Origin of the sequence: Streptomyces sp. NPDC059718, from assembly GCF_042733315.1 — a bacterium.
Lineage (GTDB): Bacteria > Actinomycetota > Actinomycetes > Streptomycetales > Streptomycetaceae > Actinacidiphila.
In genome coordinates, this window is sequence record NZ_JBHWGA010000041.1 from 1 (window position 1) to 53,886 (window position 53,886).

At 73.6% G+C, this 53,886-nt stretch carries 56 protein-coding genes (1 of these 56 only partly in view); 21 read left to right on the forward strand and 35 right to left on the reverse strand.

All coding sequences use genetic code 11. The features are described from left to right. Nucleotides 1–181 precede the first annotated feature (181 nt). Nucleotides 182–2,029, forward strand: a complete 1,848-nt coding sequence (locus ACFV3E_RS34400) for a glycoside hydrolase family 15 protein (RefSeq protein ID WP_500538512.1) — start codon at nucleotides 182–184, stop codon at nucleotides 2,027–2,029. A 90-nt stretch (nucleotides 2,030–2,119) separates the two neighbouring features. Here the strand turns inward: ACFV3E_RS34400 and ACFV3E_RS34405 are convergent, their stop codons facing one another. The 4 genes from ACFV3E_RS34405 to ACFV3E_RS34420 form a co-directional block, all read right to left on the reverse strand. Next, entirely contained in the window at nucleotides 2,120–2,383 is a 264-nt protein-coding gene (locus ACFV3E_RS34405) for a response regulator transcription factor (RefSeq protein WP_500538514.1), read from the reverse strand. Nucleotides 2,384–2,530: 147 nt separating this feature from the next. Beyond that, nucleotides 2,531–2,878, reverse strand: coding sequence for a S26 family signal peptidase (locus ACFV3E_RS34410; RefSeq protein ID WP_500538516.1), 348 nt, complete (start codon nucleotides 2,876–2,878; stop codon nucleotides 2,531–2,533). Nucleotides 2,879–3,132: 254 nt separating this feature from the next. Beyond that, nucleotides 3,133–3,558, reverse strand: a complete 426-nt coding sequence (locus ACFV3E_RS34415) for a hypothetical protein (protein ID WP_500538518.1) — start codon at nucleotides 3,556–3,558, stop codon at nucleotides 3,133–3,135. A 283-nt stretch (nucleotides 3,559–3,841) separates the two neighbouring features. Then, nucleotides 3,842–4,516 carry a class I SAM-dependent methyltransferase gene (locus ACFV3E_RS34420; protein WP_500538520.1) on the reverse strand — a complete coding sequence of 225 codons (675 nt, stop codon included), beginning with the start codon at nucleotides 4,514–4,516 and terminating at the stop codon, nucleotides 3,842–3,844. Between the two features lie 175 nt (nucleotides 4,517–4,691). On the opposite strand from ACFV3E_RS34420, the gene ACFV3E_RS34425 reads away from it, so the two are divergent. Together ACFV3E_RS34425 and ACFV3E_RS34430 are read left to right on the forward strand one after the other, a co-directional pair. After that, nucleotides 4,692–5,126 (forward strand): hypothetical protein, encoded by a 435-nt coding sequence (locus tag ACFV3E_RS34425; RefSeq protein ID WP_500538522.1) that lies wholly within the window; start codon nucleotides 4,692–4,694, stop codon nucleotides 5,124–5,126. Further along, nucleotides 5,123–5,584 carry a group III truncated hemoglobin gene (locus tag ACFV3E_RS34430; protein ID WP_500538524.1) on the forward strand — a complete coding sequence of 154 codons (462 nt, stop codon included), beginning with the start codon at nucleotides 5,123–5,125 and terminating at the stop codon, nucleotides 5,582–5,584. The genes ACFV3E_RS34425 and ACFV3E_RS34430 overlap by 4 nt, the downstream gene beginning before the upstream one ends. A gap of 69 nt (nucleotides 5,585–5,653) precedes the next feature. Here the strand turns inward: ACFV3E_RS34430 and ACFV3E_RS34435 are convergent, their stop codons facing one another. Together ACFV3E_RS34435 and ACFV3E_RS34440 are read right to left on the reverse strand one after the other, a co-directional pair. After that, nucleotides 5,654–5,947 carry a hypothetical protein gene (locus ACFV3E_RS34435; RefSeq protein ID WP_500538526.1) on the reverse strand — a complete coding sequence of 98 codons (294 nt, stop codon included), beginning with the start codon at nucleotides 5,945–5,947 and terminating at the stop codon, nucleotides 5,654–5,656. 75 nt (nucleotides 5,948–6,022) lie between these two features. Continuing rightward, nucleotides 6,023–7,030, reverse strand: a complete 1,008-nt coding sequence (locus ACFV3E_RS34440; protein ID WP_500538528.1) for a zinc-binding alcohol dehydrogenase family protein — start codon at nucleotides 7,028–7,030, stop codon at nucleotides 6,023–6,025. A gap of 154 nt (nucleotides 7,031–7,184) precedes the next feature. On the opposite strand from ACFV3E_RS34440, the gene ACFV3E_RS34445 reads away from it, so the two are divergent. Next, complete coding sequence (locus ACFV3E_RS34445) at nucleotides 7,185–7,388, forward strand: hypothetical protein (RefSeq protein ID WP_500538530.1); 204 nt, start codon at nucleotides 7,185–7,187, stop codon at nucleotides 7,386–7,388. A 449-nt stretch (nucleotides 7,389–7,837) separates the two neighbouring features. After that, a complete protein-coding gene (locus ACFV3E_RS34450) occupies nucleotides 7,838–8,257 on the forward strand; it encodes a PPOX class F420-dependent oxidoreductase (RefSeq protein WP_500538532.1) in 420 nt (139 codons plus the stop codon). A 15-nt stretch (nucleotides 8,258–8,272) separates the two neighbouring features. Here the strand turns inward: ACFV3E_RS34450 and ACFV3E_RS34455 are convergent, their stop codons facing one another. Continuing rightward, nucleotides 8,273–9,019: a TIGR03943 family putative permease subunit gene (locus ACFV3E_RS34455; protein ID WP_500538534.1), complete on the reverse strand. Its 747-nt coding sequence runs from the start codon at nucleotides 9,017–9,019 to the stop codon at nucleotides 8,273–8,275. Nucleotides 9,020–9,163: 144 nt separating this feature from the next. Between ACFV3E_RS34455 and ACFV3E_RS34460 the strand changes: the two genes are divergently transcribed. Further along, complete coding sequence (locus ACFV3E_RS34460) at nucleotides 9,164–10,408, forward strand: RNA-guided endonuclease InsQ/TnpB family protein (RefSeq protein ID WP_500538536.1); 1,245 nt, start codon at nucleotides 9,164–9,166, stop codon at nucleotides 10,406–10,408. 13 nt (nucleotides 10,409–10,421) lie between these two features. Here the strand turns inward: ACFV3E_RS34460 and ACFV3E_RS34465 are convergent, their stop codons facing one another. After that, complete coding sequence (locus ACFV3E_RS34465; RefSeq protein WP_500538538.1) at nucleotides 10,422–11,447, reverse strand: permease; 1,026 nt, start codon at nucleotides 11,445–11,447, stop codon at nucleotides 10,422–10,424. 167 nt (nucleotides 11,448–11,614) lie between these two features. Here ACFV3E_RS34465 and ACFV3E_RS34470 point away from each other — a divergent pair, with 167 nt between their 5' ends. Further along, complete coding sequence (locus ACFV3E_RS34470; RefSeq protein ID WP_500538540.1) at nucleotides 11,615–12,190, forward strand: hypothetical protein; 576 nt, start codon at nucleotides 11,615–11,617, stop codon at nucleotides 12,188–12,190. A 31-nt stretch (nucleotides 12,191–12,221) separates the two neighbouring features. Here the strand turns inward: ACFV3E_RS34470 and glgC are convergent, their stop codons facing one another. Together glgC and glgA are read right to left on the reverse strand one after the other, a co-directional pair. Next, nucleotides 12,222–13,439, reverse strand: coding sequence for a glucose-1-phosphate adenylyltransferase (gene glgC, locus ACFV3E_RS34475; protein WP_500538541.1), 1,218 nt, complete (start codon nucleotides 13,437–13,439; stop codon nucleotides 12,222–12,224). 24 nt (nucleotides 13,440–13,463) lie between these two features. Beyond that, entirely contained in the window at nucleotides 13,464–14,663 is a 1,200-nt protein-coding gene (gene glgA, locus ACFV3E_RS34480; protein ID WP_500538667.1) for a glycogen synthase, read from the reverse strand. A gap of 151 nt (nucleotides 14,664–14,814) precedes the next feature. Between glgA and ACFV3E_RS34485 the strand changes: the two genes are divergently transcribed. Then, nucleotides 14,815–15,561 carry a class I SAM-dependent methyltransferase gene (locus ACFV3E_RS34485; RefSeq protein WP_500538543.1) on the forward strand — a complete coding sequence of 249 codons (747 nt, stop codon included), beginning with the start codon at nucleotides 14,815–14,817 and terminating at the stop codon, nucleotides 15,559–15,561. A 104-nt stretch (nucleotides 15,562–15,665) separates the two neighbouring features. Here the strand turns inward: ACFV3E_RS34485 and ACFV3E_RS34490 are convergent, their stop codons facing one another. Beyond that, complete coding sequence (locus ACFV3E_RS34490; protein WP_500538545.1) at nucleotides 15,666–16,550, reverse strand: DivIVA domain-containing protein; 885 nt, start codon at nucleotides 16,548–16,550, stop codon at nucleotides 15,666–15,668. Nucleotides 16,551–17,247: 697 nt separating this feature from the next. Here ACFV3E_RS34490 and ACFV3E_RS34495 point away from each other — a divergent pair. Beyond that, complete coding sequence (locus ACFV3E_RS34495) at nucleotides 17,248–18,195, forward strand: glycosylasparaginase (protein WP_500538547.1); 948 nt, start codon at nucleotides 17,248–17,250, stop codon at nucleotides 18,193–18,195. A 14-nt stretch (nucleotides 18,196–18,209) separates the two neighbouring features. On the opposite strand, the gene ACFV3E_RS34500 is transcribed toward ACFV3E_RS34495, so the two are convergent. The 6 genes from ACFV3E_RS34500 to ACFV3E_RS34525 form a co-directional block, all read right to left on the reverse strand. Continuing rightward, complete coding sequence (locus ACFV3E_RS34500) at nucleotides 18,210–18,431, reverse strand: ferredoxin (protein WP_500538549.1); 222 nt, start codon at nucleotides 18,429–18,431, stop codon at nucleotides 18,210–18,212. A 24-nt stretch (nucleotides 18,432–18,455) separates the two neighbouring features. Beyond that, nucleotides 18,456–19,661 (reverse strand): cytochrome P450, encoded by a 1,206-nt coding sequence (locus ACFV3E_RS34505; RefSeq protein WP_500538551.1) that lies wholly within the window; start codon nucleotides 19,659–19,661, stop codon nucleotides 18,456–18,458. Between the two features lie 41 nt (nucleotides 19,662–19,702). Further along, the gene (locus tag ACFV3E_RS34510; RefSeq protein ID WP_500538553.1) at nucleotides 19,703–20,398 is read right to left on the reverse strand and encodes a TetR/AcrR family transcriptional regulator; all 696 of its coding nucleotides are present in this window, start codon (nucleotides 20,396–20,398) and stop codon (nucleotides 19,703–19,705) included. Nucleotides 20,399–20,469: 71 nt separating this feature from the next. Next, nucleotides 20,470–20,691, reverse strand: coding sequence for a hypothetical protein (locus ACFV3E_RS34515; RefSeq protein ID WP_500538555.1), 222 nt, complete (start codon nucleotides 20,689–20,691; stop codon nucleotides 20,470–20,472). Between the two features lie 43 nt (nucleotides 20,692–20,734). After that, nucleotides 20,735–21,850, reverse strand: a complete 1,116-nt coding sequence (locus tag ACFV3E_RS34520) for a PP2C family protein-serine/threonine phosphatase (RefSeq protein WP_500538557.1) — start codon at nucleotides 21,848–21,850, stop codon at nucleotides 20,735–20,737. A 130-nt stretch (nucleotides 21,851–21,980) separates the two neighbouring features. Beyond that, nucleotides 21,981–23,618, reverse strand: coding sequence for a phosphodiester glycosidase family protein (locus tag ACFV3E_RS34525; RefSeq protein ID WP_500538559.1), 1,638 nt, complete (start codon nucleotides 23,616–23,618; stop codon nucleotides 21,981–21,983). A gap of 255 nt (nucleotides 23,619–23,873) precedes the next feature. Here ACFV3E_RS34525 and ACFV3E_RS34530 point away from each other — a divergent pair, with 255 nt between their 5' ends. After that, nucleotides 23,874–24,614: a TSUP family transporter gene (locus ACFV3E_RS34530; RefSeq protein ID WP_500538561.1), complete on the forward strand. Its 741-nt coding sequence runs from the start codon at nucleotides 23,874–23,876 to the stop codon at nucleotides 24,612–24,614. A gap of 33 nt (nucleotides 24,615–24,647) precedes the next feature. On the opposite strand, the gene ACFV3E_RS34535 is transcribed toward ACFV3E_RS34530, so the two are convergent. After that, nucleotides 24,648–25,259 carry a TetR/AcrR family transcriptional regulator gene (locus ACFV3E_RS34535; RefSeq protein ID WP_500538563.1) on the reverse strand — a complete coding sequence of 204 codons (612 nt, stop codon included), beginning with the start codon at nucleotides 25,257–25,259 and terminating at the stop codon, nucleotides 24,648–24,650. Nucleotides 25,260–25,376: 117 nt separating this feature from the next. Here ACFV3E_RS34535 and ACFV3E_RS34540 point away from each other — a divergent pair, with 117 nt between their 5' ends. Continuing rightward, entirely contained in the window at nucleotides 25,377–27,002 is a 1,626-nt protein-coding gene (locus ACFV3E_RS34540) for an FAD-binding oxidoreductase (protein WP_500538565.1), read from the forward strand. A 104-nt stretch (nucleotides 27,003–27,106) separates the two neighbouring features. On the opposite strand, the gene ACFV3E_RS34545 is transcribed toward ACFV3E_RS34540, so the two are convergent. After that, nucleotides 27,107–28,372 carry an MFS transporter gene (locus ACFV3E_RS34545; RefSeq protein ID WP_500538567.1) on the reverse strand — a complete coding sequence of 422 codons (1,266 nt, stop codon included), beginning with the start codon at nucleotides 28,370–28,372 and terminating at the stop codon, nucleotides 27,107–27,109. A 58-nt stretch (nucleotides 28,373–28,430) separates the two neighbouring features. On the opposite strand from ACFV3E_RS34545, the gene ACFV3E_RS34550 reads away from it, so the two are divergent. Beyond that, on the forward strand, nucleotides 28,431–29,414 hold the full coding sequence (locus ACFV3E_RS34550; RefSeq protein WP_500538569.1) for a helix-turn-helix domain-containing protein: 984 nt from the start codon (nucleotides 28,431–28,433) through the stop codon (nucleotides 29,412–29,414). Nucleotides 29,415–29,633: 219 nt separating this feature from the next. Beyond that, the gene (locus ACFV3E_RS34555; protein WP_500538571.1) at nucleotides 29,634–30,740 is read left to right on the forward strand and encodes a PucR family transcriptional regulator; all 1,107 of its coding nucleotides are present in this window, start codon (nucleotides 29,634–29,636) and stop codon (nucleotides 30,738–30,740) included. Nucleotides 30,741–31,065: 325 nt separating this feature from the next. Here ACFV3E_RS34555 and ACFV3E_RS34560 read toward each other — a convergent pair whose 3' ends face one another. Beyond that, nucleotides 31,066–31,533, reverse strand: coding sequence for a winged helix-turn-helix transcriptional regulator (locus tag ACFV3E_RS34560; RefSeq protein WP_500538573.1), 468 nt, complete (start codon nucleotides 31,531–31,533; stop codon nucleotides 31,066–31,068). A gap of 94 nt (nucleotides 31,534–31,627) precedes the next feature. Here ACFV3E_RS34560 and ACFV3E_RS34565 point away from each other — a divergent pair, with 94 nt between their 5' ends. Then, the gene (locus ACFV3E_RS34565; protein WP_500538575.1) at nucleotides 31,628–32,122 is read left to right on the forward strand and encodes a PaaI family thioesterase; all 495 of its coding nucleotides are present in this window, start codon (nucleotides 31,628–31,630) and stop codon (nucleotides 32,120–32,122) included. A 188-nt stretch (nucleotides 32,123–32,310) separates the two neighbouring features. On the opposite strand, the gene ACFV3E_RS34570 is transcribed toward ACFV3E_RS34565, so the two are convergent. Then, nucleotides 32,311–33,213, reverse strand: coding sequence for an EamA family transporter (locus ACFV3E_RS34570; RefSeq protein WP_500538577.1), 903 nt, complete (start codon nucleotides 33,211–33,213; stop codon nucleotides 32,311–32,313). Next, nucleotides 33,213–33,818 (reverse strand): GNAT family N-acetyltransferase, encoded by a 606-nt coding sequence (locus ACFV3E_RS34575; RefSeq protein ID WP_500538578.1) that lies wholly within the window; start codon nucleotides 33,816–33,818, stop codon nucleotides 33,213–33,215. The genes ACFV3E_RS34570 and ACFV3E_RS34575 overlap by 1 nt, the downstream gene beginning before the upstream one ends. A gap of 173 nt (nucleotides 33,819–33,991) precedes the next feature. Here ACFV3E_RS34575 and ACFV3E_RS34580 point away from each other — a divergent pair, with 173 nt between their 5' ends. Next, complete coding sequence (locus ACFV3E_RS34580; RefSeq protein WP_500538580.1) at nucleotides 33,992–34,273, forward strand: hypothetical protein; 282 nt, start codon at nucleotides 33,992–33,994, stop codon at nucleotides 34,271–34,273. 26 nt (nucleotides 34,274–34,299) lie between these two features. Here the strand turns inward: ACFV3E_RS34580 and ACFV3E_RS34585 are convergent, their stop codons facing one another. Further along, nucleotides 34,300–35,223 (reverse strand): RNA polymerase sigma-70 factor, encoded by a 924-nt coding sequence (locus tag ACFV3E_RS34585; protein ID WP_500538582.1) that lies wholly within the window; start codon nucleotides 35,221–35,223, stop codon nucleotides 34,300–34,302. Nucleotides 35,224–35,249: 26 nt separating this feature from the next. Continuing rightward, a complete protein-coding gene (locus ACFV3E_RS34590; RefSeq protein ID WP_500538584.1) occupies nucleotides 35,250–35,723 on the reverse strand; it encodes a carboxymuconolactone decarboxylase family protein in 474 nt (157 codons plus the stop codon). A gap of 160 nt (nucleotides 35,724–35,883) precedes the next feature. Here ACFV3E_RS34590 and ACFV3E_RS34595 point away from each other — a divergent pair, with 160 nt between their 5' ends. Then, entirely contained in the window at nucleotides 35,884–36,537 is a 654-nt protein-coding gene (locus ACFV3E_RS34595; protein WP_500538586.1) for a DUF2238 domain-containing protein, read from the forward strand. Here the strand turns inward: ACFV3E_RS34595 and ACFV3E_RS34600 are convergent. Genes ACFV3E_RS34600 through ACFV3E_RS34610 form a run of 3 tightly spaced genes read right to left on the reverse strand, consistent with a single transcriptional unit; the run spans nucleotide 36,530 to nucleotide 39,386 of the window. Beyond that, entirely contained in the window at nucleotides 36,530–37,756 is a 1,227-nt protein-coding gene (locus tag ACFV3E_RS34600) for a cytochrome P450 family protein (protein ID WP_500538588.1), read from the reverse strand. The genes ACFV3E_RS34595 and ACFV3E_RS34600 overlap by 8 nt on opposite strands. Nucleotides 37,757–37,758: 2 nt before the next feature. Then, nucleotides 37,759–38,475 (reverse strand): SDR family oxidoreductase, encoded by a 717-nt coding sequence (locus tag ACFV3E_RS34605; protein WP_500538590.1) that lies wholly within the window; start codon nucleotides 38,473–38,475, stop codon nucleotides 37,759–37,761. Nucleotides 38,476–38,525: 50 nt separating this feature from the next. Next, nucleotides 38,526–39,386 carry a DUF427 domain-containing protein gene (locus ACFV3E_RS34610; protein WP_500538592.1) on the reverse strand — a complete coding sequence of 287 codons (861 nt, stop codon included), beginning with the start codon at nucleotides 39,384–39,386 and terminating at the stop codon, nucleotides 38,526–38,528. A gap of 164 nt (nucleotides 39,387–39,550) precedes the next feature. Here ACFV3E_RS34610 and ACFV3E_RS34615 point away from each other — a divergent pair, with 164 nt between their 5' ends. Further along, nucleotides 39,551–40,159 (forward strand): CGNR zinc finger domain-containing protein, encoded by a 609-nt coding sequence (locus ACFV3E_RS34615; RefSeq protein WP_500538594.1) that lies wholly within the window; start codon nucleotides 39,551–39,553, stop codon nucleotides 40,157–40,159. Nucleotides 40,160–40,188: 29 nt separating this feature from the next. Here ACFV3E_RS34615 and ACFV3E_RS34620 read toward each other — a convergent pair whose 3' ends face one another. The 3 genes from ACFV3E_RS34620 to ACFV3E_RS34630 form a co-directional block, all read right to left on the reverse strand. Beyond that, complete coding sequence (locus ACFV3E_RS34620; protein ID WP_500538596.1) at nucleotides 40,189–41,058, reverse strand: alpha/beta fold hydrolase; 870 nt, start codon at nucleotides 41,056–41,058, stop codon at nucleotides 40,189–40,191. Between the two features lie 73 nt (nucleotides 41,059–41,131). Next, on the reverse strand, nucleotides 41,132–42,037 hold the full coding sequence (locus ACFV3E_RS34625) for a LysR family transcriptional regulator (protein WP_500538598.1): 906 nt from the start codon (nucleotides 42,035–42,037) through the stop codon (nucleotides 41,132–41,134). 80 nt (nucleotides 42,038–42,117) lie between these two features. Continuing rightward, nucleotides 42,118–42,552, reverse strand: a complete 435-nt coding sequence (locus ACFV3E_RS34630) for a VOC family protein (protein ID WP_500538600.1) — start codon at nucleotides 42,550–42,552, stop codon at nucleotides 42,118–42,120. 159 nt (nucleotides 42,553–42,711) lie between these two features. Here ACFV3E_RS34630 and ACFV3E_RS34635 point away from each other — a divergent pair, with 159 nt between their 5' ends. Beyond that, nucleotides 42,712–43,419: a TMEM175 family protein gene (locus tag ACFV3E_RS34635; protein ID WP_500538602.1), complete on the forward strand. Its 708-nt coding sequence runs from the start codon at nucleotides 42,712–42,714 to the stop codon at nucleotides 43,417–43,419. A 15-nt stretch (nucleotides 43,420–43,434) separates the two neighbouring features. On the opposite strand, the gene ACFV3E_RS34640 is transcribed toward ACFV3E_RS34635, so the two are convergent. Then, entirely contained in the window at nucleotides 43,435–44,181 is a 747-nt protein-coding gene (locus tag ACFV3E_RS34640; protein WP_500538604.1) for a DUF4232 domain-containing protein, read from the reverse strand. 113 nt (nucleotides 44,182–44,294) lie between these two features. Continuing rightward, complete coding sequence (locus tag ACFV3E_RS34645) at nucleotides 44,295–45,692, reverse strand: serine/threonine-protein kinase (protein ID WP_500538606.1); 1,398 nt, start codon at nucleotides 45,690–45,692, stop codon at nucleotides 44,295–44,297. 9 nt (nucleotides 45,693–45,701) lie between these two features. Between ACFV3E_RS34645 and ACFV3E_RS34650 the strand changes: the two genes are divergently transcribed. Further along, entirely contained in the window at nucleotides 45,702–46,289 is a 588-nt protein-coding gene (locus ACFV3E_RS34650) for an RNA polymerase sigma factor (protein WP_500538608.1), read from the forward strand. 133 nt (nucleotides 46,290–46,422) lie between these two features. Further along, nucleotides 46,423–50,226: a carboxypeptidase regulatory-like domain-containing protein gene (locus ACFV3E_RS34655; protein WP_500538610.1), complete on the forward strand. Its 3,804-nt coding sequence runs from the start codon at nucleotides 46,423–46,425 to the stop codon at nucleotides 50,224–50,226. A 58-nt stretch (nucleotides 50,227–50,284) separates the two neighbouring features. Here the strand turns inward: ACFV3E_RS34655 and ACFV3E_RS34660 are convergent, their stop codons facing one another. Together ACFV3E_RS34660 and ACFV3E_RS34665 are read right to left on the reverse strand one after the other, a co-directional pair. Next, entirely contained in the window at nucleotides 50,285–50,506 is a 222-nt protein-coding gene (locus tag ACFV3E_RS34660; RefSeq protein WP_500538612.1) for a hypothetical protein, read from the reverse strand. A gap of 232 nt (nucleotides 50,507–50,738) precedes the next feature. After that, complete coding sequence (locus ACFV3E_RS34665) at nucleotides 50,739–52,175, reverse strand: aldehyde dehydrogenase (RefSeq protein WP_500538614.1); 1,437 nt, start codon at nucleotides 52,173–52,175, stop codon at nucleotides 50,739–50,741. 209 nt (nucleotides 52,176–52,384) lie between these two features. Between ACFV3E_RS34665 and ACFV3E_RS34670 the strand changes: the two genes are divergently transcribed. Further along, a complete protein-coding gene (locus ACFV3E_RS34670; RefSeq protein ID WP_500538616.1) occupies nucleotides 52,385–53,008 on the forward strand; it encodes a TetR/AcrR family transcriptional regulator in 624 nt (207 codons plus the stop codon). A 50-nt stretch (nucleotides 53,009–53,058) separates the two neighbouring features. Here the strand turns inward: ACFV3E_RS34670 and ACFV3E_RS34675 are convergent, their stop codons facing one another. Continuing rightward, nucleotides 53,059–53,886: the 3' portion of a zinc-dependent alcohol dehydrogenase family protein gene (locus ACFV3E_RS34675; RefSeq protein ID WP_500538618.1), read on the reverse strand. 135 nt of this gene lie beyond the right edge of the window; only the last 828 of its 963 coding nucleotides appear in the window; its start codon lies off the right edge, out of view — the gene reads right to left on this strand; its stop codon occupies nucleotides 53,059–53,061.

A 53,886-nucleotide genomic window follows, 5' to 3' on the forward strand; every position in this document is an offset into this window, starting at 1 on the left:
GGTGGCGAAGCGGCTGACCAGCACGTACCTTCCGGGTCGCCGCAGCCGTGACTGGATCAAGGTCAAGAACCTCCACGCCGACGACTCCTGACCCCGGCGAACCCCAACCCCCCTTCCGCGCAGCCGGCTTGGCGGCCCGCGGCAATCCGGGTCGGTCGAAGTCGCGTGGAAACGAGGCGGCATGCTCGAACTGGATCCGCCGTTCCGGCAGGTGCCCGGGCACGACGGCTACCTGCCGCTCGAGGACTTCGGCCTCATCGGTGACGGCAGGACGGCCGCCCTCGTCGGCCTCGACGGCTCCCTCCCGTGGCTGTGCCTGCCCCGGTTCGACGCCGCACCCCTTTTCTGCGGCCTGCTCGACTCCGCCCGCGGCGGGCACTTCACCGTGGCGCCGGAGGAACTGCGGGAGGCCCGCCAGCGCTACGAGCCCGACACCGGCGTCCTCGTCACCGAACTGCGCTGCCCCACCGGCACGGTGCGCGTCACCGACGCGCTGGTGCTGCGCTCCGGCGCCGACCTCACCGACGACGCCCCCGCCGACCGCGGCGAACTCGTCCGCTCGGCCGTCGTCCTCGACGGCCGCGTGCGCCTGCACGTCGACGTCGAACCGCGCGGCGGTGCGCAGGCCCGGGCGCTGTTCAGCGGACTGGAGGTCCGCGTGCCGCGCCGGCCGGACCTGCGGCTGCACCTGCGCTCCAGCCGTCCGCTGGAGTCCCTGCACAGCGCCCATGACCTGCGGCAGGGCGAGCGTCTCGACCTGGTGCTGTCCTGGGGCCGCTTCCACCGGCACCACCGGTTCGACGCCGAGGCGATGGTGGCGGGCACCGCCGACGCCTGGCGGCGCTGGATGACCGACTTCGCCTACGACGGCCCCGAGGAACCCCTGGTCCGCCGGTCTGCGATCACCTTGAAGCTGTGCGACGACTGGGCGAACGGCTCCCTGGTAGCGGCGCCCACGTCCTCCCTGCCCGCGCCGGTCGGCGGGATCCGCAACTGGGACTACCGCTACACATGGATCCGCGACGCCGCCTTCACCGTGTTCGCCATGCGCCGCATCGGCTTCCGCGGCGAGGCGGACGCGTTCCTCGGCTGGGTCCTTGACGCGTTCGAGCACAGCCGGCGGCCCCGCATCATGTACGACGTCGACGGCTGCCCGGTGCCCGGCGAGGTCGAGGACCCCGGGTTGGAGGGCTACCGGCACTCGGCCCCCGTACGGTGGGGCAACGGAGCCGCCGACCAGCGTCAGCACGACGTCTACGGCGAGGTGCTGGACTGCGCGGACCAGTGGCTGCTCGCCGGCGGCGCCCTCGGCCCCGCCCTGTGGAGCGGCCTGTGCCGGCTCGCGGAGACCGCCGACCGGGCCTGGCGGGAACCCGACCAGGGCATCTGGGAGGTGCGCAACGAAGGCCGGGTGTTCACCTACTCCGCCGGGATGTGCCAGGTGGCCCTCGACCGGGCGGCATCGATCGGCGAGCGGCTCGGCCTGCCCGGGCGGACCGCGGCGTGGCGGGCCTCCGCGGACGAACTGTGCCGGCTGATCCTCGAGCGCTCCTGGGACGAGGACGCGCGGACCCTCGGCCGGTACCTGGACGGCGGCGGTGGACTCGACGCCAGCCTGCTCGCGCTCCCGCTGCGGCAGGTCGTCCCCGTCGGCCATCCGCGCATGGTCGCCACCGCCGCGGCGATCGCCGACCGCCTCTCGGCCGGCGGCGGACTGCTCCACCGCTACCTCCACGACGAGTCGCCGGACGGCCTCCCCGGTGACGAGGGGGCCTTCGTCCTGTGCAGCTTCTGGCTCGTCGACAACCTGACCGGCCAGGGCAGGATCGAGGAGGCCGAGGAGCTGTACGCCTCGCTGTGCGGCCGGGCGAGCCCGCTCGGGCTGATGTCGGAGCAGATCAACCCCACGACGGGGGAGTTCGCGGGCAACCACCCGCAGGCGTTCAGCCACATCGGGATCATCGCCAGCGGCGTGAACCTGGCGCGTGCGCGGCGTGCCGCGCCCGCGGAGGCGGGTGCGACGTCGTGATCCGTGGTGCCGGCGTGGTCGCGGGGTCGGTGTCGCCGCAGCGGCATTGCGCCTGCCGCCCGGGTGTGGTCACCTTCCGTGCGGGAGGGGTCACAGTCCGAGGGCGATGGCGGTGCGGGTGAGTTCGGCGGTGCTGTAGATGCCGAGCTTGGCGCGGATGCGGCGGAGGTAGGCGTCGACGGTGTGCTTGGACAGTCCCATGTGGCGGGCGGTCTGGAGGTAGGTGCGGCCCGCGGCGATGTGGCGGAGGGTCTCGCGTTCGCGGGGGGCGAGTTCGGGGACGTCGCCGCTGGTCCCGGCGGTGTCGGCGTCGGGGCTGGCGTCGGCCTGGGGCGTGGCGGGTGCGGAGTTCATGGGGTGTCCTTCGGCGGTTCGGCGGCTGCGGTCCCTGCTCACGCCCTCGGAAGCAGGAGGTCGATGTCCGATTAGGGCGTTTTGCCCTCTATGAACCACCTTCGCGCTGCGACGTCATGACCCCGTCCGCCGACTGTCACAGGCGTGTCACGAGGCGAGGACCTTGCCCGCCGTGCGGGGGCGGGGGACGCCGTCGACCGCCGTGCAGATCCCGTGGACCCGGCCGTATCCGGTCCAGCCGTTGACGTGGCCCCGGTTGTTGCTGATCTGCACCCGCTTCCTGGCCGGCTCCACCGCGGACACCAGGTGCAGGTACACCGTGCCCGCGACGCGGGCGAGCACGATGTCGCCGACCTCGAGCTTCGACGGGTCGACCGGGGCGACGGTCACCAGCCCGCGGCTGCGTATCAAGGGGACCATCGAAGAGCCGCTGGGCCGGAACTCGACGCTCGCCCCGCCGGCCACCCTGCCCGCCACTGCGTCCAGTGCTCCCATGGGGCGATGGTGACGCATACCGCTCCGTTGGCCAACCGGATATTTCCGCGCCTTGGACGACGTGCGGTCGGTTGATGATCCGGCGGCGGCATGCAAGAAGGCGCGGTTCACCTGCCGGGTGAACCGCGCCGTGTCGGGGGAGGGGGCGCGGCATGGGCGCCCTCGGGTCGCATTGTGGTCCGCGAGCGGGGAGCGGCGGTGGACGCGGCCGGAAGGAAGGCCCCATGGGGTCCCCGCCGTGCGGGGTGGGGCGGTCAGGGGGTGGTGCGGGTGTCGGGAAGGAGGAGTCCCAACCAGTCGCCCATGAGCAGCTGCGACTTCCAGGTCGCGACCCGGTCCTCGGAGACCTTGTACTGTGCCGCCACCTCGGAACCGCGGGCCTCGCCGGTGGCCATGAGCACCACGATCCGGGTCTTGTCGACGACGGACAGCTGGTCCTCGGGCTTGTCCGGCAGGGCGCCGGGCACGGCGCATCCGGACGCGGCCGCCGCCACGGGCAGGCCGGGCAGGCCGCCCGGACCCGCTGCGCCCTTGTCGCCCCCAGGAATCCCTTCCCGTGAGCACGGGGCGGGGCGGTCGGCGGAGGTGTGGGTCAGGTGCGCGGCACCCGTGGTGCCGGCGGCGACCGCCAGGGCGGCCATCACCAGGGCGACGGGCCGCTGCAGTGTGTGCCTGGACATGGCAGGTGCTTCTTTCCGGGAGGAGTGCGGGGAGGGGTGTCGCGGAAGGGCGGAGGTCCGAGGAGGGCGTGAGGACCTCCGCCCCCGTCCGCGGCGGGCCGTTGCGGCCCGTGCCTCCGGCCGGCACTGGCGGGCCGATGTCGTCGCTGACGGCGTCGTGCTCTTGCGTGAGCCGGAGAAGTGGCGATGTCTCCAGTAGGCCCTACGGCCGCTCACGCGTCACGTCGCTCGATTTCGGGACTTGACAGGAGCGTCGCCGGTCGGGATGCCGGCGGTCCGTGGCTCAGTCGGCGCGCCGGTAGTGGGCGGCGACGGCGGGCTGGCCGGTGTAGTTGGGTCCCGCGTCCGGGTCGGCGCCGACGTAGCGCAGGGGGAGGCGGACGGTGCGTGGCCCGGTGAGCGCGAGGCGGTGGTGGCGCGCGCTGTAGGCGAACCCCTCGGCCCGCAGGGCGGCGAGGACGAACCGTCCGGCGGGGCCGCCGTCCTCCCAGCGGATCGAGGCGGGGTCGAGGTGGGCGGTCAGCAGACCGCCGGGCCTGAGCCGGCCTGCGGCGCGGGTGAGAGTCGCGAGCCGGTCGCCGACGTAGTGGAGGCCGTGCACGCAGGTGATCAGGTCGTACGGGGCGGTGGGCTCCCAGTCCGTCACCGATGCCGTGACCAGCTCCACGGCGGGCGGCAGGGGCGCCGGTGCCAGGGGTCCCACCAGGTCGACGCCGGTCAGCCGCGCCGTCGCCGGCAGGCGGCCGGCGGCCTCCCGCAGGGCCAGCCCTTCCCCGCTGCACAGGTCGAGCCAGCGCGGCTCGGGGGTGCGGGCCAGTAGATGCTCGACCGGGTCGAAGCCGAGTTCGCGGGCGTAGCTGTTGGCGCCGGTCAGACCCCGCTCGCGGTTCATGGTGTTGTTGGCGACGACGGCGGTGCGCTCGAGCCGGTGGTCGGGCAGCAGATCGGGCGAGGTCATCGGACCATTCTCGGCCCCGATCCGCCTGCGCCCCAAGCGGGTTGAGGGGATTGTGACGGCCGACTCAAATGTGCATCTGAAATGCAAATTTAGGCTAGGGTGAGGGCATGGACCTTCACCGCATCCGACGGCATCCCGTGCGCACCGCCCGGCGCCACCCCGAGCGGAGGGCCCGGTGAACGCCGGCGCCGTCCTGGCGCAGGTGGCCGCGGTCTTCGTGTGGCTGGGGATGGTGCTCGGGATCTCGTTCCTGGAAGCGCCCCTCAAATTCCGCGCCGAGGGGATCACCGTGCCCCTGGGCCTGGGCATCGGACGGATCGTCTTCCGCGCGCTGAACCGCGTCGAGGCCCTGCTCGCGGCGATCGCCGCCGTGGCGCTGGCGTGGGAGGTGCCCGGGCCGGTGGCGCTGGGTCTGGGTGCGGGAGCCGCCGCCGTGCTCCTGGGGCAACTGCTCCTGGTCCGGCCCGCGTTGAACCGCCGCACGGCCGCCATCCTTGCCGGGGAGACCGGCCCGCGCAGCCGCGCGCACCTGCGGTACGTCGCGCTCGAGGTGGTCAAGGCACTGTGCCTGGCAGGATGCGGCGCGGCGCTCGTCCTGGAGCGGCTGTGAGCGCGCCCGGGCCCGTCGCCGTGGAGGGCGGGACGGGTCGTGACCTCGCGGACCGTGCGGACGTGGAACGGCTGGTGACCGCCTTCTACCGCCGGGCCTTCGCCGATCCCCTGATCGGGCCGGTCTTCACCGAAGTGGCCCGGATGGACCTGGACGCGCATCTGCCGGTCATGTGTGACTTCTGGGACTCGGTGCTGTTCGCGGCCGGCCGGTACCGGCGCAACGCGCTGGCCCCGCATCTGGCCCTGCACCGCATGGCCCCGCTGGGCCCCGGGCACTTCGCCCGCTGGCTGGCGCTGTGGACCCTGACGGTGGACGGCCTCTTCCACGGTGAGAAGGCCGAACTCGCCAAGCGGCAGGCCGGGCGCATCGCCGGATCCCTCCAACGCCGGCTGGCCGGCCGCGACGCGAGCGAGTACGTCACCATCCGCCGCCACGAGGGCGGCGAAGCGCTCTAGGCTCCGCGTCGGCCGACCCGGCTGCGGGCGCCCCCGCGCCAGGCTGCCGTCGGCCGGGCACTTGTCGTCTCAGTCGCCGAGGAACCACAGGTACAGGTGCTGTCCGTCGAGGACCCTCCGCCCGAGGTCCACGAGCTCACGCGCGAACGCATCGGTGACCACGCCCGGCGGCAGCCGCCGTACCTCGTCCAGCAGGGTGGCCACCTGGCGGCTGTTGAAAACGGTGTCCGCGTCGGGCAACAGGTGCCCCAGCATGGGAAACGCCGACTGGTCGAGACCGGCCAGCTCCGGCCCCCAGACGACCCCATGCCTGGCGCGAGCCTCGATCGTGCCGCTCTCGCTGCGGACCTGGAGATTGATCACGGTCAGAGCCTATGGTTCCCAGAGCTGCCGTGGCGGCGGCGCCGGAGAAGTACCGCGTCCGCCGCCGGGGAGCTGTCAGCGGGTGACGACGACCTTGCCGATGCTCCGGCCGGATTCCACCATCTCGTGGGCGCGGCGCAGCCCGGCGGCCGAGAAGTCCTCGATGGTGGTGGTGACGGTGCTGCGGATGCGGCCGTCGTCCACCAGGGTCGCGATCTTCTGCAGCAGGTTCTTGTGCTCGATCATGTCGGGGGTCCGGAACATCGGCCGGGTGAACATCAACTCCCAGTGCCACGCGATGCTCTTGGCCTTCAGCGGCAGCAGGTCCAGCCCCTCGGGCTCGTCGATCGCCGTGATGTGCCCGCCCGGACGCATGATCCGGGCGTAGGTCCCGATGTTGCCGGCGGAGTGCGGGGAGAGCAGGTAGTCGACGCCCTCCGGGGCCGCCGCGGCGGCGGTCGCGGCGAGGTCGTGGTGGTCGACCACGGCGTCGGCCCCGAGCCCGGTGACCCACTGCGCCGTCTCGGGGCGGCCGGCCGAGGCCAGCACCCGCAGGCCGGTCAGTTGCTTCGCCAGCTGGATGAGGATCGAGCCCACACCGCCGGCGCCGCCCAGCGCCAGCAGGGTGCCCGTGGACCTGGCGTCGAGGGTGAACCGGTCGAACAGGGTCTCCCAGGCGGTGATGCCGGTCAGGGGCAGGGCGGCGGCCTCCGCGAAGCCGAGGCTGCGCGGCTTGCGGGCCACGAGGCGCTCGTCGACGACCTGGAACTCGGCGTTGCTGCCGGCGCGGGTGAGGTCCCCGGCGTACCAGACCTCGTCGCCCACCTGAAGGGTGGTCACCCCCTCACCCACCGCCTCGACCACGCCCGCGGCGTCGAAGCCGAGGATGCGGGGCCGGTCGGAGGCGGGCAGCCCCGCGCGGACCTTGATGTCGACGGGATTGACCGACACCGCCCGCACCCGCACCCGTACGTCACGGGGCTCGGGATCCGGCACCGGCACCTCGACGTCCACGAGGCTCTCGGGGTCCTCCACGGGCAGGCCCCGGTAGGAGGCGACGGCCCGCATCGTCCGTTCGGTCATGGCCGCAGGCTCCCTCGGTGCGCTGACGGGTTCCGGCCAGCCTGTCACGCCCGTCCGTCCCCGGCAGCGGCGGCCGGACCATCCGGGTGCCGTTCCCGGGGCGCCGCCCGGCGGCCGGGATGCGGGGCAGGGCCGGACGGGTCATCCTGACCTCATGCAGCGTCGCGTCATCGTGATGCCGCCATCGATGGGCGGCGGCCGGCGCGTCCGCGTGGACGGCGAGGTCCTGGGGATCGCGTACCACCTCCGCGACTTCCAGGAGTTCCTGCGGCGCGCCGGCCTCGATCCCGACGCCATCGACATGGCCGACCCGGACCTCGTCGAATGGCGCGGGGCCGGCCCCGGCGTGTGGACGTGAGCCCCCCGCCGCGAAACGGCAGGCCACCGGCTACGGCGGCTTCCCGCGGCGCAGCGCGCAACACCAGTCGACGAGCACCGGGCCGAACTCCGGCATGAACTCGGCCAGTTCGCCCGGGCCGCCGACGGGACGATCGGCCGGCGCGAGACCGTCTGCGGCCAGGACCTGTACGTCCGCACCGCCCCGCCGGGCGCCTGGACGGGCCCCTCTACCAGGGCCGTACCTTCACCGTCGAGAGCAAGCAGGGCGCCTGGGCCCACGGGCTCGCCCACGGCGACATCAACCGCCACGGCTGTGTCCAGGACGGCTGGTTCTGCCGACGCGCCGGCCCGGGGCGCGCGCCCCTTCGACGGACACCGCGGGGCGCGCCGGGTCCGGGCCGCCGTCCGGCCGGGCGGGATGTGGCACGGTGAGGGCGCAGCGCCGAAGATCACCGAGAAGGAGTTCCCGTGTCCAAGCCCCCACTTCCCCCGGCCGCGATCGAGATGCTGAAGAAGCCCAACCCGGCCGTGATCACGACGCTGAGGGCCGACGGCCAGCCGGTGTCCACGGCCACCTGGTACCTCTGGGACGACGGCCGGGTCCTGGTCAACATGGACGGCGGCCGCAAGCGTCTGGAGCACATGCGCAACGACCCCCGGGTCACCCTCACGGTCCTGGACGACGGGAACTGGTACACCCACGTCACCCTGGTCGGGCGCGTCGCCGAACTGCGCGAGGACAGCCGCCTCGCCGACATCGACCGGCTGGCCCAGCAGTACCTGGGCCGCGCCTATCCGCAGCGGGACCGCGAGCGCGTGAGCGGCCTGATCGAGATCGAGCGCTGGCACGGCTGGGGCACGCTGAAGGACAGCAGCCAGCCGGGCTGACCGGGGGCCGGTGCGTCAGCCCTCGTACGGCTCCGCCGGCGCCCGCACCGGCCGGGCCCGGCTCACGTCCAGGAACGGGATGGGACCGTCGTTGACCGGGTCCTTCGCCCGGTGCGCGGTGTAGGTCCCGGTGACGTCCAGCCAGGCGTCCGGCCGCAGGACGGGCGGCACCTGCCCGGTCAGGCCGATCTTGACCGGGCGGGCGTCGGCCGCACAGCAGTTCAGCACCATGCGGGTCAGGTACGGGGTGCCGTCGCGGCCGATGCTGACGAACCCGGTGAGGGTGACCTGACGGCCGCTCAGGGACCGCCCGTGGTCGTAGACCGCGCGGCCGGCGTAGTCGGCGGTCTCCATCCGCAGCGGGTCCCCCGCGGGCAGGGCGGGGAAACCGAAGGGGCGCGGGACGGACGTGCCGGTCCGGGCGGCGGAGTAGGAGCCCAGGGCGGGCGGGGCGACCAGGACGAGCGCGACGAGCGGCAGCACCAGCAGCCACGCGACCTTCGGCTCGCGGTGCGGGTGCGCATGCCCCGCGTCGTGCGCGTGCCCCTCGTCCGAGCCCGGCTCGGTGCGGCGCGCGCGGCGGGGGCGGCGCAGTTCGTACCAGACGGTCGCCAGGGCGGCGACGACCAGCACGGCGCCGGCCGCCAGCAGCAGTGGCTGCAGCCCGGCCTTCACGTAGCGCAGGTAGAGGTCGCTGAGCCCGGCGTGGAGCATCGCCACCCCGGTCAGGAGCAGCACGGCGGCCTGTGCCTCCCGGTTCACCTGCGTTCTCCCTGGATACCCGGGCATTCTGGCCGGGGAGGGTTGGATCCTTGGGGCGGAGTCGCGAAGCGGCGGAGTTGGCTGCGCATCTGTTCTGACCTGCGCTCTCTTTCGTTGTCAGTGGGGGCTGTTAGCTTCTGGAGCATGACGACGACAGTGATGGCCGAGCAGGGGTCCGGGTATGCCCGGTACACCTATCGGCTGCGGGTGTCGTCGTCGGCGTGTGCCGGTCTGGAGGTGGAGTGGGCGCGGTGCCGGTGGGTGTGGAATGAGTGTGTGGCGGTGTCCCGCAAGGTCCACGGCCTGAACAAGACCGACGGGCAGAAGATCACGTGCGGCCCGGCGCAGCTGGACAGGATGCTGACTGAGGCTCGGCGGTCGATGGCGTGGCTGCGGGAGGGCAGTTCGGTGGCGCAGCAGCAGGTCATCCGGGACTTCGCGAAGTCCCGTGCCAAGGCGTTGAAGGACATCACGGCGCGGCTGCCGATGGGGCAACGGGCCGGGATGCCCCGGATCAAGCGCAAGCGGGAGGCCGCCCCGTCGCTGAACTACACCACTCGGGGTTTTCGGCTCAAGGATGGACGTCTGCACCTGGCGGGCGGCATCGTGCTGACGGTGGTGTGGTCCCGCGATTTGCCCGCGGTCCCCACGTCGGTACGCGTGTATCGGGACAGCCTCGGCCACTGGTACGCCTCGTTCGTCGTCGCCGTCGAGGTGCAGCCGCTGCCCGCCACCGGCGCCGTGATCGGTGTGGACTGGGGCGTCCGTGAGACCGCGACCACGACCAGCGACGCCCACGACCTGCCCCACGCCCAGCACGGGAGGAATGCCGCGGCGAAGCTGGCCCGCTACCAGAAGATGATGACCCGTCGGCGTACTCCGCGGAACAGGCCCGACAGCGGCGGGTACCGCAAGGCCCGCCGGGCTGCCGCGAAGGTGTCCAAGAAGATCGCCCGTCGGCGGCAGGACACTGCCCGCAAGTGGGCGAAGCGCGTCGTGCGCGACCATGACGCGATCGCGGTGGAGGACTTCCGGCCGAAGTTCCTCAGCCAGACCAGCATGGCGCGTAAGGCGGCGGACGCCGCGATCGGCGCCACGAAGACGGCTCTGATCGAGATGGGCCGCAAGCACGGGCGGGACGTCCGCCTGGTGCATCCCGCGCACACCACCATGGATTGCGCGTCGTGCGGAGCGAGAACCAAGCACGCACTTCCTCTTTCGGAACGTACCTATGCCTGCACCGCGTGCGGAGCGATCTCGCCCAGAGACAAGAACTCCGCCCGTGTGATGCTGGTCCGGGCTGGTCTCAACCCGGCTGGTGCTGATCGTGTAAGCGCTGGTGGACCGCCGGTCCCTAGCCCACGTGAGCCAGGAATCCCCGTCCATTAAGGCGAGGAGGATGTCAAAGCAGTACCGTCCCGGTCAGGGACGCCACCACGACGGCCACGGCGAAGGTGGCGGGCGCGAACCGCACCGCGAACGCGCGTCCGAACGCGCCCGCCTGCAGCGCGAAGAGCTTCAGGTCGATCATCGGCCCCACGACGAGGAACACCAGCCGGGCGGTGAGGGAGAACTGCGACAAGGACGCGGCCACGAACGCGTCGGCCTCCGAGCAGATCGACAGCACCACCGCGAGCACCGCCAGTGCGAGCACGGACACCACCGGGTTGCCCGACGCCAGCCGCAGGACGTCCTCGGGCACGAAGGACTTGAGCGTGGCCGCCGCCATCGCCCCGACCACCAGGAACCCGCCGGCGTGCATCACGTCGTGCCGCACCGAACCCCAGAACGCCGCACCCTTGCCCTGACCCTCGGCCGACGGGTGCGCCGTGGGGCGCAACCGGTCGGCGTGCCCCAGACGCTGCCACAGCCAGCCCATGGCGCAGGCCACCAGCAGGCTCGCGACGAACCGGGCGACCACCATGCGCGGTTCGTTCGGGAAGGCCACGGCCGTGGCGGTCAGCACCACCGGGTTGATCGCCGGCGCGGACAGCAGGAACGTCAGCGCCGCCGCCGGGGCCACCCCCCGCCGCACCATCGCCCCCGCGACCGGCACCGACGCGCACTCGCAACCCGGCAGGACCGCCCCCGCCACGCCCGCCACCGGCACCGCCACCGCGGTCCGGCGCGGCAGCGCCCGCGCGAAGAACGACGGCGGGACGCACACCGCGAGCACCGCCGAGAGCACGACGCCCAGCACCAGGAACGGCAGCGCCTGCACCACCACCGCCACGAACACGGTCATCCAGCTCTGCATCACCGGCGCGGACAACGCCCCGCGGACCGGTCCCTGCAGCATCAGGGCGACGAGCAGCAGCAACGTCAGCACCAGCGGCGAACTGACCCGCCACCCCTGTTCCGGATCCGGCCGCCCGGCGTCCTGCCGTGCGGTCCCGGCCGGCGCCGGGGCATCCTTGGTGACGGTCACGGGCGTGCTACCTCCGGCGGGCAGGGGGGACGTGAAGAACTGCACCCTCCATACGCCGTGGCCCGTGATGCCGTCTCATGCCCCGCCAGGACTTTGCGCAGCCTTGGTGCGAGCAGTCCTACGATGGCGGCGAAAGCAGCGGCAGCGGGGGAGGGGCGGCGACCGCCGTGAGGGCGAGTTTCATCGTGCACGCGGGCGCGGCGCTGGCCCTGGGGGCGTTCTGCCAAGTGGCGGGGCTGCTCACCTTCCTGCCCGGACCGTCATGGCCGGGCGACGGCGGCCCGGTGCTGGGCGGTGTCCTCGCGTTGCTGCTTCCGCTGCTGCTCGGTGCGGCCGTACGGGCGCTCGCCCTGACCGCGCGCGGGGTGGACGCCCGGGGCAACCGTGCGCTGCAGTGGCTCGCCCTGCGCTGCCTGCCGGGGACCGTCCAGGTGGCCCTGGCCGCGGTCTTCGCCGCGGGGATCGCGCTCATCGTGGCGACGGTCCTCGTCCAGGGCTCCCTGCGGGCCGGCGAGGCGGCAGACGGCCGCTACCACGCCGTGCGGACCGACAGACCGGGTCACGAGGTCGTCGAGGTGTCCCGAGCGGAGTACGAGGACCTGCTCGAACAGGACCATCGCTTCCTGGTGGCCGCCCTGGGGCTGTTGGCCGGCGCCGCGGCCGCCGTCACCCTCGTCACCGGGCAACTCCACCCGGGCACCCCGCTGCAAGGGACGCCGGTGCCGGGCCGTACCCCGGTGTGAGCCCGGCCCCGCGCCCGGCCCGGCCGCCCGGTCAGAGCACGCGCTGCCCCTTGCCCAGCGCGATGACGCCGCCTGCGGAGGCGTGGTAGAGCTCGCGGTCACGCTCCGGGTTGACGCCCACGGTGGCGCCGGCGGGCACGACGACGTTCTTGTCGAGGATGGCGCGGCGCACGACCGCGCCGCGCCCGATGCGGACGTTGTCGTGCAGCACCGACCCCTGCACCACCGCGCCCTCCTCCACCACGACCCCCGGCGACAGCACGGACTGCGTGACCTGCCCGGAGATGATGCAGCCCGGGCTGACCATCGACTCGCCCGCGATCCCGCCGGCCACGAACTTCGCCGGGGGCAGCCGCAGCGAGTGCGTGTACAGCGGCCACTGGTCGTTGTAGAGGTTGAAGACCGGGTGGACCGAGATCAGGTCCTGGTGGGAGTCGTAGTAGGCGTCCAGCGTGCCCACGTCCCGCCAGTAGCCGTGGTCGCGGGCGGTCTCGCCGGGCACGTGGTTGTCGTCGAAGTCGTAGACCTGCACCTGCCCCTTGGCGGTCAGCAGCGGGATGATGCTGCCGCCCATGTCGTGCACGGAGGAGTCGTCCTCGGCGTCCTGGGCCAGCGCGTCCAGCAGCACCTTGGTGGTGAACACGTAGTTGCCCATCGAGGCGTACACCCGGTCGGGGTCACCGGGCAGGCCCGGCGGATCGGCGGGCTTCTCCAGGAACCGCTCCACCCGCACCCCACCCGGTCCCGGGGTGATGATCCCGAACGAGGAGGCCTGGTCACGAGGGATGCGGATGCCGGCGACCGTGGCGCCCGCGCCCGCCTCGATGTGCTGGCGCAGCATCTGCCGGGGGTCCATGCGGTACACGTGGTCGGCGCCGAACACGACGATGTAGTCGGGCTGCTCGTCGTACACCAGGTTCAGCGACTGGTAGATGGCGTCCGCGCTGCCGAGGAACCACCGCGGGCCCAGCCGCTGCTGCGCCGGGACGGGGGTGACGTAGTTGCCCAGCAGGTTCGACATCCGCCAGGTGGTGGTGATGTGCCGGTCCAGGGAGTGCGACTTGTACTGCGTCAGCACGCAGATGCGCATGATGTCGCCGTTGACGAGGTTGGACAGGACGAAGTCCACCAGCCGGTAGGCGCCGCCGAACGGCACCGCCGGTTTGGCGCGGTCGGCGGTCAGCGGCATCAGCCGCTTGCCCTCGCCGCCCGCGAGCACGATTCCCAGCACCGAAGGTCCGCCGCGCATCCCTGCCCCCTTTGCCGCTTGCCGCTACCGCCCTTGCGACGTGCAGATCTCCTCGTACAGGCCCACGGTGCGGCGGGCCACCGCGTCCCACCCGAACTCCGCGACCGCCCGCTCGCGTCCCGCCGCCCCCATCCGCGCCGCCGCCGCGGGATCGCCGGCCAGCGCTCCGACCGCAGCGGCCAGCCCCGCCTCGAAGGCCTCCGGGTCCTTCTCCTCGTACGGCACCAGGAGCCCGGTCACCCCGTCCTGCACCACCTCGGGGATCCCGCCCACCGCGGAGGCGACCACCGGGGTGCCGCACGCCATCGCCTCCAGGTTCACGATGCCCAGCGGCTCGTACACCGACGGGCACACGAACACCGCGGCGTGCGTGAGCAGTTGCACCACCTCGGGGCGCGGCAGCATCTGCGGGATCCAGATCACCCCGCCGCGTACGGCCCGCAGTTCCTCCACCAGTTCGCGGAACTCGCGGTCGATGGCCGGGGTGTCGGGCGCCCCGGCGCACAGCACGATCTGCAGGTCCGGATCGATCCGCCGGGCGGCCCGCAGCAGGTGCGGGACCCCCTTCTGACGTGTGATCCGGCCGACGAACAGCGCGTACGGGCGGGCCGGGTCGACGCCGTGCGCGGTCAGCGCCCCCGTGGACCCGTCCGGCCGGTACAGGCGTGTGTCGATGCCGTTGTGGACCACGTGCACACGCGCCGGGTCGAGCGCAGGGTAGCTCCGCAGGATGTCCGCGCGCATCCCGTGCGAGACGGCGATGACGCCGTCGGCGGCCTCGACCGCCGTCCGCTCCGCCCAACTGGAGAGGGCGTAGCCGCCGCCGAGCTGCTCGGCCTTCCAGGGGCGCAGCGGTTCGAGGGAGTGGGCGGTCATGACGTGCGGGACGCCGTACAGCAGTTTGGCCAGGTGGCCGGCGAGGTTGGCGTACCAGGTGTGCGAGTGCACCAGGTCCCGGCCGGCCAGCGCGGCGGCCATCGACAGGTCGACCGACAGGCTGCGCAACGCCTCGTTCGCGCCCCCGAGCTCCGCGGCGGCGGCATGCCGGCTGACGCCGGGGCCGTCCGCGTCGTCCGTGCCGCCCGTCGCGTGCGCGCCGTCCGCCCCGGCCCAGCAATGGACCTGAAGGTCCGTCAGGACCCTTAGCTCGCGCGCCAGGAACTCCACGTGGACGCCCGCCCCGCCGTAGACGTACGGCGGGAACTCCCGCGTGAGCAGTGCCACGTTCACGGGCGCCTCCCCGGGTCCCGTCGCCGTGTTGGGACATCCATGCCCCGCAGAACGGTGTTCGATCCGTCTTCCCCGGCTTTCGCCGTGTGATGCCCCGCGAGGAATTCCTTCGACTTCGCCGCCCGCTTCGTGGATCGTCGGGCGCATGCGACAGGACGAGATCTGGGGCGAGGAGACCGCCCGGAACTACGACACCCCCGGCACCGGCATGTTCGCCCCGGACGTACTCGGGCCGGTCGTGGACCGCCTCGCCGGACTCGCCGGCGGCGGACGGGCGCTCGAGTTCGCCGTCGGCACCGGCCGCGTGGCCGTGCCGCTCGCGGGGCGAGGCGTACCCGTCAGCGGCATCGAGCTGTCACAGCCGATGATCGACCGACTGCGCACCAAGGCGGACGACGCGACGATCCCGGTCGTCACCGGCGACATGACCGCCGCCCGCGCCCCGGGCACCTTCCGGCTCGTGTACCTCGTCTACAACACCATCTCGAACCTGCTCACCCAGGCCGCACAGATCGCGTGCTTCCGCAACGCCGCCCGCCATCTCGCGCCGGGCGGGCGCTTCGTGATCGAACTGTGGGTCCCCGAGCTGCGCAAGCTGCCACCCGGCCAGCAGGCGGTCGTCTTCCACTCCGAATCCGGCTACATCGGCCTGGACACCTACGACGTCCTGCGGCAGCAGGTCGTCTCGCACCACTTCCGGTTCGCCGACGGCGAGCCGACCCGGCTGTTCCGTTCCCCGCACCGCTACATCTGGCCCTCGGAGCTCGACCTCATGGCCCAGCTGGCCGGATTCACGCTGGAGTCCCGCCACGCCGACTGGCACGGCGCCGAGTTCACCGCCGAGTCACGCTCCCACGTCTCCGTCTACCGGCTCCCCGCCGCCGAACGGTGACCGGGTCGCCCCCCACTGCCCCGGCACGGTTCAATGCCGGAATGGTGGACTGGGCGCACATGCCCGACTGCCGGTTCGACGTCGATCGCGTTCCGGAACTCCTCCTAGTCCTCCTCGCCGCTGAGGGAGCCCGCGGTGGTGAGGGGGGCGGTGTCCGGGGCCGGGGCCGGTGAGGCGGCGGGGTCCGGGGCGGTGGCCATGGCCGGGGTGGGGGCCGGGGGGACGGGCCGGGCTTCCGCGGCGCGCTTGGCGGTGGCGCGGGTGAGGGAGACCGTCGGGGGAGCGGGGTGCGGCGCGAGGGAACGGGCGAGGTCGCGGTCGAGGCGGCGCAGCTGGGACTGCATGTGGGCGGTCAGGCGGGTGCGGTAGGCGTTCTCGAAGGTGCGGAGGTCTTCGACCTTGCGCTGCAGCGCCGTGCGGGCGGAGACCAGGGTGGTCATCGCCCGACGGTGCTTCTCGCGGGCCTCGTGCTCGAGGGCCAGGGCCCGGTCGCGGGCGTCCCGGCGCAGGCTCTCGGCTTGCCCGAGGGCCTCGCCGACGATCTTGTGGGCCTCGGCGCGGGCCTCGGCGACGGCCTGCTCGGCGGTGCGTTCGGCCAGGGCGAGCAGGCGGGCCGTGCTGTCGACGGCGAACCCGGACTGCCCTTCCGTGGCCTCCTCGGCTTCCGCGGGCTCGGCGAGCCGCGCGGGCTCCGCCACCTCGGCGGCGGGAGCGGGGACGGGTCCCGGCGCCGCCTGGGGTTCGGGTTCGGGGGCCGGTTCCGGTGCCGACGCCACCTCGAGTTCGGGCTCCTCGTGGTGCCGGTCGGCGGACTCGACGGCGGAGAGCGCGGCGCGCAGGTCCTGGTTGAGCCGCAGCAGCCGGGTCAGCTCGGACTGCACCTCGTCCAGGAAGTCGTCGACCTCGCGCTCGTCGTAGGCCTCGCGGAGGCGGACGGTGGTGAACTGCATCCTGCGCACGTTCTCGGGGGTAATCGGCGTCTGTGCCATCTGCTCACCTCGAGGTCTTCGTCGACAAGTCCTGACCGCATCCGTCAACTCCAGCTTGGGCGGCGGGCCGGGCCGGGGCAGCCCGGGAACACCGCGCGGGGGCGGTGCGGGCGGTGTCACCTGCGCCGATCGTGGGACCCGGGCGAACGGCGTGGATGGCGCAACTACGGGCGGCGCAGTGGCAACTGTGATCATCCGCGTTGTCACCGCGTCCGCAGACAGCGTGGATTTCCGTCCGCGCTCGGCGAAAGGGCCGGACGGGTGAATACGGGCCCCCGGGGCCTGGGTACGGGATGCGCATGGAGATGCCGGGTGGGGGCGAAGGGGCGTGGTTGTTCCCTCTCGGGATGGGCCGAACGGTGTACCAGGCGCTGCGCGGATCCGCCCGCGGCCGGGGGCCGTTCCGCCGTCGCGGCGACCGGCGACCGGCGACCCGCGACCTGCCGACGCGGCGGTACGGCGGTGGGGCCTGTCCTCCTGGACGGCACCGGCGGGCTGTCCGACGAGGACCGCGCCGGCCGGCATGCCTCCGTGGGCCGGATCCGCGACGAATTGCGCGCCCTCGCGGCAGCACCCGGGCCCTGTCCGGCCCGCGCGAGCCCGGGACTAGGCTCGCGACGACGTCGTACCAGCTCGTCGCGGGTGCCGGGGCCCGCCGGGTGCCCGCACGGTCCGACCCACCAGCGAAGGGGATCCCATGACGCAGCCCGTCATCATCGGAAGCGAGCGCAGCGAGGTCGGACTGCCGGCCGGGATGGACGCCCTGCGGCGCGGCGGGACGGCGCTGGACGCCGTCGAGGCGGCGATGCGCCGCTGCGAGGACAACCTCACCGACCACTACGTCGGCACCGGCGGGCTGCCCAACGCGCAGGGCGTGGTCGAGCTGGACGCGTCGGTGATGACGGGCTCGGACCGCAGGTTCGGCGCGGTCGGCGCGCTGCGCGGGTTCCCGAACCCCATCTCGGTGGCGCGCGCGGTGATGGAGCGGCTGCCGCAGCACTGCCTGCTGGTGGGGGAGGGCGCGGCGCTGTTCGCCCGGGAGAACGGGTTCGAGGGCGCCGAACTGCTGACCGAGGAGTCCCGGGCCATGTGGCGCGAGCAGCTGCTGACCGCGGCCGAGGCGGTGGAGGGGGAGAACACCCCGGCCGTGGACGGTGACCACCGCTACCGGCGGGCGGCGCTGGAGCTGGTGCGTCGGATGGCGCCGCACGAGGGGCCGTGGGGGACGATCAACATCATCGCGCTGGACGCGCACGGCGAGATGTGCGTGGGCGTCTCGACCTCCGGCTACCCCTTCAAGTACCCGGGACGGGTGGGGGACTCCGCCGTCCCGGGGGCGGGCAACTGGTGCGACCTGCGCGGTGGCGGGGCGGCGTGCACCGGCCGCGGCGAGCTGAGCCTGCGCGGCGGCACGGCGCGTACGGTGGTCGACCTGCTGGCGCTGGGCAAGGAGCCCGCCGACGCGTGCCGGGTCGCCCTGGAGGAGGCGGCCGGCCTGCCCGACGAGTACCGGTCCGAGCTGCGGGCACTGGCGCTCACCCCGGACGGGCGGCACGGTGGCGCGGCCGGGCAGGAGGGCAGCGTCTACGCCGTGATGACCGACGCCTCCACCGAGCCGGAGCTCCGCCCGCGCACGCTGGTCTGAGGGGCCGTCCGGGCCTACGGCTGGGGCGCGATCAGTTCCCCGCTGGTCGCGTCCCGGATGGTGATGGCCTCCACCGGGCAGGACTCCGCGGCGTCGACCAGGAGCTCGTCCGGTTCGGCCGTCGGGTGCCTGGGGCAGGACTTGCGGTCGCGGAGCTCGAAATGCGCGGGGGCGATTCCGGCGCAGGAGCCGGTGCCGATGCAGGTCTTCCGGTCGACCTCGATCTGCCAGGTCATGATGCGTTTCCTCCGGTGTTGTCGTCAGGTCCGGTCCCAGATGACCGGCATCCGTTCGGGCCCGCGCAGGGCGACGCCCGACTTCCACGCGACGCTCTCGTCGGGTCCGGCGAGGCGCAGTCCGGGCAGCCGGTCGAGCAGGGTGCGCAGGGCCACCTGCAACTCCATGCGGGCCAGTTGGGCGCCCAGGCAGTGGTGCGGTCCGTGCCCGAACCCGACGTGGGAGGCCTCCTGGCGCAGCACGTCGAGCCGCTCGGGGTCGGTGTACACCGTTTCGTCGCGGTTGGCCGACACGGGGCAGACGACCACCGCCTCCCCGGCGCGTACGGTGCCGCCGCTGAGCTCGACGTCGTCCAGCGCGTAGCGGGGCATGCCCGCGCCGTTGCCCAGGGGGACGTAGCGCATGAGCTCCTCGACGGCGCCGGGGACCAGGCCGGGGTCGGCGCGTAGTGCCGCGAGCTGTCCGGGGTGGGTGAGCAGCGTGTAGACGAAGTTGGGGATCTGCGAGGCGGTGGTCTCGTGGCCCGCGACGAGCAGGGAGATCGCCAGGACCTGCAGTTCCCGTTCCGACAGCCGCTCGTCGTTGTCGCGGGCGTCGACGAGGGTGCCGAGGAGGTCGTCGTGCGGCGCGGCGCGGCGTTCGGCGATCAGGCCGGCCATGTAGGCCATCAGGGCGTCGGTGCAGTCCTGGACCTCCCGCGGGGTGTACTTCGTGGTGGACAGCAGCGCGTCGGACCAGGTGCGGAAGTCGGCCCGGTCGGCCAGGGGGACGCCGAGCAGTTCGCAGATGACGGTGACCGGCAGCGGCAGGGCGAAGTCCGCCACGAGGTCGGCCGGCGCGCCGCGCGCGACCATGCCGTCGGCCAGTTCGGCCGCGATCTGCTCGGTGCGGGGCCGCAGGCGTTCGATGTGCCGGGCGGTGAAGGCCTTGGCCACGATGCGCCGCAGCCGGGTGTGGTCCGGGGGGTCGAGGTCCAGGATGCTGCCCTCCAGGCCCCGGTGCGGCCGCAGGCGCGGCTCGTCGCGGTGGACGGCCTCGGCCCGGCTGAACCGGGGGTCGCCCAGGACGGTCCTGACGTCCTCGTACCGGGTGACCAGCCAGGCGGCCTCCCCGTAGGGGAACCGGACCCGGCACAGCGGCTCGTCCTTGCGCAGTTCGGCGAAGGCCGGGTCGACGGTCAGGCGGTCGGCTTCGGTGAAGGGGTAGTTCCGGGGCTCGGTCGCGGCCATGGCGCATGCCTCCAGTGAGCTCGGGGGGTCGGGTCCGGTCCTCACGACGGCCCGCGGGGACGCCGGGGCGCGGCGGGGCGGTCGGCGAGGGCGGGGCGCAGCAGGTGGCACAGGTCGTCGGCGAGGAGTTCCAGCGGGTCGTCGGTGTCGACCGGCAGGCCGCCGGCGATCCAGGCGGTGAGGAACGACCCGGTCTGGAGCACCGCCATCAGGGCCCGCTGCCGTGCCTGCGCGGGGGTGACGCCCTGCCAGCGCCGGGGCGGGGCCGTCAGCAGGGTGACGTAGCGTTCGTGCGCCGCCAGGTAGCGGTCGCGGGCGCTGGCGTCGTCACCGGCCGCGGACGGGGTGGCGGCCAGCAGTACGCGGATGGTCGGCGCGAGCGCCCGCCAGTTCGCCGCCGCGTGCTCCAGCCAGTCGCGGACGCCGGAGCGGGTCCACTTGGGGACGGCGGCCAGCTCGGCGTACAGACCGTCGGTGACCTGGTACACCCGGTCCGTCAGGGCGGCGATGACCTCCGCCTTGCCGCGGAAGTGCGCGTACACCGTGGCCCGGGTGACCCCGGCCGCGCGGGCGATGTCCTCCATGGTGGCGGCGACGAACGACTTGGTGGCGAAGACCTCGACCGCCCCGTCCAGGACCCGGTTGCGGGTCAGGTGCCGCTGCTGCGCGCGCAGGCTCACCCGCGGTGCGCCCACCGTGGTCGCGGATCCGGCATCCGCCGGCCGACGACGTTCCATGAGGAAAGTCTACAAAACGACATCAATCTGTACATTTTGTGTACGGCGGCGGTGGGCCTGCCGCGGGGCGGTCAGCCGTGGTTGCGGGGATGGGCGCGGGCGGTGCGTTCGTTGCCCCGTTTGTAGTTGCCGGTCCAGCGGGCCATCACCAGCTGGGCGTCACCGCGCTCCACTTCCTCCAGGAACCGCTCCGCGCGCTCCCCGCGCAGGACGGCGGCGGTGTGCGCGCCGTGGGTGACGACCACGGTGCCGTCGCCGCTCCGGCGGTAGGAGAATCCGTGAGGTCGTGGCATGGCGGTGAGCGTAGGGCCGGGCCGCGTCCGCGCGACAGGGATTTTAGGGGGCGTCGCGGCTCACGACGCGCGGCGAGCGCAGGGCCAGGGCGGCGATGTCGTCCTCCAGCCGCCCGCCGCTGTAGTGCACCAGTTCCCGGTGCAGCCGGTCCAGCAGTTCGCGGGGCGCTGCGGGGCCCTGGCGCCGCAGCCAGTCCGGCAGCGCGAAGAACGCCCCGGCGCGGTCGCGGGTCTCGGTGACGCCGTCGGTGTAGAGCAGCAGCTGGTCGCCGGCGGTGAAGGCGTGGGTGTCCACGGCGTACGTGTCCCCGATGAGGTCGGCGAGGTTCAGCGGTGCGGAGGCGGCGGTCGGCTCCAGCACCCGGATGCGGCCGGCGTGCATGAGGATCGGCGGAGGATGCCCGCAGTTGAGCAGTCGCAGGCGGCCGCCGCCGTGCGGGATCTCGGCGATCACGGCGGTGGCGAAGCGCTCCGGCAGGTCCGGGCCGGGATAGCCGGAGCTGTGCCGGATGATGCTGGTCTCCAGACGGCGGACGATGCCCCGCAGGTCCGGCTCGTCGTGCGCCGCCTCGCGGAAGCAGCTGCTGAGCGCGGAGGCCGCGCCCACGGCGGACAGCCCTTTGCCGCGCACGTCGCCGATGAGCAGCCGCACGCCGTGGGACGTGTCGGCCACCTCGTAGAAGTCGCCGCCGATGCGCGCCTGCTCCTGTGCCGCCAGGTACAGCGACTCGATCTCCAGGCCCTGGATGCGCCGCGGCAGCGGCCGCAGCAGTACCGTCTGCGCCGCGTCGGCGACCGTCCGGGCGTGGAAGAGCGCCTCCTCGCGCTGGATCCGCACGTGGCTGGCGTACGCCGCCGCCAGGGTGACCGCGACGATCGCGGCCCCGGTGTACGGGGTGCCGAGGTCGGTGTAGACGAAGCTCAGGCCCACCATGACCAGCAGGCAGAACGCGCCCAGCAGCACGGTCGGCAGCACCGGCCACATCGCGGCGGCCAGGGCGGGCGCGACGGGCAGCAGGCGGCTGATCGCGATCTCGCGCGGGGTGGCGAACGCCAGGGCGGCGATGAGCACGCTCAGGATCACCGGGGACAGCCAGGGAGCCTCCCAGCGGCCGTCGAGGCGGGCGCGTCGGCGCCGCGGCCATCCGGACATGATCACGAAGCGCATCATACCGGGGCAAAAGGGAAGGAAGGTCGTCCTTCCGGCCGGACGGACCAGCCGACCACCCCGGAGCGCGGCCCGGGGTGGTCGGAGGTCGTCAGGGGCGGCCTGGCGGTGCCGGCCCGTGTCAGTCCTGGGCGCGGCGACCCGGCAGGACCTGGATCGTGTCGCCGACGGCGCGCTCACCGGTCGCGTCGGACGGGACGTTGACCAGGGCGCCCCCGACCACCATCGCCGACGAGCCGCCGCCGTCCAGGTTGAGGGCCTGCACCGCGCCCAGCGACCGCATGAACCGCGCCGCCTCGCCGAGGGTGAAGCCCTCGCTCACCCCGGGCTGCCGCCCGTCCACGGTGACCAGCAGCAGACGGCCCCGCCGGTCGATGCCGGCCATCGTCCGCGGCTGGCGCACGTTGGACCACGCGAAACCGAACGACAGGTCCAGCGGGTCCAAGGTGCCCTCGGTGGTCGCGTCGATGTGGACGCGGCCGTCCTCGACCAGGGTGGGCGCCGCGCTCACGATGCTGTCGCCGGGACCGAGCTTGACCTGGCGCCCCTCGGCGTCCCGGACGCTCTCCCGCACGACCAGCCGCTTGCCGCTCCGCGCGTGCTCGGTCAGCCACGTCGCCGCCGCGCCGGTGCCCTGCAGCACCGAGCCGCGCTCGGGGACGGAGCCGCCGCGGGCGCCGGTGGAGAGCACCGTCCCGTGCGCGTCGAGCAGCACCTGCACACCGGTGCCCGTGGGCAGCGTCGTGCGGAAGGCGGGGGTGAACTCCACCAGGTCGTCGGCCAGGGTGCAGGTCGTGTCGTGGCGGGGCTGCTCGGTCGGGACGCCGCCGGGGCGGCCGCAGTTGCGGACCTTGCCCGGCACGCGGTTGATGCCCTGCACCGCGTATTGGGCGGAGCCGGCCCGCACGGTGACCGTGGTGGACAGGTCCGCGATCCGCGGCCGCCGCCCGCCGTCGCCGAGGACGAGCGCCGCACGCGAGCCGACCGCCATCGACTCCAGCCGGCCGTCCACCGCGGACAGACCCGCGACGGTGCCCTGGACGCCGTCGGCGTCCGAGGTGATGAAGAAGCCGCCGTTGACGCCGAGCAGCGACCCCAGCCGGCCGGCGACCGCGGAGGTCTTCTCCCGGTCGGCGACGTTGCCGCCGTCGCTCACCTCGACCGACCCGCGCAGCCGGGCCGGGTCCACCACGGCGACGTGGATGTGCTCGCCGTCGGCGGCCTGCCGTCCGTCGTAACCGGTCCACTCCGTCGACGTACGGAAACCGGCGGCCGTGACCGCGGTGTTCGCCGGGCCCGCCTCGGCCTGCGTGGCGTACCGGCCGACCCGGACCTGCCAGCCCATCACACCGCGCGGGGTGTCGGCGTAGGTGTCCCACTCCACCGACTCCAGCCGCGGCTCGAACCCGGCCGCCCGCAGCCGCGCGGCGGTCGCGTCGGCCCAGGCGCGGTCACCCAGCGGAGCCCACGTGGCGGCTCCCGTCAGCCGGTTGACGGCGGGGGCCTGCACGGTCACCGTCCACACCCCGGCGGCCGAGGGGTCCCGCAGCACGCCGCTGCGGACCTGCAGACCGGGCGCCACCTGCTGCGTCGTCCACGCGATCCCGTGCGTGCCGGTAACGGCGGGCGACTGCGCCCCCGCGACGGTCGTCGGGACGACGGCGACCAGCGTGAGGGCGGCGGCGAACACCGCCCCCCTCCGCGCGGTCTGCCCCACCCGGCGCGACCTGTCGCGCGGTTCGGTGGCTGTGACGGACATACGCTCTCCTGACGTTGGGTTCCACCGGGGGCGGCGCCTGGCGCGGCCCGGTCCTTGATGTCATCACAGACCCGCACGGGTACGGGCGGCCCACGCGACGACGGCCCCTCGGGGAACCCTCGGTGACAACCGGGCGCGAGCAGGTCGCAGTTGCGCGCGGCCGCGCCGCCGGACCCACCCCGGTCGCGGTGGCGGCGAGAGGGCCAGGTAAGAACATGGCGTGACCTTCGTACCCTCCGTCCCCCGGCGGCCCTGATGCCCTCGCTCGACCCGGCGCAGTGGGCCGTGGCGCTGCTCGCCCTCTTCCTCGTCGGCTATTCCAAGACCGGGGTGTCCGGGGCCGGAACGGTGGGGGTGGCGCTGTTCGCGCTGGTGCTGCCGGCCAAGCTGTCCACCGGCGTGCTGCTGCCGCTGCTCCTGGTCGGCGACGTGGTGGCCGTGGCCGCCTACCGACGGCACGCCGACTGGGGGCGGCTGGTGCGGCTCCTCCCGTGGGTGGTGGCCGGGGTGCTGCTGGGCGCGCTCGTCGTCGACCGGATCGACGACACACGGATGCGGGAACTCATCGGCGCGCTGCTGCTGCTGATGCTCGCCGTCCACTGGTGGAGCCGGCGCCGGGGCCCGGACGACCCGGTCGCCCAGCACAGGGCCGTCGCCGCGGGCGCCGGGATCCTCGCGGGCTTCGCCACGATGACGGCCAACGCGGCGGGCCCCATCATGGCGCTGTACTTCCTGGCCGTGGGGCTGCCGATGCTGGGCTTCCTCGGCACCAGCGCCTGGTTCTTCCTGCTGCTCAACGCCTTCAAGGTGCCCTTCAGCGTGGCCCTGGGGCTGATCACGCCCGACACGCTGGCCTTCGGCGCGATGGCCGCCCCGGCGGTGCTGGCGGGGGCCGCCGCCGGCCGCGCGACCATCAGCCGCATCAGCCCGAAGGTCTTCGAGCGCGTCACCGTCGGCCTGACCCTCCTCGCGGCGGTACGGCTCGTCACCCTCTGAGCGGTCCGCATGGCGGGGGCAGGGCGTTGCGGCTCAGGTGACGATCGCGGTGATCAGCCGCCGGCAGCGCTCCGCCATCGCCTGCGCGGACTCGCCGGGATGGTGGATCCACCAGGTGACCAGGGTGCTGACGGTGCCGGTCCACAGGTGCTTGAGCGCGTCGGAGTCCAGCGGGTCCCCGATCCCGCGGGCGGCGAGGAACTCCGCGCTGCCCGCGGCCGCCAGCCCGTCGATGGCGGCGCGGTGGCGCTCGGCCGCCGCGCGCAGCGGACCCGTGGCGGGCAACGTCCGGTCGTAGAGCACGAACCAGGCGTGGCGCTGCCCCTCCAGCGTGGTGAAGATCGCGCGCAGCACGGACAACGGCGTCCCCAGCGAGGTGACGCCCGGGACCAGCGCGTCGGTCAGCGTGCGCGTCAGCGAACCGGCGACCCGCTCCAAGGCCGCGGCGTACAGCGCGTCCTTGGACCCGAAGTACTGGTACAGCAGCGGCTTGGTGACCCCGACCCGCTCGGCGATGGCCGCCATCGACGCACCGCCGTAGCCACGGCGGCCGAACTCCTCGACGGCCGCGGTCAGCAGTTGCTCCTCGCGCTCGGCGCGGGGCACGCCCTTGGTCCCGGCGGTACGGGTTCTCGCGCTCGCCACGCCCGTGATTGTAGGCAACGAACTGACCGCGAGGTCAGTTCACCCCTCCCCAACGATATGACCCGGTGGTAATTTACCCATGGGTCATATCGAGGAGAGGCGAAGGGCGGGACACGCATGGCGCGCACGGGCACACGGTCGTGGTGGGGATGGGGCACCGTCGAGGACGCGGTGCGGGGCGCCGAACGCACCGCGCTGACCGGCCGGGTGGCCGGACTGCTCCCGGACGCCGACCTCACCGTCCACCTCCCTCCGGACGTCGCCTCCCTCGCCCTGCCGCCGGTACGGGTCAAGGCCCCGCCGTCGCTGGCCCACCTGTGCTCGCACACCCCGCACGACCGCGCCGCGCACACCCACGGCAAGGCCTTCCGGGACGTCGTCCGCAACCTCCACGGCGACCTGCGCCACGCCCCCGACCTCGTCGCCCGCCCCCGCACCGAGCAGGACGTCGTCGACCTCCTCGACTGGTGCTCACGCGAGGGGATCGCCGTCATCCCCTTCGGCGGCGGCAGTTCCGTCGTCGGCGGCGTGGAACCCCGCCTCCCCGACGGACGCCCTGCGGTGACGCTCGACATGGAGCGCCTCGACCGCGTCCTGGAGACCGACCCCGTGAGCCGGTCGGCCCGCATCCAGGCCGGCGTGCTCGGCCCGCATCTGGAGGACCAGCTGCGGCCCTCCGGCCTGACGCTGCGCCACTTCCCGCAGTCGTTCGAGTACTCCACCCTCGGGGGCTGGCTGGCCACCCGGGCGGGCGGCCACTACGCCACCCTCTACACCCACATCGACGACCTGACGCAGGCACTGCGCGTCGTGACCCCGTCCGGCACCGGCGAGTCGAGGCGACTGCCCGCCTCGGGCGCGGGGCCCTCGCCCGACCGGATGTTCCTCGGTTCGGAGGGAACCCTCGGGATCATCACCGAGGCCTGGATGCGCCTTCAGCGACGCCCCCGGTGGCGGGCGAACGCCTCCGTCCACTTCGCCGACTTCACGGCCGCCGTCACCGCCACCCGCGCCCTGGCCCAGTCCGGGCTCCACCCGTCGAACTGCCGCCTGCTGGACCCCGCCGAGGCACTCGTCAACGCGGGCGTCACCACGGGCGGCAGCGTCCTGATCCTGGCCTTCGAGTCCGCCGACCACCCGTTGGGACCCTGGATGGACCGCGCCCTGGAACTGTGCCGCGACCACGGCGGCCACGTGCCCGAGCCGGCCCGGCACACCGACACCGGCGCGGGTGGCGACGCCGACGCGGGCGGGGGCGCCGGGACCGACCGGTCCTGGCGCTCGTCCTTCCTCCGCATGCCCTACCAGCGCGACGCCCTGGCCCAGCAGTCCCTGGTCGTGGAGACCTTCGAGACCGCCTGCACCTGGGACCGGTTCGAGGAACTCCACGCGGCGGTCACCCACGCCGCGAACGAGGCGATCCGCACCACCTGCGGCACCGGAGTGGTCACCTGCCGGTTCAGCCACGTCCACCCCGACGGGCCCGCCCCCTACTTCGGCGTGTACGCCGCGGGCCGCTGGGGCAGCACGGTCGCCCAGTGGGACGACATCAAGTCCGCCGTCTCCCAGGCCATCGCCGACCACGGCGGCACGATCACCCACCACCACGCCGTCGGCCGCGACCACCGCCCCTGGTACGACACCCAGCGCCCCGACCCCTTCGCCGCCGCCCTCAGCGCCGCCAAGTCCGCCCTGGACCCGGCGGGCATCCTCAACCCGGGTGTCCTGCTGCCGGCGCGCTGACAGCGGCGGGCTGCTCGTGGGCAGGCAATGAGCAGCCGCCACAACCGAGTCGCGCTGCCCCTGTGGCGCGCCGCGTAGCGCCTTCCCGCGCGCGGCCGGAGCGGTCAACGCCCGATCGGCTCGGGCGGCGGCGGCGCCGGGGCCGGGTCGGTGGGCGCGGCGGCCGGGCGGCCGTGGGGGAGGCGGCGTACGGCCGCGGAGGCCATCGGGGCCAGGGCCGCGGCGGCGTACACGGCTCCGGCGGCCGCGGCGACCCGGAACCCCCCGATGCGGTCGGCGAGCGGCCCCACGCTGAGCTGGCCGACGGGAATGGCGACGTAGGACAGCAGGTCGTCGAAGGACGACACACGCGACAGGGTGCCGGATGGAACGTGCTCCTGGAGGGAGGTGTCCCAGCCGACGCCCGCGACCGACGAGCCCAGCCCGGCGGTGAAGGCGGCGGCGATCAGCCACGGGGCACCCAGGTGCGCACCGAGCGCGAGCAGGGGCAGCGCGCCGAGCACGCCCGCCAGCACACCCAGCCGCAGCAGGTGACGGGCCGCCAGCCGGTACATCAGCGTGCTCATCACCAGCAGTCCGGCGCCGCGTGCGCTGAGCACGAAGCCCCAGGCGGCCTCGCCGGCGATCTGCCGGGTGAGCACCGGGCCCAGGATCTGCCAGGTGCCGACCTGCACCAGGTTGACCACGCAGAAGCACAGCGACACCGTCCACACCCAGCGGATCCGGCGGTACGCGGCCCAGCCCTCGCGGATGTCGGCGAGCAGACCCGAGGGACGACGTGCGGCGGTGGGGGCGCTGAGGGACGACAGGCGGGTGAGGCACCCGGCGGCGAGGAGGTAGGTCAGCGCGTCGAAGGCGATGGCCGGTCCGCCGCCGACGGACGCCGCCAGGACCCCGGACAGGCTCGGCCCGAGGATCTTCGTGGCGTTGCGTGCCGAGCCCAGCAGCGCGTTCGCCTGCCGGATCCGGTCCCCGGGGACGAGTTCGGGCACGATGCCGCGCAGCGCGGGCGTGGTGAAGGCGGCGAGGACGCCGTTGAGGAACCCCAGCGCGGCCACCGGCCACAGGGCGTACCGCCCGGTCAGCAGCAGCGCGGCGACGGCGCCCTGGGTGACGGCCGAACCGAGGTTCGCCGCCACCAGCACCGTGCGGCGCGGCAGACGGTCGGCCGTGGCGCCCCCGACGAGCAGGAACACCAGCAGCGGCACCATGTACGCGGTGAGGACGACACCGAGGTCGCCGAGGGCGGCCGAGGCGTCGAGGACCGCGAACGCCAGGGCGACGGGGGCCATCGCGGTGCCGAGCAGGGACACCGTCTGGGCGGTGAGGAACCAGCGGAAGTCCCGGTGCGGCGGAAGGGATGCGAGCACGGGCGGAGTCTGCTGGAGGCGCCGGGCGGGGCACTATCGTTTCGGCGGGAGGCGAAAGATGACCTTGTTGCGGCTGAGCCCGCTGGCCCTGTCGCGGTCCCGGTTCGCCCTGTCGCCGCTGGCCGAGACCTTGGCGTCGCTGCGCGTGCTGGGCGCCGGGTACTGCGACCCGTGGCTGGCCTCCTGGTACGACCGCCACCATGGCGCGTTCCGCGCCGCGCTCGACGCCGACCCCTTCGCGAAGGGCCTGGTGCGGCTGCTGGCGTCCACGAAGTGGATGCCGGCGCACATCGTCCTGCCGCCGGCGGGCGGCATGCGGACCGCGATCGACGGCGAACTGGCCGATGTGGCCCGGGTGCCCGACGCGCGGGTGCGCGCCGAGCTGGAGAAGTCGGTGGCGCACAGCTGGGAGGAGCACGACCTCGGCTGGCTGACCGGAAGCGGCTGGGCGGCCAGGACCGCCGAGCTCTTCGGGCGCACCTGGACCGCGCACGTCGCTCCCGACTGGCCGCGCCGCCGTGCCCTGCTGGAGCGGGACGTCACCTACCGGGCAGGGCTGCTCGCCGCCTACGGCTGGCCGCGCGCGCTGGAGCACATGAGCCGGCACAGCGCCTGGGTCGGCGCGGACGCGATCCGCTTCAGCCACCGGGGCTCCCCGGACCGGGTCGTCGGCGACGAGGGCATGCTGTTCGTACCGGTCGCCGCCGTGTCCCGGGGCACGTGGCTGTGCGAGGCGCCGCCGGCGTCGTACGCGCTGGTCTACCCGGCCCGCGGAGCCGCCGCGGCCGCGGGACGCGCGGAACCCGGGCCCGCTCTGGGACGGCTGATCGGCACCGGCCGCGCGGCGATCCTCCACGAACTGGAGCGCCCCGCCACCACCAGCGAACTCGCCGCCCACCTCGGCCTGTCCCTCGGCACCGTCGGCGGCCACCTGGCGGTGCTGCGGGATGCCGGACTGGTCACCGGCACCCGTGTCGACCGGCGCGTGGTCTACCGGCGCACCGCCTCCGGGGACCTCCTCGCCGGAGGTGCGGACGCCTGAACGCGGCACTCCCCAGGCCACGGGGGGAGACCTGGGGAGTGTGCGGAGATCATCGTCCCTCGAACGGCCGTACGTCAAGTCGACGGCGCGGGTGGGTAGTTGGCCCCGGTCCGGTACGCCGTCCGAGGCGAGGGCGATGATCACAGGACCGGGCAGGGTTGATACGGTCCAGGCTGCCGGGGGACGGCAACGACGGGTGCCTGGAGAGGAGACGCGGCCATGCGGGGCGTAGGCGTACCGGAGGAGGAACTCACGGCGTACGCACGCGTGCTGGGGGAGGTCTCGGGGACGGGCCGGCGGCTGCGACGGGACGAGCTGGACGCGCTCCGCGCCTGCGGCGAGCGCGCGGGCGGTCAGGGGTACGGGCTGCGCGACCTCGTCGGCGCCTACCTGACGGCGACCCGCGACGCGTGGGGCTCGCTGCGGGGCGTCGCTGCCGCAGACACCGCCACCGAGGTGCAGCGGGCCGGCGAGGCGGTGCTGACCGCCCTCGACGCCGCGGTGGTCGCGCTTGGCGAGGGCCACGAACGCGCCCAGCGGCTCCTGGTCCGCCAGGAGGAGGCGGCCCGGAGGGAGTTCGTCGACGACCTGCTGTACGGGCGCAGCGACCCGGGACGGCTCGCCGAGCGCGCCGAGCGGTTCGGGCTGCGGCTGGGCCGCGGGCACGCGGTGGCGGTGGCGCGCGGCGTGGACGCGTACGAGGACAGCCAGCCCGCGGTGCGGCGCATCGAGCGGGAACTGGCGGGCCGCTTCGGCGACCGCGACGTCCTGGTGGCCGGAAAGGACGGCCGGCTGGTGTGCATCGCCCCCGGCAGCGAGCGTGCCGTCTTCGAGGCGTTCGCCGACACGGCGCTGCGCCCCGGGCCCGGGTACGGGGCGGCCCGCCGGGTGGCGGTCGGCCGCACCCACTCCGGCACGAGCGGCATCGTGCGCAGCTACGAGGAGGCCCTCGGGGCACTGGACGTCGCCGACCGGCTGCGCCTGCATCCGCCCGTGCTGCGCGCCGAGGAACTGCTGGTCTTCCCCGTGCTGATGCGGGACCGGGCCGCCATGGCCGACCTCGTCCGCGCCGTGCTGGGGCCGCTGGAGCAGGCCCGGGGCGGGGCCGGACCGCTGCTGGAGACGATCACCGCGCATGCGGAGGCCGGGCACGTCAACGCGGAGGCGGCGCGTCGACTGGGCCTCGGGGTGCGGACGTTCACGTACCGCCTGGAGCGGATCAAGGTGCTGACCGGCTACGACCCGGGCGATCCGCTGCACCGCTACACCCTGGAGACCGCGGCGATGGGCGCCCGGCTGCTCGGCTGGCCCGACCAACCGCTCTAGCGCAAAAGGTTGCGCCGTCAACAGGCCGTCAACAAGGCGTCAAGACTGCCGGGAACCGGCAATGTGTACCGGCCACCTGCCCTGCCAGCATCGTCACGGCGCCGGGAACGGAGCCGGTGCACGAAGCGGGAGAGGGCGGGGATGCCCGGTCCTGTCCGGCTTCGCGCTCGTGGGCCATCAGGGACCGGGGGAGTGTCCCGATCGGTGGCTTGGACGTCGACGCCCTCGGCGGGGGACACGGGGGTTCGGGGGAGAGGGTGTCGACGCCCACCACGGCGACCACGAGGACGCGGTGCCTTTGTGACCCATCGCCGTCGCGCGCCGCTCAGCCCCGCATGCGGGCGGAGGCGCCGGGCCGGGTGTAGGCCTGCCGGGGGGCGAGCGCGTCGTGGCCGCCCGCGCAGACGACGACCGCCTCGACGGGCTCGTCGCAGTCGCGGTGGCGGACCTCCAGGGGCGGGCCCTCCGGGTCGGCGGTGTAGCGGTCGCCCCACTGCTTGAGGGCGATCATCGCGGGCCACAGGTCCCAGCCCTTGGATGTGAGCCGGTACTCGTTGCGGGTACGGCTGCCCGGCTCGCGGTACGGGACGGCGTCCAGGATGCCCGCGGCGACCAGCTTGCGCAGCCGGTCCGCCAGCACCGCCTCGGACAGCCCCATGTGACGGCGGAAGTCGTCGAAGCGGCGTACCCCGTTCATGGCGTCGCGCAGCACCAGCAGCGACCACTTCTCGCCGACGAGGTCGAGGGTGCGCTGCACCGTGCAGTTCTCGGTACCGGTCTCCAGCCAGGTCATGCGGTCATCGTAGGCTGGCTTCGGCATTGACATCCAGAGGTGCGACTGGCTAACTTCGGATGTCGAAGTCAGTAGGTCAGGGAGGGCACGTCCAATGGCGAGGTCGCGTACGTTCGAATGGGGGGACCCCAAGGTCTCCGCGGCCGCGGTCGGCCGCACGAGCGGTCTGGAGTTCCTCCGCGACGTGCTGGCCGGACGCCTTCCCGCACCGCCCATCGCCTCGACCCTCGGGTTCACCCTGGAGGAGGTCGAGGAGGGCCGCGCGGTCTTCGCCATGGAACCGGGGGAGGAGCACTACAACCCCATCGGCAGCGTCCACGGCGGCGTCTACGCCACCCTCCTCGACTCGGCCGCCGGCTGCGCCGTGCAGTCCGTCCTCCCGGAGGGCATGGGCTACACCTCGCTCGACCTGAACCTGAAGTTCCTGCGCCCGATCACCGTCGACACCGGCAAGGTCCGCGCCGTCGGCACCGTCCTCAACCAGGGCCGCCGCACCGCCCTCGCCCAGGCCGAGCTGTTCGACGCGACGGACCGCCTGCTCGCCCACGCCACGAGCAGCTGCATGCTCTTCCCCGTCCCCACGCGCTGACCGGCACGCGGGCCGGGAACGGCGGGCGTCGCCCTGCCGGCTACCCGACCCGGCAGTGGACGCCCTCGCCACGGCGTCCGGCCTCGCCGCCAGCCGCGGCGAGAGCGCGAAGACGACGTGTTCACCGTGATCCGCGCCGGCGACGGCGCGGGGCTCGGTCGGCGCAGTGGCGATGGCGGATGGGGCGGTCAGGCCTCCGGGTCGGTGCCGCGGGCGGCGCCGGCCGACGCGGCCACCACGCACAGCACCGCGATCCACTGCACCCAGTGCAGCGACTCGTGGAGCACGACGAAGCCGATGAGGGCCGCCATCGCCGGTTCGAGGCTCATCAGGATGCCGAACACGCGCGGTGGGATCCTGCGCAGGGCCTCCAGGTCGAGCGAGTACGGGATCACCGACGACAGCAGCGCCACGCCGAGCCCCGCGACCAGGACCCACGGCTGGATCAGCGCCGTTCCGCTGTCGGCCACGCCGAACGGCACGGCCACCAGGGCCGCGACGGCCATACCCAGGGCCAGGCCGTTGCCCTCCGTGGTGTGGCGGCCCAGCGCCGCGCCGACCAGGATGTACAGCCCCCAGCACGTCCCGGCGGCGAGGGCGAACAGGAAGCCGGCGGGGTCGAGTTCGCCGCGTCCCTCCATCAGCAGGACCACACCGCCGGCCGCGAGCAGGGCCCAGAACGCGTCGAGCCATCGCCTCGATCCGGCCAGGGCCACCGCCAGCGGGCCGAGGAACTCGACGGTCACCGCGATCCCCAGCGGGATCCGGGCCAGCGCCAGGTAGAAGCACAGGTTCATCAGGCCGAGCGTCACGCCGTAGCCGAGAACCACCATCCACGTGCGACGGCCCATGCGCAGCGACGGCCGCCACAAAAGCATCAGCACCGCCGCCGCGAAGAACAGCCGCAACGCGACCGTCCCGAAACTGCCCACCGCGCTGAACAGGTGCTTGGCCAACGCCGAGCCCACCTGGACGCTGACGATGCCGAGCAGGACCAGTGCCGTGGGCGGGATCGCGCCGTAGGCGCGTCCGGCCAGCGCGGTCAGCGAGGCCCGGGGGGACGGGCCGCGTTCCGTCCTGCCGGCGGTCATCAGGGTGAAGGGTGGATTGTCGACGACCGGTCGCCGCGCGGCACGTGGTTCTCCCGTGCTGCCGGGTCGCGGAGGCCGACCGCGTCGTGCCGCCAGAACGCCTCGGCGTAGACCAGGGTGCCCGTCATCCAGGGTTCGTACGCGGGGAGCGCCATCGCCTGGAAGGCCCCGTCCGGGATGCGCAGGGACGGCTTGCGGAAGCCGTGGTCGCCGCCGGGCAGGAACCCGAGGCGCCCGTAGTAGGCGGGGTCGCCCTCGACGAAGACGACGGGGACCGCCCGCTCGGCGAGCGTCCGCAATCCGTGCCGGACCAAGGCCGTGCCGATCCCGGTCCCTTGGTGCTCGGGCAGGACGGCCAGCGGGCTGAGGACCTGCACCTCGACCAGGCGCCGGGGGGCGTCGAGGAGGCTGCGGGTGAACATCACGTGCCCGACGACCCGGCCGTCGTGTTCGGCGACCAGCGAGAGACCGTCCGCGGGCGTGACGCCCCCGCGCAGGGTGTCGACCAGATCGGCCACGACCGGGCCGTGGTCGTGGCCGAAGGCCCGCAGGTGGACCTGACGTACGGACTCGGCGTCGTCCGGAAGCTCTTGGCGAAGACCCATGCCCGGAGGGTAGGTTCCCGTCCCGGCCGGCGCACGCGGTTTTGAGCGGGGAGGGGTCGTCGTGGGGTGGAGTCCGCTGATCTTCACGTTCGTCGACGGTGCGGAGGTGCCCGTGCCCGTCGACGGCGCGTTGGTGCGGGCCGTCCTGGAGCCGCACGCTGTCGGGGATCCGCGTGTACTTCCTGGTGCGGGCCGCGGACGGCGGTGAGGCCGAGGTCTACGTCGGCGAGCGCGACATCATGGTCTCGGGCCCGCACGCCGGCGGGGTGTTCGGGATCGTCGCGGAACTCGTCTCCCGGCTCGGCGCGGTCGTCCTCGACCCGGGCGACGGCGTCGTCGTGTGCCGGGCCGAGGAGTACGCGCACCTTCCGGCGGGAATGCGGGACGCCGCCGTCGTCGTCGAGATGACGGGTGAGGCCCTGGAGGCCGCGCTCATCGGGCCGCGCCGGCCCTGACGACCAGGCCCGACCGGGTCGTGCCGTCAGTTCCCCTGCCTGCGCGCCCGCTTCACCTCCCGGTGCACCGCCCAGGCGTCGGCGACCGGACCGAGGTGGCCGAGCTTGTCGGGGTTGAGCACCGTACGGATGGCCTGGATCCGCCCGTCGAGCACGTCGAGGGCCAGGGTGTGCAGGACCTTGCCGTCGCGGTCGCGGAAGACCGCTCCGGGCTGGCCGTTGACCTCGCGGGGCTCGAACGTCACGTCGATCCGGATCAGCCAGGGGAAGACCGTGCCCAGCACCCGGGCCACGTTCTCCGCGCCGACGACGGCCCGCGCCAGCTGCGGGGCCCTGCCGCCACCGTCGCCGACGAGCTGCACGTCGGCGGCGAGCAGGTCCCGCAGCGCGTCGACGTCGCCGTCCTTCAACGCGTCGAAGAAGCGCCGCGCCAGCTCCTGCCGTGCCCGGCGGTCCGCCGCGAACCGCGGCCGCCCCGCCTCCATGTGCCGTCGCGCCCGCACCGCAAGCTGACGGCACGCCGCCTCCGAGCGCCCGACCGCCTGGGCGACCTCGTCGAAGCCGAAACCGAACACCTCCCGCAGCACGAACACCGACCGCTCGAGCGGGCTGAGCCGCTCCAGCAGCAGGAGCGCGGCCATCGACACCGAGTCGGCGAGCTCCGCCGACCGCGCCGGATCCTGGTACGGATCGCTCAGCAGCGGCTCGGGGAACCACGGCCCGACGTACGCCTCCCGCCGCACCCGCGCGGAGCGCAGCACGTCGATCGAGATCCGGGTCACCGTGGCCGACAGGAACGCCTTGGCCGACACGGGCCGGGTCGGCGAGCCGTCGAAGCGCAGCCACGCCTCCTGCACCGCGTCCTCGGCCTCGCCCACGCTGCCCAGGATCCGGTAGGCGATCGAGAACAGCAGCGGCCGCAGCTCCTCGAACTCCTCCACCTTGCCCATGCCGGATCCCCTTCCCCTGGTCGTGTTCAGTGGAACCGCCCGGGCTCGTAGTCGCCGGCCGGCTGCCGGGCGATGACGTTCAGCCGGTTCACGGCGTTCATGAACGAGACCAGGATCACCAGGGCGGTGAGCTGCTCCTTGTCGTAGTGCCGGGCGGCGCGCGCCCACACCTCGTCGCCGACTCCGCCGCCGCCGTCCGCGACCCGCGTGCCCTCCTCCGCCAGCTCCAGCGCGGCACGTTCGGCCTCGGTGAAGACCGCGGCCTCCCGCCATGCCGCGACCAGGTGGAGCCGCACCGGGGTCTCGCCCGCGGCGGCGGCCTCCTTGGTGTGCATGTCGACGCAGGCGCCGCAGCCGTTGATCTGGCTCACCCGCAGCGCCACCAGTTCCTGCGTCGCGGCCGGCAGCGACGACTCCTTGAACGACCTGCCCACCGCCATGAAGTGCTTGAAGGCCTTGCCCGCGGTCGGGTCGGCCAGGTAGTCCAGTCGCGCGTCCATGGTGTGCTCCTCCGGTGTCCGCCGTCCGTGTCGTCCACGGCTCCACCCCTTGGGACGAGGCAGCCCGGAGGCCAGTGACACGGTCCGGTGTGAGCCGCGTCTCAGGATTGAGTAGGCGTACTCATGCGCCCGTGTGCCGCGCCCCGCGACCCTGGTGGACATGACAGACCTCACCGTCCCCGTCCGGCGCGTCGGGCTGCCCGTGCTGGCCGCCGGTTTCGCGCTCACCGCCCTCGTGGTGTCCGGAATCCATCCCCGTGAGCGCGGCACATGGGTGCTGGAGACCTTCTGGATCGTGATCGGGCTGCCGCTCGCGGTCGCCCTGCGGCGCCGGTTCCCGCTGACCGGGCTGCTGTGCGCGCTGCTGGCCCTGCACGCCCTCGTCCTGTCGGTGGGCGGTCACTACACCTACGCGCAGGTCCCGTTCGGGGAGTGGCTGCGCGACACCCTGGACCTGTCGCGCAACCCGTACGACCGGATCGGCCACCTCATGCAGGGCTTCGTCCCCGCCGTGCTCGTCCGCGAGATCCTCGTCCGCACCTCCCCGCTGCGCGGCAGCCGCTGGCTGGCGCCACTCACCGTCTGCGCCTGCATGGCGTTCAGCGCGTTCTTCGAACTGCTGGAGTGGTGGGCCGCGTTGATCGGCGGGGACGCCGCGGACGCGTTCCTCGCCACGCAGGGGGACGTCTGGGACACCCAGTGGGACATGTTCTGCGCCCTGGTCGGTGCCGTGCTGTCGCTGCTGCTGCTCAGCAGGCTCCACGACCGGCAGCTGGACGTCCTCGCGCCGGGCGGCCCCGGGCGGCTCAGGTGAGGGTGACCGGCAGCCGGACGTGCCCGTTGGAGATGAACGACGTCACCGGCTCCAGGGCGCCGGGTTCCTCGGCCAGCGCCATCGCGGGGTGGCGCGCGAAGAGCGCGGGCAGGGCGACGGCGGCCTCCAGGCGGGCCAGTGGGGCGCCGAGGCAGTAGTGGACACCGTGCCCGAAGGCGAGGTGGTCCTTGTCGGAACGGGTGACGTCGAACTCGTCTGCGGTCGGTCCGTGCCGGCCGGGGTCACGGCCGGCGGCGGCGTACGAGGCGAGGATCGCGTCGCCCTTGGCGATGGTCGTCCCCGCCAGGTGGATGTCCTCCACCGCGTAGCGCAGGGGCAGGTGCGCGACGGGTGCGTCCCGGCGCAGGCTCTCCTCGATCACGTCGCCCCAGGTGGCCCGCCCGGCACGGACGGCGTCGAGCTGGGCCGGGGAGGTCAGGAGGGCGAAGCAGGCGTTGTCGAGGAGGTTCACCGTCGTCTCGTGCCCGGCGGCGATGATCAGCAGCAGCGTGTCGGTCACCTCGGCGCCGGTGAGGTGCTCGTCGTCCTCCTCCGCGGCGATCAGGGCGCTGGTCAGGTCGTCGCCGGGCTTCCTGCGGCGCAGGGCGACGAGTTCGTCCAGCAGCGCGTAGGTCTTCCGGTGGTTGGCGGCTGCCTCGGCCGGGCCGAGGGAGGTGGTGAAGAGGTTGTCGATGCACACCCGCAGTCCGGTGGCCGTCTCGCCCTCGGGCACGCCCATCAGTTCGGTGATGACCCGTACGGGGATCGGGTACGCGAAGTGCCTGCGCAGGTCGGCCACCCCGTCGCGCGCCGCGGCGGGCAGCCCGTCCAGCGTGGCGTCGACGATCCGCTGGATCCGCGGGCGCATCGCCGCGGTCCGGCGCGGGGTGAACGCCGGTGCCACCAGCCGCCGCAGCCGGCGGTGGTCGTCGCCGTAGGCGGTGAACATGTTGCGCACCGCCACCCACGCGTACAGCGGCCACTGGGGGGTGACCCCGCCCGACGCGAAACGCGGCCAGTGCCGTTGGGGGTCCTTGGACACCCGCGGGTCGGTGAGCAGGTGCTCCAGCGCGGCGTGGCTGTTCACCGACCAGGCCTCGACGCCGCCGGGCAGCAGCACTTTCGTCACCGCGCCGCGGGCACGCAGCGCGGCGCTCTCGGTGTGCAGGGCCCGGCCGCCCGGGTCGAGGACGAAGGGGGAGTGGCGTCGATCGGTCATCGTCACACCAGCGGCTGGCCGCCGTCGACCGCGAGGGAGACCCCGGTCATGAAGGTGTTGGTCATCGCGAACACCACGGCCTGGGCGACGTCCTGCGGCGTGCCGATCCGGCGGGCGGGGTTGCTGCCGGACAGGCGGGCGAAGAGCTGCGACTTCCCCTCGTCGCCCAGTCCGTCCCATGCGCCGGTGTCGATGGTGCCGGGGGACACGGCGTTGACGCGGATCGGGGCGAGCTCGACGGCGAGCGACCGGGTGACGGTGTTGACCGAGCCGTTGGTGGCGGCGACCCCCAGGAAGCCCGGGTCGGGTTCGAGGGCGGCGACGCCCGAGAACAGGACGAAGGATCCGTCCTCGGGCATGCGCGGGGCGAAGTGCTTGGCCAGCATGATCGGCCCGACCACCTTGGTGTGGAAGGACAGGAGGATCGCCTCGGGGGTCAGTTCGCTCACCTTCCCCCGGGCCCGGGCGGACGCCGTGGAGACCACGTGGTCGACGCCGCCGAGGTCCTCGGCGAGTGCGGCGATCGTGCCCTCGTCGGTGAGGTCGACCCGCCGTACGGTGACGTCCGTGCCCTTGTAGGCGTCCTCGAGGTCGCCCGGTGTCCGCCCGGCGGCGACGACGCGCGCGCCCTCGGCGAGCGCCGCGTCGGCGACCGCCCGGGCGATGCCGCTGCCGCGGCCCACCACCAGGACGGTCCGGTCCTGCAGGGAAGCCGTCATGGGACTCTCTCCTTGATCTCGTCGTGTGTGGGGGTGCGCCGGCGCTGCGGCTAGCGGCCGCGGACCTCGTCGGCGTCCAGGCCGCGGTCCACGCCGTGGGGGATCACCTGCTGGCCCGGCTCCGGCTCCAGCCGCTTGCCGTCGAGGGTGACCTCGACCTTGTCCGGCTCGAAGGAGACCAGGTCGTCGATGCGGCCGACCTCGGGGTAGGCGTCGCGGTACGACCACGCCGCCTTCCGGGCACCGCCGATGTCGTAGTAGGCGGCGATCCCCTTGTACGGGCAGAAGGTCCGGTCCTCGGCGGGCGTCAACGCGCTCTCGTCGACGTCCGCGCGCGGCACGTACCACCGGGGCGCGAAACCCGATTCGTACAGCACCACGGGATGCTCGGACCGGGCCACGACACGGCCTTCGGAGCGGACCTCCAGCGTGCGCGAGGTGGTGCGGATGTCGATGCGGTGGTACACGTCCGCGGCGTGGCCGAGGATGCGGTCGTCCTCCTCGTAGAAGGCGTCCATCGCCCGCCAGGCGAAGGCGATCCGGCCCTTGAGGTCGCCCGCGTGCTCCGGGAGCGCGACCAGTTCCCAGGCGGCGCGCTCGGCCGTCCGGCCGCCGGCGCGTACCGCGAACCAGGCGGTGTCCCCCAGGTCCTTGTGCCGCGTGACGTGGTCCCCGGCGACCAGCGCCTCGGGCAGGACGTCGGAGCGCGGGAAGTACGCGACCGGATAGCGGCCCGGCTCGTGGAGCAGCACCACGTCCTCGCTGTCGGCGATCCACTCGTCCGCGAACCGGACCCGCATGCGGCGTCGCAGGCGCTCGGCGAAGAGCATGCGCTCGGGGAGCGGATCGGGCACCAGGAAGTGTCCGATCCGGGTGGTGGAGAGCGGTCCCTGCTGCCAGGACAGTCCCATGGCTCTTCCTTCCTCGTCGGCCGTTGTAATGGATACTTCGACGCTAGAACCGTTAGTGACGCGGAACAAGCGATCAAGGATTCGTCTTTTGGAGGCGATCACGTCGTACTTCGACGGTCCGGGATTCGCTGGATTCCCGGGGCCCTAATGCATATCTTTCATCTGTGGGCGTTCGTGTGGGGATCGAGGAACTGCAGGCCGCGGGTTTCCCCATGGGCGGGGAGCCCCTGGTCGTACTGGACCTCGCCGACACGGTGAAGATCGCCCGGGAGCCGGCCGCCGACCTGATCGGGACCCCTGCCGCGGCCGCCGCCTGGTGGGAGATCCAGGCGAGGAGGCTCCCGCCGGGCCCCGCCCCCGATCCGGTGGCGACCCGCAGGCTCCGCGCGGCCGTCCGGGAGGCGTTCGACGCGCACCTGGAGGGCCGGCCGGTGGATCCCGCCGCGGTGGAGGACATCAACGCCGCGGCCTCCTCCGCGCCCGTCAGCCCCCGGCTCGTCGTCACCGGCGAAGGACTCCGGGAGACCGTCCGGCGGCACACCGAGTACGGCGGGAACGCCGCCCTCGCCGTGATCGCGGCCGAGGCCGTCGCGCTGCTGGGCAGCCCCGACCGGCTGCGGCTCCTGCGGCGCTGCGCCAACCCGGAGTGCTCGATGCTGTTCCTCGCGGGGAACAGGCGCCGCAAGTGGTGCGCGAGCAACATCTGCGGCAACCGGACCCGCGTCGCACGCCACTACGAACGCAACCGTTCCGGCCGCACCCCGGCCGGATGAACTGCCGGCCCGGGGCGGCGACCCGCCGCTCAGACCGGGACCCGGTCCAGGAAGCCCCGGATGTACTCCGTGATGGGCTCCAGATGGCTCTCCAGCGCGAAGTGCCCGGACTCCACCAGGTGCACCTCGGCGTCCGGCAGGTCGTGCCGGAAGGCGCGGGCACCGTCGGGCCCGAAGATCTCGTCGCGCTCGCCCCACACGGCCAGCAGCGGGACCTGGGAGTCCCTGAAGTACTGGTGGACCGCCGGGTACATGTCGACGTTGCGGGGGTAGTCGCGGAACAGGCACAGCTGGATCTCTGCGTTGCCCGGCCGGTCCAGGAGCGCCTGGTCGTGGACCCAGTTGTCGGGACTGACCAGGCTGGGGTCGGCCACCCCGTTCAGGTACTGCCAGCGGGTGGCCTCCAGGGTCAGCACGCCGCGCACCGGCGCCTCCGTCTCGGGGTTCGGGTCCTTGGCGTAGGCGAACAGCCCGTCCCAGAAGGGCATGACGAACCCCTCCGTGTACGCGTTGCCGCTCTGGCTGACGACAGCGGTGATCCGCCGCGGGTCCGCCAGCGCCAGACGCCATCCGATGGGGGCGCCGTAGTCCTGGACGTACACGGCGAAGCGGTCCACGCCGAGCTGTTCGAGCAGCCCGGCGGTCACCTCGGTGAGGGCGTCGAAGGTGTACGGGAAGTCCGTCGCCGCCGGCATGGCCGACTGGCCGAAGCCGATGTGGTCGGGGGCGATCACGTGGTGGCGGTCGGCGAGGGCGGGGACCAGGTTCCGGAACATGTGCGAGCTCGTCGGGAACCCGTGGAGCAGCACCAGGACGGGTGCCCCGGGGTCACCGGCCTCCCGGTGGAAGACCTCCAGGCCGTTGACCTCGGTGGTGCGGTAGTGGACGGTGCGGGTCATCTCTGACCTCCTCGGCGCTGTGATCGGTTGCTGTTGTGGGGGCGGCCACCGACGACGGCGGGGGCGGGCGGGGCTATGCGGTCGGGAGCGCGGCGGCCGTGTCCACGTTCGGGAGCCCCCGGCTGCGCAGGTCGGCGATGAACCGCCGGACCAGGGCGTCCGAGGGCGTCATCGTGAGGGCCACGATGTCGCGGTGGACGCGGGGCTCCAGCCGCCGGACCACCGCCGCGGGACGGCCGGCCAGGGCCGACACCGGCACCAGGCTCACCCCCATGCCCGCTCCCGCGAGCTGGGCGGCGGTGCGCGGACTGCGCGTGCGCAGCACGGGACTCAGGGTCACCTGGTGCGAGGTGACGAACCGGTCCACCCAGACCGCCATCCCGTTGTCCGGGTCGTAGTGGACGAAGGGCTCGTCGGCGAGCTCCTTGACCGCGACCGACGCCCGCGCGGCGAAGGGGTGGCCGGGGAAGGTGACCACCACCATCTCCTCCCGCCCCAGCACCTCCGCGTGGGCCGTGGTCGCGGTGGGTTCCGGTCCCACCACCAGGTCGGTGGCGCCGTTCATCAGGTGCTCCACCATGCGGTCGGCGCTGCTGAACTCCGCCAGCTCCAGCCGGACCTCGGGCCGGCGCGAGCGCCAGCGGCGCAGTACCGGTACGAGGAGCCACGCGGTCATGGTCTCCGCGCAGGCGATCCGCAGCCGCCCGCCGCTGCCCGCGCCGACCTGCCGTCCGATCCGGACGGCCCGGGTCGCGGCCGCCAGGGCGATCCGGGCCTCCTCGGCCGCGGCACGGCCGGCCGCCGTCACCCGCACGCCGCGGGCCAGCCGCTCGACCACGGATGTGCCCAGTTCCCGCTCCAGCGCCGCGATCTGGTGGGAGAGCGCCGGCTGGGACATGTGCAGGGAGGCCGCGGCCCGTGTGACCGAACCCTCGTCGACCAGGGCCACCAGGCACTCCAGCGCCCGCAGTGTCGCCATGTCTAAAATCTATCCGAACTGTTCGAAACGTCCATAAGCCGAAAATCGCCCGGCTCTCTCCGCGGTGGTACGCCCTGGCTTCACGCCGTCCGGTGGAAACCGCGCTCCTGCACCACCCAGGTGTTGCCGTCCGGGTCGGCGAAGCCGACGAAACTGGCGTAGTCACGGCGCTCGGGGTCCGGCCCGGGCCGGAAACCGCCCTTCCACCCGTCGAGGGGCCACTTGTGCCGGACCTCGCCGACCGCCACGCCCCGCTCGGCGAGATCCCGGCGGGCCCGCTCGACGTCATCGACCACCAGGTGGAGGTTGCGCAAAGACCCCGGGACGGCATCGGTGAGACCGACCCCGATCTGCACCGAGCACGCCGATCCCGGCGGCGTCAGCTGCACGACGCGGAAGCCGTCGCCGGGCGCGTAGTCGACGTCGAGGGCGAAGCCGGCGCGCTCCGTGTAGAACACCGACGACCGGTCGACGTCGCTCACCGGCACGATGACAACCTCGAAGCTGTAATCCATCGGTCCATCTTTGATCAACGCCGCGGCGAATCGCCACCGATGGGGCATGCGCACCTCGAATGACCAGCGAAGAAAGCGAGAATCCCGCGCCAGCGCCCCCACCACCGACATGCTGCGCGGCCTCCGCCGCCTCCGTACCCCGGCGCCTACGATCACACCATGGCAAACCCACCGGATCGTGATGTTCCGTCAGGCCCGGCCGCCGACGACGGCATGCGCCTGGCGGACACCAGCCGGGTCGAGGGCTTCAGTGACGCCGTCTTCGCCATCGTGATCACGCTGCTCGTCCTCGACCTCTACGATCCGGACCACGGGCCCGGCGAACTCGTGCCGGGGCTCGCCGGCAAGTGGCCGGCGTACGTGGCGTTCCTCGTCTCGTTCGTCTACGTCGGCGTCATCTGGCTCAACCACCACGGGCTCTTCCGCCTGATCCGCCGCATGGACGTCGGCCTGCTGTGGATCAACCTCGCCATCCTGTTCAGCGCCGTCATCGTGCCGTTCCCCACCGCGGTCCTCGGTGACGCGTTCGGCGATGCGGGGGACCGTCACGACCAGCGCGTCGCGGTCGTCCTGTACGCGCTGGTCGCGGCCGTCATGTCGGCGCCGTGGTGGGGGGTGTTCGGCTATCTGTGCGACCACCCGGAACTGCTCGAGCGCGGTGTGTCGCGCGGCTACCTCCGCTCGCAGCGGACCCGGCCGCTGACCGGCCTCGTCCTGTACGTGGTCTGCGGCATCGGCGGCTGGTTCATCGCCCCCGTGGTGGGGCTGGTGTGCATCGCCGCGGTGATCATCTACCACGCCCTCACCAGCGAGGGCCTCCACGAAGGCCCCCTCGGCCGGCTCTTCGGGGCCGCCCGGCGGCGATGAGCCGCGCCGCACCCGTCACGCGGGTCCGCTGCCCGGCTGGAAGGGCCCCAGGCGGGGGACGGACGCCTTGCCGGTGTTGGAGACCTTGCCGCCGGTCCACGGCACCTTCAGGGAGACGGTCTCGTCCGGCGGGGTGACCAGCACCGCCGCCGGGGTCACCGTGGTCACGCCCGTGACGGCCGGATTGGAGAAGGACATCGCCGACCAGGCACTGGCCCCCGGTGCCAGCGAGACCCGCCGTGCCGGCTGACCCGTGGCGCGCTCCGGGTCCACGGTCACCTGTTCCCCGGCGGCGTTGACGAAGGCCACGCCCGGGAACCCGTAGACCGTGCAGGTGCGAGCGGAGCGGTTGGTGAGGACGACCGGGAAGTTCTCCTGGCCCGCGCCGGGGTCGTTGCGGCCGATCGACGCGCTGAGGTCCGAGGTGCGGCAGCGCCCGCCCGCCTGCGGCGGAGTGGAGGCGGTGGGGGACGGCGGGTGCGCCGCGGGGGCGGAGCCGGCGGTGTCCTCGGAGGGCGTGGTGGAGGTCGGCGGTCCGCTGCTCGCGGGATCCCCGCTCGCCGGACCGGCCGGGCCGGGGAGGGTCTGCGGGGCGCTCGCGGTGCCGTTCCCGCCGCCCCCACAGCCGGTCAGGGCCGCCGCCAGGACGAGCCCGCCCGCGAGCAGCGGGACGACTGCGCTGCGGCCGGTGCGCCGGCCGGTCGGCGTCGCGCTCCGGTCGAGCCGCTCGATGGGCCTTGCCTCGTGCTGGGCCACGTGCATGTCTCCGTCCTCCTCGGCAGGGCGCCGCCTGGTGCCTGTGCCGGGTCCGCATCCTGTACTCCTGGTGAGATGCACCGCGGGCGGCAGAAGTTCTCGGCGATCCGTGGCGTGGCTCACCCGGTGATCCGCAGACCGCCGAGGACATCGTCGGTCAGGTCGGGGCCGCCGTCCTGCCGGACCTGCACGTACACCTGGGGCTGCGCGGCACCCGCCCGGGTGAGGCTGATCTCGTCGATCGAGCCGCCCTCCGCGCCGCAGCCGGTCCAGTGGCGGACCCGCCCGCTCCATCCCGGCGAGCCTTCGGTCCCGTAGCCGCGGCTGCCCCGGTAGCGGCAGCCGCCGTGCCGGATGGCACCCACCCGCGCGGTGAGGTCGCCCCGCTCGCTCAGCCCGACGAACACGCCGTCGACGCCGGAGCCCAGGTCCTGCCAGCTCCTCACGTCCCCGGCGATCAGGAGGGCCGGCTCATGGGCGTCGGGAAGCCCCAGCACCCCGGGGCTCCAGCCGCCGCGGACGAGTTCACGGCCCCAGCCCGCGGGGACCTCCACCCGGATCCGGCCGGTGGCGTCGCTGACCGTCGTCGGCGGCGCCTTCTGAGGCGCCCCGGAACGCGAGGCGGCGAGACCCGCGCCGGCGGCCGTGAGCGCCGCGGCGCACAAGGCGATCACCAGGGACCGCCCACGCCGCCGCCGCGGCCGGCCTTCCTCGTGGCCGGCGGACCGGGCGGCCAGCACGTCCAGCTCGTCGGCGAAGCGCGACGCGCTGGGCCAGCGCTTGCGCCGGTCCGGCTCCAGGGCGCGCAGCACCGCCCGCTCCACGGCCGCCGGGACGTCCGGGCGCACTCGGCTGGGCCGTACGACCTTGCCCGCGGGGCCGGGCACCGAGCCCGTGACCAGGTGGTACAGCAGGGCACCCAGGCCGTACACATCGGCGCGCACGTCGATGCCCCCGTCCGGGCGGGCCTGTTCGGGCGCCATGTAACCGGCCGAACCGGCGGCCATCGTCAGACCGGAGGCCTGGGCGAGAGCCTTCGCCAGGCCGAGGTCGGCCACGAGCACCCGCTCCTGACCCTCCCGCGCCCCGGTGATCAGCACGTTCGAGGGTTTGATGTCGCGGTGCACGACGCCCGCCTCGTGCAGCGCCGCGACACCGCGGGCGGCCTCCGCTGTCAGCCGCAGCGCCTCGGCCAGGGCCGGCCGCCGTCCCTGGCCGAGGAGGTCGTCCAGGGTGCCCCCGTCGGCGTACTCCATCACGAAGTACGGCCGCTCGTCGGGCAGTTCCCCGATGTCGAAGACCTGCACGAGCCGGCTGGACGCGGCCTTGCGCAGCAGCCGGGCCTCGGAGAGGAAGCGCTCGCGCAGGTCCAGGCGATACGCCCAGTTCTCGGCCATCACCTTGACGGCGACGGGCGCGTCGAGCGAGTCGTCATGGGCCAGCCACACCATCGCGAACGCCCCGGAACCGACAGGTCGCACCAGCCGGTAGCGGCCGATCTGCTGAGGTGGGGGCATGTGCCTATCATGCACCGACCCCGAGAAGGACCGAGGAGGACCCCTGTGACGCCCGCCCAGGAGACGGAGGAGCTCGCCGCGCGGGCGGCGGCCGGGGACGCCGCGGCCCTGGAACTGCTCCTCGCGCGGATCCGGCCCGAGGTCCTGCGCCGCTGCGGGCGCTTCCTGCCCCACCGCGAGGACGCCGAGGAGGCCGCCCAGGACGTGCTGTTCCAAGTCGCGCGCAGCATCGGCTCCTTCGAGGGGCGCAGCCTCTTCCACACCTGGCTGTACACGGTCGTCGCCAACTGCTCGCGCCAGAAGTACCGCGAACTCAAACGGCGACGCGCCGAGCAGCCCCTGTCCGCGGCCGAGGCCGACACGCCCGATCCGCGCAGGACCAGCGTGGTCGCCGGGACCCGGCTCGACCTGCTGGAGGCCCTCGAGCGGCTGGAGGCGACCGGCCCCGAACTGGTCGCACCGCTGGTGTACCGCGACATCTGCCAGATGGAGTACCGCGAGATCCAGGAGCGCCTCGGCATCCCGCTCGGGACGGTGAAGTCGCGGCTGCACAAGGCGCGCAGACAGGTCCGGCAGTGGCTGGTGGACACGGCCTGAGACGTCCGGGACCGCGGTTCGCGGGAAATTCCCCGGCCGGACCCGGAACTTCCGCCGGACTTCGCGCAACTCACCCATCCGGGGGCGGTGTGTGCCGCCGCCCGAGGATGCCGACAGGAGTTGCGATTTGTCCATGTTCCCGAGCCGTCCGCCCCGCCGGCGCAGACGGCTGTCCCTCGGCGCCGGGCTGCTGAGCGCCGCCGTCCTCGCTGCGCTCGGCGTCCCCGCCCAGGCCCTGGCCGTAGAGGGCGCGCGGACCACGGCGCCGCCCACGTCCGCGCAGACGCCGGGGGGCCACGTCGAGCCGCTCTGCGGTACGCCCAAGCCGCACGAGTTCACCTGCTTCGGACTGCGCCGCACCGACGTTCCCGCGCGCAAGGGCGCGCCGGCGGTCGGGCAGGACCCGGAGGGCTTCGGGCCCGCCGACCTGCGCAGCGCCTACGGCCTGCCCGCCGACGGCGGGGCGGGCCGGACCATCGCCGTCGTCGACGCCTTCGACAACCCGAACGCCGAGGCCGACCTCGCCCTCTACCGGGCGCAGTACGGGCTGCCCGCCTGCACCACCGCCGACGGCTGCTTCACCAAGGTCGACCAGCGCGGCGGCACCCAGTACCCGGACCCCGACCCCGGCTGGGCCGGGGAGATCTCCCTCGACCTGGACATGGTCTCCGCCGTCGCCCCGAACGCCCGGATCCTGCTCGTCGAGGCCGACTCCGCCGGTATCGACGACCTCGGTGCCGCCGTCGACCAGGCCGTGGCGCTCGGCGCGGGATACGTCTCCAACTCCTACGGCTCCAACTACGCGTTCTTCCCCGAGGACCCGGGTGAGTCCGCGGCCGACGTCCACTACGACCACCCCGGTGTCGCCGTCGTCGCCTCGTCAGGGGACTCCCGCTACGGCGTCGCCTACCCGGCCGCGTCCCCCCACGTGACCGCGGTCGGCGGCACCACCCTCACCCGGGACGCCGGCACCGCCCGCGGCTGGGCGGAGTCGGTGTGGAGCCACGACGGGGCCGGAACCGGCTCCGGTTGCTCCCGCTACGAGCCCAAGCCCGCCTTCCAAAAGGACACCGGCTGCCCGGGGCGCACGGTCGCCGACGTGTCCGCCGTGGCCGACCCGGCCACCGGTGTCGCCGTCTACGACAGCTACAGCGGCGGCTGGGGCGTGGCGGGCGGCACCAGCGCCTCCGCGCCGATCATCGCCGGCGTCTACGCCACCGCCGACGCCCCGGTCGCCGGAACCTACCCCAACACCTACCCGTACGCCTCCGGCGGCGCCGGACTGCACGACGTCACCTCCGGCGCCAACGGCCGGTGCTCCCCGGCGTACCTGTGCACCGCGGGCCCCGGCTACGACGGGCCCACCGGCCTGGGCACCCCCGACGGCGCGGGGGCCTTCCGGATGGGGCCGCACGGCACCGTGACGGGCACGGTCACCGACCGGCGCAGCGGCGCGCCCGTGCCCGCGGCGGTGGTGACCGCGGGCATCTTCCGCGCCACCACCGACGCCCGCGGCCGCTACCGCCTGCCGCTGCCCGCCGGCCGGCACGACGTCCGGGTCGAGGCGTACGGCTACGCGCCCGGGCAGGCCGCGGACGTCGACGTCACCGACGGCGCGGCGCTGCCCCGGGACGTCGTCCTGCGCAAACTGCCGACCCACCGGGTCTCGGGCACCGTCACCGACGGCTCCGGGCACGGCTGGCCGCTCCACGCGAAGATCACCGTGGACGGCGTCCCGGGCGCCCCGGTCTGGTCCGACGCCTCCACCGGCGCGTACCGCCTCGACCTCCCCGAGAACCACACCTACACCCTCCGGGTCGTCAGCGACGACTCCCACTACCGGTCCCTGGTACGGCAGGTGACGGTGGGATCCGCCGACCGCGGCCTGCGCCTGGCGCTGCCCGCGGACACCTGGGCGACCGGCAACCCCGCCTACCGCCTGACGGTGCGCACCCTCGACACGCAGCCCTTCGACTCCACTGCCGGGGCACCCGAGGGCTGGAGCGTCGCCGACGCCCCCGGCACCGCCCACGGCTGGGCGTTCGACGATCCGGGCGGCCGCGGCAACACTACGGGCGGCTCGGGCGCCTTCGCCGTCGCGGACAACGACCACGCCGGCTGGGACACCGCACTGGACACCCAACTGATCAGCCCCGCCTACGACTTCAGCGACACGGGCGATCCCGCGCTGGCCTTCGCCACCGACTACCAGGGTTCCGCGGAACAGAGCGGCGACGTCGACGTCAGCGACGACGGCGGCAGGACCTGGACGACGGTGTGGCACCAGGACCAACTGTGGAGCAGCGGCCGCGTCGACGTCCCGCTGACCGCCTACGCCGGCGAGCGCGCGGTGCGGCTGCGCTTCCACTTCACCGGGCCCGGCATGCTCTGGGCCGTCGACGACGTGACGGTCAGCCGGCGGATCCTCACCCCCGTGCGCGGGGGAGTGGTCACCGGCACCGTCACCGACGCCAACACCGGACGGGGACTGGTCGGCGCGGTGGTGCGCGGCGGTGCCCACGGCCCCTCGGCGCCGACCACCGCCACCACCGGCGACCCGCGCACCGGTGACGGCCTCTACCGGCTGTTCGTCCCCGGTGGCGGCAGCCGCGCCGTCACCGCCGCCAAGCCGGCCTACCGGACGGCGTCCCGTACCGTGACCGTCCGGCCGGACCGGGCCGTCAAGGCCTCCTTCTCCCTCGCGGCGGGCCGGCTGTCGGTCGGCACCACCCGGATCGACACCACCACCGCACCCGGCGGCAAGGCCGCCCGGAAGGTGACCGTGCGCAACACCGGCACCGCCCCCGCCACGCTCCGCATCGGCGAACGCACCGGCACCGGCCCGGACTCCGTGCCCCCGGCCACCGCTTGGCGCACCCTGCCGGACCTCCCCGTCCCGGTGATGGACAACGCGGTGGAGACCTACCGCGGCAAGCTGTACTCCGCCCTCGGCTCCGACGGCTCCACCCCCACCGCCGACCTGTACGTCCACGACCCGTCGGCGGGCACCTGGACCCGTGGCGCCCCCGCGCCCGAACCCCGGCAGGCCACCGCCCACGGGATCATCGACGGCCGCCTCTACGCGGTCGGCGGCTGGGGCCCGCAGGAGACGGTCAGCAGCACCCTGCAGGTCTACGACACGGCGCGGAACACCTGGGCGAAGGGCCCGGCCGTTCCCCAGGGCCACTACGGCGCGGCGGGAGCCGTCCTCGACGGGCGGCTGTACGTCGTCGGCGGCTGCACCAACACCGAGTGCGCGAGCACCGTGTACGTCTTCGACCCGGCCTCCGGCAGGTGGGCCAGGGCCGCGGACTACCCGCAGTCGATCAGCTGGGCCTCGTGCGGCGCCATCAGCGGCAAGCTCTATTGCGCGGGCGGCACCCACGAGTACGTGGAGACGGCCGCGGCGTACGTCTACGACCCGGCCTCCGACGCCTGGCAGCCCCTCGCGGACATGCCCGTGGGCCTGGCCACGGCCGCCTACGCCGCTGCCGACGGGCGGCTGCTGGTGTCGGGCGGCTTCAAGCGGGTCGGCGTCAACAGGGTCCTGACCCCGGAGGGCTACGCCTACGACCCGGGCAGTGACACCTGGTCCGCGCTGCCCCGCACGACGACCGCCGTGTACCGCGGCGGCGGCGCCCCCGGTATGTACCGGGTGGGCGGCAGCGATCAGAGCCGCTTCCCCGTGCCGGTGGCCACCGTGGAGGAACTGCCGGGCTGGGACGGGACCGAGACGGACGTGGGCTGGCTGTCGGAGAGCCCGGCACGGCTGACCCTGCGGCCCGGTGAGCGGGCGACGTTCACCGTCACGGCGGACGCCCGGGGTATCCGCGGGCCGGCGGACCGGACGGCGTCCCTGGTGCTGCGCAGCGACACACCGTACTGGCTGCCGCCGGTCCTGGTGTCCCTGCACGTCACGAAGGGGCGCACCCCGTAGGCCCCATCGCCGCGCCCCCGGGCGGACCGTGGTCCGGCCGGGGGCGCGGCGTCTGCTGTTACACCCACCTGCAGGTGAGCCACTTCTCGTGGTCGTAGTGGTCCTGCGACGGGTACCGCTCCACGATGGGCACCACCTCGGTGGTCTCCTCGGGCCGGACGCGTTCGGGCAGGGCGCCGAAGCGGGCCTGGCGCGCCACCGCGCCGTTGTCCGTGGCCTTGACCACCTTCACGACCTTGACGACCTTCTGCGTGTTCGGCATGCCGGTCCTCTCTCTCACGGTGCCGTCCTCAGAAGACCTGGAGGAAGCACCCGCAGGCGATGGTGACGACGGCCACGGCCACCGTGGCCACTTTCATGACGCTGAGCACTTTCACGGGAACCCTCCGGTGGGGGATCGGCGGTGTCGGGCACCACCGCGGCTGCTGTCGACGGTCGCACAGCCCGCCGTCACCCGTCAAGGAGGTGACGATGGATGGACCTGTGACGTCCGCCGCGCCACGGCGCGGGCATCACGGCTGGTAGACCGACTGCAACTCCTGGTACGCCTGGAGCCCCTCCGGGCCCAGCTCCCGGCCGAGGCCGCTGGCCTTCACGCCCCCGTAGGGGGAGGCGAGGTCGGGTACATAACCGTTGATCCCCACCGTGCCGCTGCGGATGCGGCGGGCGACGCGCGTGCCGTGCTCGGGATCGGCGGTCCAGACCGTGCCCGCGAGGCCGTACGCGGAGTCGTTGGCGAGTCCGACGGCCTCGTCCTCTCCGTCGTACGGCGTGATCGACAGAACCGGCCCGAAGATCTCCTCCTGTGCGATGACCGAGGCGTTGTCGACGTCGGCGAAGACGGTCGGCTGGACGAACCAGCCCCGGTCGAGATCGGCCGGCCGGCCGCCGCCCGTCGTCAGCCGGGCGCCCTCGCGCAGGCCCCTGGCGATGTAGTCCTCCACGCGGTCGCGCTGCCTGGCGCTGACGAGCGGGCCGATCTGCGTGGTGCGGTCCAGGGCGTCGCCCACGACGGCACCGCCCGCCATCGCCGTGCAGAACTCGACCACCTCGCCGTAGCGGTCGGCGGGGGCCAGGATCCTCGTACTGGCGAAGCAGGTCTGGCCGTTGTTCAGCAGGCCGGCCATGAAGAACGGCTCGGTCAGCGAGCCCAGGTCGGCGTCGTCGAGGACGACCGCGGCGGACTTGCCGCCCAGTTCCAGCGTCACCGGGCGCATCAGCGACGCGCACGCGACCGCGACCTGCCGTCCCGCCGCGGTGGACCCCGTGAACGAGACCTTGTCGACCCGGGGGTGGGAGACCAGGTACGCGCCCACGGCGGGGCCGCCGGGCACGATGTTGACGACCCCGTCGGGGAGGCCCGCCTCCTCGATCGCGTCCGCCAGGACCATCGAGTCGAGCACGGTCTCCGGCGCCGGCTTGAGAACCAGGGTGCAGCCGGCGGCCAGCGCGGGCGCGATCTTGAAGAAGGCGATGGTCTGCGGGAAGTTCCAGGTCATGATCGCGGCGACCACCCCCACGGGTTCCCTGCGGACCAGGGTGCTGCCGCCGGGCAGCCCGGCGCGGCGTTCCTCGAGGGGCGCCCCGGTGGCGAGGCCCGCGTAGTAGCGCAGCAGGGCGGCCGGGACCGTCCCCTCGAAGGGCTCGGCCGTGGAGATCGGCATGCCGTTCTGCGCGCTGACCGTGCTCGCCGTCAGGTGGCTGCGGGCCTCGAGCGCGTCGGCGAGCCGCAGCATGACCGACGCGCGGCGCTCGGGCTCCCACCGCGGCCACCCGCCGGGGGTGTCGAAGGCGGCACGGGCCGCCCGCACGGCGTCATCGACGTCCGCGTCCACGGCCTCGGGCACCGAGCCCAGGTACGCGCCGGTGCTGGCGGACGCGGCGGTGATCGTCCGGCTACCGGCCGGTGTCGTCCACTGCCCCCCGATGAACAGGTGTTTCACATCCATGTTGGGTACTTCTTCCGGCTGCGGCCGGGCCGTCTTCACCCGGCTTCGGATGATTCGGCGCGGCGGGAAGCCGGCGTGCGTCCGTCCAGCCGGCCGTCGAGCGGCCGGTGGCGGCTTCCGCCGCGTGGGAAGCGTTCTTTTCGCAACTGATGGCCGAGAATACTCCTATCTGATGGCATCTGCCCTCAGATGTGGATCGAGGTGACGGCATGAGGAAGTACGGCGGCATGACCGCAGAGGAGCGCGTCGCGGCGCGGCGGCGCCGCATCATGGACGCGGCGATCGAGCTGTTCTCCGCCCAGGGCTACGGCGGGACCTCGATGCGCGCGGTGCTCCGCCACTGCCACCTGCCCGACCGCTACTTCACGGAGAGCTTCGCCTCCCTCGACGAACTGCTCGCCGCGATCCTCGAGGAGATCCAGCAGGACGAGGCGGCGAGGTGCCGGACGGCCCTCGCCGCGGGCGGTACGCGCCGCGACCGGGCCCGCGGCATGCTCGACGTCCTGGCCGGCGGCGTGGTCGACGACCCGCGCAAGGGCCGCATCAAACTGGTCGAGTCACTCGCCGGTGGACCGCTCGCCGCCGCCGAACGACGCCGCGGCCTGCGACGGCTCGCCTCGCTGGTGGAGTCCCTGCTCCGCGAGGACTGGGCATCCGCCGGCACCGACGTGACCGCGATGGCCATGGCGGTGGTCGGCGGGGTCAACCAGATCCTGCTCAACTGGGTGGACGGCGGCCTCGCGTTCTCCCGGGAGGACTTCGTCGACCAGGCGCTCCACTTCTTCGACGCCGTCGCCGCGTTCGGCGCCGGCCCGCCGCCCGAGGGCCGTTGACCTCGTGTTCTCACCTCGACGCGCGGCAGTCCCCGCGAGGAGACCTTCGACTACGGCGTCAGCACGATCCTGCCGAACACCTCGCCCGCGTCCATCTTCCGGTGCGCCAGCACGGCTTCGCCCAGTGGCAGCACCTCGTGCACCACCGTGGTGATCTCGCCGCGGCCGGCCGCGGCGAACTGCTCGCCGCGCACCGCACTCAGGTCGGCCCGGGTGACGGTGGCTGCGCTGAAAGTGGCGAAGGACAACGACTTCTGGAACGCCGCCATGAGCTTCGCGCCGAAGTCCGCGGGCGGCTGACCTGCGACAGCGCCGACGGCCACCATGCGGCCTTTCGGGTTGAGCCGGTCGAGGAACGACGGCATGTCCTCACCGGCCACGATGTCGAGGATGACGTCATAGCCCGCGGGAGCCTCCTTCCCTCCGTCGCCGGAGCGATCCAGCACGTGAGTCGCGCCGAGACGGCGCAGCCGCTCGCCGCGCTCCGCCGACGAGGTCGTGACCGCCACCGCGGAGGCACCACCGCGAGCCGCGAGCTGCACGGCCATGATCCCGATGCTGCCGGTCGCACCACGCACCAAGACGGTCTCCCCAGGGGCGAAATGGGCGTGGCGAAGCCCGAAGTGCGCCACCGCGCCGGCACTGCCGAGCGTCACCGCGTCGACGACGGACAGCTCACCGGGCAGGGGAAGGATCTGCGCGACCGGTACGACGGCCTGTTCGACGTAGCCTCCGCCGGTGCCGGTGAAGCCCCACACCCGCCGGCCGATCCACGAGGCGTCGACGCCGTCGCCGACCGCGGTCACGGTGCCCGCCACCTCGCTGCCCGGGATGAAGCCCTCCGTGAATCCGTAGGCGGCCAGAGCCCCGCTCCGGAT

What these genes read in the sequence shown, in the direction of transcription:
- ACFV3E_RS34400 (WP_500538512.1), top strand. Translation starts at nt 182, where the DNA reads ATGCTCGAACTGGATCCGCCGTTCCGGCAGGTGCCCGGGCACGACGGC.
- ACFV3E_RS34405 (WP_500538514.1), bottom strand. Translation starts at nt 2,383, where the DNA reads ATGAACTCCGCACCCGCCACGCCCCAGGCCGACGCCAGCCCCGACGCC.
- ACFV3E_RS34410 (WP_500538516.1), bottom strand. Translation starts at nt 2,878, where the DNA reads ATGGGAGCACTGGACGCAGTGGCGGGCAGGGTGGCCGGCGGGGCGAGC.
- ACFV3E_RS34415 (WP_500538518.1), bottom strand. Translation starts at nt 3,558, where the DNA reads ATGTCCAGGCACACACTGCAGCGGCCCGTCGCCCTGGTGATGGCCGCC.
- ACFV3E_RS34420 (WP_500538520.1), bottom strand. Translation starts at nt 4,516, where the DNA reads ATGACCTCGCCCGATCTGCTGCCCGACCACCGGCTCGAGCGCACCGCC.
- ACFV3E_RS34440 (WP_500538528.1), bottom strand. Translation starts at nt 7,030, where the DNA reads ATGACCGAACGGACGATGCGGGCCGTCGCCTCCTACCGGGGCCTGCCC.
- ACFV3E_RS34445 (WP_500538530.1), top strand. Translation starts at nt 7,185, where the DNA reads ATGCAGCGTCGCGTCATCGTGATGCCGCCATCGATGGGCGGCGGCCGG.
- ACFV3E_RS34460 (WP_500538536.1), top strand. Translation starts at nt 9,164, where the DNA reads ATGACGACGACAGTGATGGCCGAGCAGGGGTCCGGGTATGCCCGGTAC.
- glgC (WP_500538541.1), bottom strand. Translation starts at nt 13,439, where the DNA reads ATGCGCGGCGGACCTTCGGTGCTGGGAATCGTGCTCGCGGGCGGCGAG.
- ACFV3E_RS34485 (WP_500538543.1), top strand. Translation starts at nt 14,815, where the DNA reads ATGCGACAGGACGAGATCTGGGGCGAGGAGACCGCCCGGAACTACGAC.
- ACFV3E_RS34490 (WP_500538545.1), bottom strand. Translation starts at nt 16,550, where the DNA reads ATGGCACAGACGCCGATTACCCCCGAGAACGTGCGCAGGATGCAGTTC.
- ACFV3E_RS34495 (WP_500538547.1), top strand. Translation starts at nt 17,248, where the DNA reads ATGACGCAGCCCGTCATCATCGGAAGCGAGCGCAGCGAGGTCGGACTG.
- ACFV3E_RS34500 (WP_500538549.1), bottom strand. Translation starts at nt 18,431, where the DNA reads ATGACCTGGCAGATCGAGGTCGACCGGAAGACCTGCATCGGCACCGGC.
- ACFV3E_RS34505 (WP_500538551.1), bottom strand. Translation starts at nt 19,661, where the DNA reads ATGGCCGCGACCGAGCCCCGGAACTACCCCTTCACCGAAGCCGACCGC.
- ACFV3E_RS34510 (WP_500538553.1), bottom strand. Translation starts at nt 20,398, where the DNA reads ATGGAACGTCGTCGGCCGGCGGATGCCGGATCCGCGACCACGGTGGGC.
- ACFV3E_RS34515 (WP_500538555.1), bottom strand. Translation starts at nt 20,691, where the DNA reads ATGCCACGACCTCACGGATTCTCCTACCGCCGGAGCGGCGACGGCACC.
- ACFV3E_RS34525 (WP_500538559.1), bottom strand. Translation starts at nt 23,618, where the DNA reads ATGTCCGTCACAGCCACCGAACCGCGCGACAGGTCGCGCCGGGTGGGG.
- ACFV3E_RS34530 (WP_500538561.1), top strand. Translation starts at nt 23,874, where the DNA reads ATGCCCTCGCTCGACCCGGCGCAGTGGGCCGTGGCGCTGCTCGCCCTC.
- ACFV3E_RS34540 (WP_500538565.1), top strand. Translation starts at nt 25,377, where the DNA reads ATGGCGCGCACGGGCACACGGTCGTGGTGGGGATGGGGCACCGTCGAG.
- ACFV3E_RS34550 (WP_500538569.1), top strand. Translation starts at nt 28,431, where the DNA reads ATGACCTTGTTGCGGCTGAGCCCGCTGGCCCTGTCGCGGTCCCGGTTC.
- ACFV3E_RS34555 (WP_500538571.1), top strand. Translation starts at nt 29,634, where the DNA reads ATGCGGGGCGTAGGCGTACCGGAGGAGGAACTCACGGCGTACGCACGC.
- ACFV3E_RS34560 (WP_500538573.1), bottom strand. Translation starts at nt 31,533, where the DNA reads ATGACCTGGCTGGAGACCGGTACCGAGAACTGCACGGTGCAGCGCACC.
- ACFV3E_RS34565 (WP_500538575.1), top strand. Translation starts at nt 31,628, where the DNA reads ATGGCGAGGTCGCGTACGTTCGAATGGGGGGACCCCAAGGTCTCCGCG.
- ACFV3E_RS34570 (WP_500538577.1), bottom strand. Translation starts at nt 33,213, where the DNA reads ATGACCGCCGGCAGGACGGAACGCGGCCCGTCCCCCCGGGCCTCGCTG.
- ACFV3E_RS34575 (WP_500538578.1), bottom strand. Translation starts at nt 33,818, where the DNA reads ATGGGTCTTCGCCAAGAGCTTCCGGACGACGCCGAGTCCGTACGTCAG.
- ACFV3E_RS34585 (WP_500538582.1), bottom strand. Translation starts at nt 35,223, where the DNA reads ATGGGCAAGGTGGAGGAGTTCGAGGAGCTGCGGCCGCTGCTGTTCTCG.
- ACFV3E_RS34590 (WP_500538584.1), bottom strand. Translation starts at nt 35,723, where the DNA reads ATGGACGCGCGACTGGACTACCTGGCCGACCCGACCGCGGGCAAGGCC.
- ACFV3E_RS34595 (WP_500538586.1), top strand. Translation starts at nt 35,884, where the DNA reads ATGACAGACCTCACCGTCCCCGTCCGGCGCGTCGGGCTGCCCGTGCTG.
- ACFV3E_RS34600 (WP_500538588.1), bottom strand. Translation starts at nt 37,756, where the DNA reads ATGACCGATCGACGCCACTCCCCCTTCGTCCTCGACCCGGGCGGCCGG.
- ACFV3E_RS34605 (WP_500538590.1), bottom strand. Translation starts at nt 38,475, where the DNA reads ATGACGGCTTCCCTGCAGGACCGGACCGTCCTGGTGGTGGGCCGCGGC.
- ACFV3E_RS34610 (WP_500538592.1), bottom strand. Translation starts at nt 39,386, where the DNA reads ATGGGACTGTCCTGGCAGCAGGGACCGCTCTCCACCACCCGGATCGGA.
- ACFV3E_RS34620 (WP_500538596.1), bottom strand. Translation starts at nt 41,058, where the DNA reads ATGACCCGCACCGTCCACTACCGCACCACCGAGGTCAACGGCCTGGAG.
- ACFV3E_RS34625 (WP_500538598.1), bottom strand. Translation starts at nt 42,037, where the DNA reads ATGGCGACACTGCGGGCGCTGGAGTGCCTGGTGGCCCTGGTCGACGAG.
- ACFV3E_RS34630 (WP_500538600.1), bottom strand. Translation starts at nt 42,552, where the DNA reads ATGGATTACAGCTTCGAGGTTGTCATCGTGCCGGTGAGCGACGTCGAC.
- ACFV3E_RS34635 (WP_500538602.1), top strand. Translation starts at nt 42,712, where the DNA reads ATGGCAAACCCACCGGATCGTGATGTTCCGTCAGGCCCGGCCGCCGAC.
- ACFV3E_RS34640 (WP_500538604.1), bottom strand. Translation starts at nt 44,181, where the DNA reads ATGCACGTGGCCCAGCACGAGGCAAGGCCCATCGAGCGGCTCGACCGG.
- ACFV3E_RS34645 (WP_500538606.1), bottom strand. Translation starts at nt 45,692, where the DNA reads ATGCCCCCACCTCAGCAGATCGGCCGCTACCGGCTGGTGCGACCTGTC.
- ACFV3E_RS34650 (WP_500538608.1), top strand. Translation starts at nt 45,702, where the DNA reads ATGCACCGACCCCGAGAAGGACCGAGGAGGACCCCTGTGACGCCCGCC.
- ACFV3E_RS34655 (WP_500538610.1), top strand. Translation starts at nt 46,423, where the DNA reads ATGTTCCCGAGCCGTCCGCCCCGCCGGCGCAGACGGCTGTCCCTCGGC.
- ACFV3E_RS34665 (WP_500538614.1), bottom strand. Translation starts at nt 52,175, where the DNA reads ATGGATGTGAAACACCTGTTCATCGGGGGGCAGTGGACGACACCGGCC.
- ACFV3E_RS34670 (WP_500538616.1), top strand. Translation starts at nt 52,385, where the DNA reads ATGAGGAAGTACGGCGGCATGACCGCAGAGGAGCGCGTCGCGGCGCGG.